We start from the raw sequence: 55,783 nt of genomic DNA, 5'->3' as shown, positions 1-55,783 counted from the left end.
CGAGGGCGTGACGATCCGCTTGCGGATGCCGGAATGATCTATGCTGACGACTGGCGTATCCTCGAAGATACGGGCGCCTGCGCGCCGCGCCAGCGCCGCAAGGCCATGCACATATTTGCGCCCGTCGACCTGGAACGCTCTCGGATAATACACGCCGTGGAAGTAGTGATCCGTCTTGAGTGCCGCGCGGACGCGATCGACCTGCCAGCCCTCGGCCTCGGTGTCGAAATCCTCGTTTAGCATCTGCAAGCGGCTGATCAGCCGGTCGCCGGCATCGACGTTGGAGACCTCGAGCACGCCGTCGGTCGGGCCGATCCCGGGCATGTTCTCTTCCGTGGCGTTGGCCCGGACAAACTCGGCGCCCTCTTTCGACAGCGTCCACAATTCCCGCGCGTCCTCGAAGCCGATGCGCTCGATCAGCTCGGCGAGCGGCAGCGCGAAGCCCGGCATCACGGTGCCGAGTTGATTGCCGGAAGCGTTCCAGCCGATGTGGCGGCCCTCGAGCACCGCGACGCTGGCCCCCAGCCGGGCCGCCTCGAGCGCAATGGAGAGCCCTGCAAGCCCCGCCCCGATCACGCAGATGTCGGCGTCGAGATCGAACGACAGTCGCGCGCGTTCACGAAAGCCGGCTTCTTCCTGGGACACGCTTGTGAAAGTCTCGCTCATGTCGTTTCTTAGAACATGATCCGGAAAAGTGTGCAGCGGTTTTCCGAAAAGATCATGCTCATAACAAAAATTTAAAGCGCGATGGGGATTTGTCCTAATCTCATCGCGCTTTAGAGGACTGTGCAGGCCCTTGTCACCTTGCCCTCAAGCGGCACCTGTAGATTATTCTGGACGCGTAACGATTCGAGAGTGCCATGCGCCGTTTGATGCTGCTGCGTCACGCCAAGACCGAGACCGACGCGCCGAGCGGCCGTGACCAGGATCGCCGCCTCGACGACCGCGGCCACAAGGATGCCGCCGAGATCGGCGACTGGATGGCCCGCCATCCCCCCTTTCCCGAGGCCGTACTGGTATCGCATGCTGTCCGGGCCCGGCAGACTTGGGACATTGCTTGGGAGACCATGAAGGACCGCGTCGCCGCGCCGCAGGTCGAGGTCCTGCCGGAACTCTACGCCGCCGATCCCGCCCAGATCCTGGAATCCATTCGCACTGCAACCATTCCGGCTGATCCGAGGCAATTGCTGCTGGTCGGCCACAATCCGGGCATGCACGAGATCGCCCTGATGCTGACGGGCGGCGGCGATCCGGCCGCCGCCAAGGCGCTCGCCGACAACCTGCCCACGTCGGGGCTTGCGATCTTCGACTTTGACGTCAAGGATTGGGGTGACGTGGCTTACCGCCTCGGCAAGCTGGTGTTGTTCGTCAGTCCAAAGCTGCTTCGAAGTTAAGGCTGCTTCGATCGGGTTGATCGCGTGACGTGCCGGCAAGACGTCCTGACTGAAAGATTTGGAGGCGCAGATGTTCAAGTCCATCCTCGTGCCCATCGACCTCGCCGACACCGACCTGGCCAAGCCGGCGATCGCGACCGCGGCAACGCTGTCGCAGACCTGGAGCGGGGTGGTGCGCCTGCTCAACGTGCTGCCGATGACGCCGGTGATGCTGGCCGAATACGTGCCGGCCGATTTCGACGAACAGCAGCGCCAGACCTCGGAAGAAGCCCTCGCCATCGTCGCACGCGAGTCCGGCATCGAGCCTTCCCGCATCTCTAGCGTGGTGCGCCAGGGCGGCATCTATCACGAGATCCTGGAGGAAGCCGTGCACATGAAGGCCGAGCTGATCGTGATGACCTCGCACCGGCCGGCGATGCGCACCTATTTCCTCGGCTCCAATGCCGGGCATGTCGTGCGCTACGCAAAATGCTCTGTGTTGGTGGTGAGGCACTGAGCTCGGAGCAATGTCGTGAAGCAATGGTGGCGGAGATGGACGTACGAGATCCCGCTCGCGATCGGCGATGCTTTATGGGAGGTGCTGGTCGTGCAACTGGCCGCACTGCTGGACAGGCTGACGGTGCGGAAGGTGATCGCCTTCATCCCCGTCGTGATCCTCATACTGGCTTACTACCACGGGATCCCAATCCCGCCGGAATTGATGCTGGTCGGCGACTTCCTCGCCTATATCGACATCTTTTCGGTGCTGATCCTGCTCGGCGTGCTCAGCCGCGTCACGACGATGCAGTTCGTCGTTAAACAGGCTGCCGCACGTATCGCCAGGTTCGCGGGCAACGTCGCTGCACATTTGCCGCGCCGGGATGTCCGGCATCGGCGCCAACGCGGCGCAGCGACACGACCTCGCCGAAAGCCCGAGCGCTCCAAAGGCGATCGAGCTCTCGGCGGTTTTTGGGGCCAGGCCGCCTTCGCCTGAACCATATACAAGCTCGTGGCCCGGGTGAGCGAAGCGATACCCGGGACAGCTCGTGTCACGATTCCCGGATAGCGCTTCGCTCATCCGGGCTACTAGCCCTTGCATTGCCCGTCCGGCAAAACACCCAAGCTCTCGGTCAACGCGCGCCGCGAAAAATATTCCACTTTACCGAAATTCGGAATTGCGTATATTCCGCCTCACTCCGGCCCAAGGAAGAGGGGCGTATCGCGATCGTCACGAACGCGGGCCGGACGGCGGTGGACGTTGGCCACATCGGCGCAAACGGCTTTGCAGGGCGGGCAACCGTGAGCGAAGGCGCCGCGCACTCGACCGGTGTGATCGGCGTACGGCGAAATCGTGTGGTCCTGGCGCCCGGGGTCTGTGCGCCAAGTGTTGCGGTGATGTGGGTTGCCCGACCGGGCATCCGCATCAGCCATCCGCAAGGCGACGGGGGCAATAGTGCATCGTCCCCGGGGAGAGCGCGACATAAGCCGTAAAGCCACTGCGCAGGGAAGGCCGGATGTTCAGGCTTCACCTGTATGCCACTGTGCAGATTTTCTTACTGCAATTTCGCACAGTGGACCGCGGGTGCCAGCCGGCGCCCGGTCTTCCCTGCGCCCTCTTTCGTTAGAGGGTGAGGCGACGAAGCAAAGCTCGGGCGAAACAAGCCGCGAGGATGCGAAGCTGTGTCTACGATAAAAGTACGAGTTAAAGGAACGACAGTGCTACCCACCAACGCCTTCATTGCGAGCGCAGCGACTTGTCCGCCGAAGCTTTAGCGAAGGCGGAAGCAATCCAGAGTCTTTCCACGGTGGGTTTCTGGATTGCTTCGCTGCGCTCGCAATGACGATATCGAAGCAGATGCGCCTGAAAACTCAGTCTGGTGCCCCGGACGCAGCGCGTCCGGGACAAGAGCGAAGCGCTTACAGAAACCGCGTCAGCTCTGCTTTGGCCTGACCGTAGACCGCATCCTCGATCTGGCTGCGCGTGATACCGATGTCGCGCAAGGCGCGGTCATCGAGGTCGTTCAGCGTCTTGACGGCGGAGCGGCGCTCCAGGGCGTCGAACAGCGCATAGGCGCCGTGGGCGAGCTTGCGAAAAAATCCGTCTGACGAGGATGAGCGTAAACTCCGCCCGGCGGTCTGCGAGATCGTGGTCATTGTCCTTCTCCGGCCTGTTGTCCACGCGGCGATGCGGATGCCGTTGGCGCAAGCGCCCGAGCGCCTGCACCTCATTTGCCGTCGGATTGCTCTCGCTCTCCTCGGCTCAATCGTGAAGCTTGATGGAACTTAAATGCTCCAGTACACTACTCGGAGCAAGTGAAACATTGCTCTCGGTGCAATAATGTCCAAGTTCGAATACGTGAAGCTTGCCGATGCCATTGCTCTCGATATCTCTAACGGCACGTTAAGGCCGGGCGACCGGCTGCCGCCGCAGCGCAATTTTGCCTATGACCGTGGCATCGCGGTCTCGACCGCGAGCCGGGTTTATACGGAGTTGCTCCGCCGCGGCCTCGTCGTTGGCGAGGTCGGCCGCGGCACCTTCATCTCCGGCGACATCAGGCGCGAGGTCGAGGCGCTGAGCGAGCCGCGCGACGCGCGGATCGATTTCGAGGTCAATTATCCGCTGCTGCCGCAGCAATGGGCGATGATCGCCAAGAGCCTTGCGGGCCTCGAACGCGTTGACGCGCTCGAATCCGCGCTGCGCGTCTCCACCAGCACCGGCACCAAGAGCGCGCGCAATGCGGCCGCCGCCTATCTCGCGCGCAAGGATTTTGCACCGCAGGCCGAGCAGATCGTCTTCACCGCGAACGGCAAGCAGTCGCTCGCGGCCGCCCTCGCAGCCCTCGTTCCCACCGGCGGCCGCTGCGGCGTCGAGGCGCTGACCTATCCGTACGTCAAGAGCATCGCCGCGCGGCTCGGCGTGACGCTGGTCCCGATACCGATCGACGAATTTGGCGCACGCCCCGACGCCATCCAGAAGGCGCATCGCGAGGCACATCTGTCGGCGCTGTATCTCCAGCCCATCATCCAGAACCCGCTCGGCGTCACCATGAACGCGACACGGCGCGCCGACATCATGCGCGTCGCCGAGAAGCTCGATCTCACCATCATCGAGGACGCCGTCTATGGCTTCCTCGCCGACGACACGCCGCTGGCCGCACTCAACCCGGACCGCTGCATCGTGATCGACAGCCTGTCCAAGAAGGTCGCGCCGGGCCTTGCGCTCGGCATCCTCGTCGCGCCGCCGCGATTGCGTGAGAGCGTGATGAGCGCGGTCCGCACCGGCGGCTGGATTGCGTCCGGCCATGCGCTGGCGTCCGGGCAGCGGCTGATGGCCGACGGCACCGTCGCCGAGCTGACGCGGCTGAAACGCATCGACGCTACGCGCCGCCAGCAAACCGCGGCAAGGCTGCTCGCCGGCTACCAGCTCGCCGCCGATCCGCGCTCCTATCATCTCTGGCTCACGCTGCCGGCACACTGGCGCTCGCAGACCTTCGTCGCCGCAGCAGCCCGGCGCGGCATCGCGCTGACACCGTCCTCGACCTTCGCGATCGCCCATGGCCACGCACCGAACGCAGTGCGGCTCGCGCTCGCCCCGCCTTCCTTCGAGCAGCTCGATTCCGGCCTGCGCACGATCGCATCGCTGCTCGGCACCAAGGAAGAGGATTTCGACTCGACGGAGTAGCTAAAGCGTTTTCGAGCGAAGTGGGTACCGGTTCGCGTCAAGAAAACACGTCAAGCAATAATCTGATGCGCTCCCCCGTTCAGGCCTCCGGCCATTCCGCGATGAAGCCCTTCGCCTTGTAAGGCTCGATCTTGTCCCATTCATGCAGCATGCGGCGACGAAATTCGGGATCGGTGTGCCAGAGCGTCCGCGGCGTCGCAAAGCTGTCGACCGTGAGCAGCATTTTCTCGACCTCCGGCCAGTGCCGGTGCAGCGTCATTGGATAGCGCCGCGCGGTCCAGGTGTTGCCGAGGCAGATCACGGTGCGGACATTGTGCAGCCCGAGCGCCGCGTCAATGATCGGCAGCGAAAGGATCACGTTCTCGCCTGTGTTTTGGGCATGATGTTCCTCGAGAATTCGGTCAGCTGGAATGCCGGCCGCGACCATCGCCGCCTTGATAATCGTGCACTCGGATTGCTCCGAGCCCGCCGTCACGCCGCCGCTGACAACCGACCAGCGGAAATAGCCCTGGCGCCATAGTCGCCCCGCCGTATCGGCCCGCAGCGTGACGTCCTCTCGGGTGCCGAACATAAACAGGAGGTCCGCCGGCTGCAGCGGCGTATCGATCAGATGGGCGCGGTTGATCTCGGAGATCTCATCCGCCGAAGGCCTACGCATGCCGCGGTCCATGGTTGACATGGCAGCACGATGCGACACCGGGGCAACGGCGCGAAGTCACGTTTGGTTGCGGCCCATTGCACCCAAGGCAACACGGCCATTAGGGCAGCAAAGCGCTCGGCACGCGATCGAAGCTGTAGCTCCGCGGCTGGTTACGCCGCACGAAGCCGCCGATCTGCCAAGCGAACAGCGCGGCAAAACCGATGATGAACAGCGCGCCGGCGAATTCGCTGATCGCAAGCGCCCGGACCAGGAGCGCCGTCATCGCCACTGCAAGCACCGCAAGAAAAGCCAGCATTGTCGCGTAGGTCCTGCGGCCAAGGCCCGCGGTCAACTCGGCTTGGCTGCCGGCCTGCGCCATGCGCGCGTGCAACGCGACGATGAAATTGCGAAAACCATTGTCCTGCGGCGCCATCAGCGCCGCCGTCTGCCAACTCGTCGACAGAATCCTGATGCGGCCGCCACTGGCATGGCTGACATCGGCGCGAAAGCGATGCTGCTGCATCGAGACGGGGCGGAACGACAACCGGATTGCACTGATCTCGTCATAACGCCACAGGCCCGAACGGCCGCCGATGTGCCAGGACAGCCCCTCCTCCGTCAGCTCGAAGCGATGCGCCGAGCCGATCAGCGACGCCTTGTAGGCGTAGCTCGCGCCCGCAGCCGCCTCGGCTCCCGAATCCTGCATCTTCACAAACAATCCAATCCGGGCGATCCCATCTGCGATCCGCTTGCGTGGGCGCCCTGCCCCATCCTACAAGCGGGACATGGCTGAGACGATTTTTTTTCCGCGCCGCCTGATTCTCGGCGCCGCCGTGATCTCCGGCGTGCTGCTCGCGCTCGCCGTGCACATGCTGGGCGCCCGCTACGGGCTCGACCTCGGCGGCCTCTGGCACTCGGACACGCACGAGTTCATACCGGCGGGCGCGGCGATCGCCTGGTGGCTGATCGCCTCCGTCGGCTTCTCCGGCGGTTATTTCACGGCGACATTGATGCAGAGCGCCGTCTCGGGCCAGATCCCGCAACGGATGCGGCAATTCCTGATCGCGGTCGGCGTGCTGCTGCTTGCGGGTGCGGGCCAGGTGGCCTCGGCGCCGAGCCCGGTCCCGACGGTCTCGGGCGTGCTGGCCGGGATTGCCGCGCTGGGCCTCGGTGCCGCGATGGCGTTCTGCGGCGCGCATTTCGCACTGCGCCGCGGCTGATTCCTCCACACAGTTCACCCGCGCGAACGCGCGCCGATCCCGATCACGGCGGCAGCGAGCACGAGGACGGTGGCCGAGACCGCCAGCGATGCGTGCAGGCCGGTCATGAACGCGCCTTCCGAGGCCACTAGCGAACCGAATAGCGCAACGCCGAGCACGCTGCCTGTCTGCCGCGTCGCGTTCAGGACGCCCGCCGCGATGCCGGAGCGCGCCTTCTCGACGCTGCCCAACAAGGTCGAGGTCAGCGGCGGCACCAGCAGCCCAAGTCCGCTGCTGATCGCGATCATCTGTGCAAAAATCGCCCAATAGCTCGTGCCGGCTTCGATCCAGAGCAGGCCGACGCAACCGAGCGCCGAGACGCAGGCGCCGACGACGATGGTCGGGCACGCCCCGATACGCTCGGCGAGACGAGGCGCCAGCAGATTGACTGGAAGCACCACCGCCATCATCGGCACGAAGGCGAGACCGGTCCACCACGCCGACAGGCCGTTGATCCTCTGGAAGTACAGGCTGAGCACGAAGATCAGCCCGTAGATCGCGACGTTCACGAGCAGGCCGACGAGTGCGGTCAGGCTGAACAGCCGGTGATCGAACAGGGACAGGGGCAGCATCGGCTGCGTCGCGCGGCTCTCGCGCCAGACGAACAGCACCGCCAGGAGAGCGGCTGAAGCGAACGCCGCGAGCACAGCCGGATGCTGCCAGCCAAGCGCGCCCCCCTCGATGATCGCGCCGGCGAGCGCCCCCAGCGCACCAATCGCCGCGAGCTGGCCGGGCAGATCGATCTCGCGTGAGGGCGCGCGCGTGGTCTCGGTCGCATAGCGCCAGCTCAGCCAAAGGCCGATGAGGCCGATCGGAAGGTTGACGAGAAAGATCGCGCGCCAGCCGACCACTGTGATCAGCGCGCCGCCGACGAAGGGGCCCGCGGTGAGCGCGAGGCTCGCACCGGCCGCCCAGATCGCGACGGCGCGGCCGCGCTCGCGGTCATCCGGATAGGCATGATTGAGCAGGGCAAGAGAATTCGGCACCAGGATCGCCGCCGCCAGCCCCTGGACCAGCCGCGCCCCAATCAGCACGGTCGCATTGGGCGACAACGCACAGGCGAGCGAGGCCGCGGTGAAGATTGCGAAGCCCGCCATGAAGACGCGCTTGGCGCCGATGCGGTCGCCGAGTGCGCCGGCCGTCAGGATGAAGGCGGCAAACGCAATGGTGTAGGCGCTGACCACCCATTGCAGCTCGGCGACGCCGCCGCCGAGCGTCCTGCCCATGGCGTCGAGCGCGGTGTTGACGATGGTGACGTCAAGCTGCACCACGCCATAACCAAGGCTCATCGCGGCAAGGGTGAGAGACGTCGCAAGGCGGGAGCCGGAATGCGGCGCGCCGGCTTCGAAGGCTTCGTATCTGGCGGTGCTTACTCGCATGCTGCCATCTCGGTTGCAGCCCCATGCGAACGATACACTTCCCGCTCGCCGTCATGTTACGACAACGATCGAATGATGCATGCGTAATGGATGCGTAACGTGCGAGCGTCGCGCGGATGACCGCGCGACGCTCTATCCTGGCTAAGCCTGGCCTCAGCTTGCAGCGCGCAGATTCACCTTGCTCTCGGCGATCGTGGTCAGCTTCTTGTCGGTGGCCTTCTCCTCCTCGAGCGTCTTGGCGAGCATGCTGGCGCAGTCGTTGCGGCCGAGTTGCTTGGCCCAGGCGATCAGGCTGCCGTAGCGGACGATCTCGTAATGCTCCGCCGCCTGCGCCGCGTTGATCAGCGCGGCGTCGAGCACCGCCTTGTCGGCGACTTCGCCGGCCGTCTCGTCGGCTTCCTCGATGATGCCGTCGATCGCGGGGCAATCGACCGCCTTCACCTGCGCACCGTGCATCTTGAACACTTCCTCGAGCCGCTTGACGTGCTCCCTGGTTTCTTCGAGGTGCGTCAAAAAGCCCTGCTTCAGCTGCGGATCGGTCGCCTTATCCGCCATTTTCGGCAGTGCCTTGGTGAGCTGCTGCTCGGCGTAATAGATGTCCTGGAGCTGATGCACGAACAGGTCGTTCATGGTTTTGATGTCTTTTGTGAACAATCCCATCGGTCCGATCCTCTCGGGTTGTGGGAACACGGAGGCACCGGCTTTCAGGAGAAGCCGGTTATTCCGCCATGTTCGATTGCTGATGCGGCACTAACCAGCGCACGGCATCGTCGTTCCAAAAAAGCCCGCATCCCTTGCGCTGGAACAATGCCGGCCGTGCAGGATCTGAAATCATGTCACGGACGGACGCGACCGGTCCTACGACTCATATGCTTAACGCGCGTCCGATGTGAACTGCGTATGACAAAGTGGCTGGTCCAAGACAGAACCTATCCTTGTCAAGGGCTGCACAAGTCACTGTTTTTGCCTTAAATGAGCTACATCATGTCTAGCGATCCAAGCCCACATCGGGCACTGATCGCATCCGACCGGCCAATGTCTGGCCTGGTCGGTCTTGCCCCCCGCCGGGAGGATGAATGCACGGACTGCTGACCGCGCTGAAGCGCGGCTTCAAGAGATGGATCGGCTGGCGGCGACTCGGCGTTGCGGCGAGCGTCTTTATCATCGCGTTCGCGATCACCACGCTGGTGCGCACCCTCAAGGGCATCGACACCGGGGTCATCCTGACCGCGTTGACCGAGATCCCCCGCGAAAACATCGGGCTGGCGGCGATTTGCGTATGCTTCGCGTTCTGTACGCTGACCTTCTACGACTTTTTTGCACTGCGAACGATCGGCAAGAAGCACGTGCCCTATCGCATCGCAGCGCTCTCCAGCTTCACGTCCTATTCGATCGGCCACAATATCGGCGCCACAGTCTTCACCGGCGGCGCGATCCGCTTCCGGATCTATTCGGATTACGGGCTGAATGCGATCGACGTCGCCAAAATCTGCTTCCTGTCGGGCCTGACCTTCTGGCTCGGTAACATCTTCGTGCTCTCGATCGGCATGACCATCCATCCGGATGCCGCCTCCTACATGGATCAGCTGCCGTCGTCGATCAACCGGCTGATTGCGATCGGCGGCCTCGCCTCGATCGGCGCCTATCTGGTCTGGCTGTGCATGGGCGAGAAGCGCCGCGAGCTCGGCCAGAAGGGCTGGAAGGTGGTGCTGCCGTCAGCGCCGCTGACGCTGGTGCAGATCCTGATCGGCGTCGTCGATCTCGGATTCTGCGCGCTGGCGATGTACCTTCTGGTGCCGGCCACTCCGCAGATCGACTTCCTGTCGCTCTCCGTGGTGTTCATTCTGGCGACATTGCTCGGCTTCGCCAGCCACGCCCCCGGCTCGCTCGGCGTGTTCGACGCCGCCATGCTGGTGGCGCTGCCCGAATTTGGCCGCGAGCAGCTTCTGGCCACGCTCCTCGTCTTCCGCATCCTCTATTTCGTGATCCCGTTCGGTCTTGCCATCTCCATCATGGGCACACGCGAGCTCTGGATGAATGTGGTGGAGCCCTGGCAGGAGCGTCGACGGCTGGCGGAGGCCTGCGCGCAGGCCAACCTGCCCAAGCAGGTGGCAGCGATGGAGCGCGAGCGGTCGCTGCGGCAGGCCAGCAAACGCTGAGCATGATCCGGAAAAGTGCGAAGCGGCTCTCCGAAAAGATCATGCTCCGTCGATAGTCCGCTAGACGGCGGCCGGTAAAACCTTCAGACCAATGTTGCAGGCGGAGAGCAGCTCTCTTATTTCCGCCTCAACTTTGCCGTTGAAAACGCGGGCCATGATCCCTGTATTCCTTCGCCGTTTCCTCGCCGGTGCCCTGCTGCTCGCCGAGCTCCTCACCGCCTTGCCGCCGGAGCGGGCGGCCGCGCAGGACGCCGGCGCCATGCAGATCAGCTGGGAGGTGCGCAACCGCTTCCGGCTGTTCCGCGAGGAGCGCGACTTCCTGCTCCATGTCGAGAACGCGCGTAACCGCAGCATCCTCGCCGCAGAGCAATCGCTGGAGCTCCAGAGCGAGGGCCGCGGCTGGGCCCGCAACATGGTCAACCGGCTCTGCATCGACCTCCAGGGCCGGGTCAACCAGCCCTGCACCCGCGACAACACGAAGGAAAACTACCTCACTCCCCTCGACCATCCCGTCACTGTGCGCCTCGCCGGCGCGGTGCCGGTCGGCGCGACTTGCGCCTGGTCGTTCGACGACGGCGACGGGCCGCAACAATCCACCTTCGACTGCGCCGAGCCGGTCAATCTGCGGGTCCGTTACGGCAAGCAGACGGTCGCGAGCGTCGATGTCTCCTCCGGCTCCGATCCGACCCAGCGGGTCCAGACCGAGATCCAGGTCCGCGACATCTTCGTCGCTGGCCTCGGAGACAGCATCGCCTCGGGCGAAGGCAATCCGGACCGGCCGCTGGCGCTGTCGGACGAAGGTTTTTGCTTCCGCTCCTATCTCGGCACCGCCGGCGCGCAGTATTATCGGCCGAGCCGCGCCGGCTTCAAGGGCGGCCGCGCCTGCGAAGCGCCCGATACGCTTGCTAACTGGCAGCGCTACAGCGCGCTCTGGTTCAACTCGCCCTGCCACCGATCGCTCTACAGCTACCAGGCCCGCACCGCGCTGGCGCTCGCCGTACGCTACACCCACGTCGCCGTGACCTTTCTGCCGCTCGCCTGCACCGGCGCCAGCATCAGCGACGGGCTGCTCGGCTCGCAGCGCGCCCGCGAATGCCCGCCCGGCAAGACCGGCGTCTGCAACATCAGCGTGAACGCGCAGGTCGCCGAGCTGCGCGAGGCGCTGACCGCGGCCCGGAAACGCCAACCCGAGCGCACGCTCGACCTCGTGCTGCTCTCGGTCGGCGCCAACGACGTCTATTTCTCCGGCCTCGTCGCCGACGTGATCGTCGAGACCGCAACCGAGCGCGCGATATTCCGGCGCTCCGGGGTGATGGCGAGCGTCGATGATTCCCGCGATGCGCTGGCGCGCGAGCTGCCGCAGAATTTCGTCAAGCTGCGCGAGGCGCTCAAGCCGCTGGTCGGCGGCGACCTCTCGCACGTGGTCTACGTCTCCTACGCCAACCCGGCGCTCGCCGATGGTGGGGTGCCCTGCCGCGGCGGCCGCGCCGGCTTCGACATTCATCCGTCCTTCAACGCCGACCCGCAGCGCCTCGCCCGCGTCTCGACCTTCGTCGACACCGAATTCCTGCCGCAACTGAAGGGGCTCGCCACCTGCACCCGCGGCGCGCTGTGCCGCGATCCCGAGGCCGACCGCATGACCTTCGTGGATTCACATCAGGCAGCGTTCGCCGATCATGGCTTCTGCGCGCATTCGGGCAACGATCCCGAATTCGACCGCACCTGCTTTGCCGAGAACGGCCAGAGCTTCAATCCTGACATCGTGAGCGCAGCGAGCCAGCCGATGCTGTGCGGCCGCGGCGCCTCCGAATTCCGCGCCTATTTGCCGCGCGCGCGCTGGATCCGCGACGCCAATGACAGCTATTTCGCGGCGATGACCTATCCGCAAGGCTTGCCGGCAGCAAGCCAGCCGACCGACATCCATGACGCGACCTGGGGCGTGCTCTCCGCCGTCTATGGCGGCGCCGTGCATCCGAGCGCCGAAGGGCACGCCGCGATGGCGGACGCGGCGCTGCCGGCCGCAAGCGCCGTGCTGGGACTCGATGCGGCACCGCCGGGCGTGACACGCGGGCTGCTCGCGCCGCTGCTGCCAGGCGCGCGGCAGTAGTAGCAAAGGCGAGCGCTCACTCCACTCTCGGTGTCATCGCCCGGCTTGACCGGGCGATCCAGTGCGCCGTGACAGACGTGATTGAATCGAGATGCCGCGGCGTACTGGATTCCCCGCTTTCGCGGGAAATGACAGTTGAGTACGTGGTGAGCGCGTTCGCCATCACCTCAATCGTTCCTCCCCCCTGCCGTTCCATCCATCCAAAAACGGCATCGATCGATACTGCCTTGAACTTGGACACTTTGCCGCGCGCACCTCTAGGAGTCGCAGTGGGGAAACGTTTCGAGTTCTAAGGAGGCGCGCAATGAGCGCAGTGATGTCCGCAGCGGACGTGAGAAGGTCTCGCGTTAGGCTGTTCATCGTGACCATGTTGTTCCTGGTCACGACCGTCAATTATGCCGACCGCGCCACGCTGTCGATCGCGGGCCCCGCGCTTTCCAAGGAGCTGCATCTCGATCCCGTCGCGATGGGCTACATCTTCTCGGCGTTCGGATGGTCCTATGTGATCGCGCAGGTGCCGGGTGGCTGGCTGCTCGACCGCTACGGCTCCCGCCTCGTCTATGCCTTCAGCATCATCGTCTGGTCGCTGTTCACGACGCTGCAGGGCTGGGTCGGCTTCTTCAGCGCCGGCACCGCGATCACCGTGCTGTTCGGCCTGCGCTTCCTCGTCGGCATCGCCGAAGCGCCGTCTTTCCCCGCCAACGCCCGCATCGTTGCGGCCTGGTTTCCCGGCAATGAGCGCGGCACCGCGTCGGCCTTCTTCAATTCCGGGCAGTATTTCGCCACCGTTATCTTCGCACCGCTGATGGGCTGGATCGCGCACGATTACGGCTGGCGCTACGTGTTCTTCGTGATGGGCGCGCTCGGCATCATCATGGGCCTGGTCTGGATCAAGACAGTCTACGGGCCGAAAGAGCACCCCGGCATCAACGAGGCCGAATTCGATTACATCAAGGACGGCGGCGCGCTGGTCGATCTCGACGCGCCCAAAGACGATCTGAAGCAAGAGCGCACGCCCGAGGCCGGCTCCGGGTGGGATCACATCCGCCAGCTGCTTTCCAACCGTATGATGCTCGGCGTCTATCTCGGCCAGTACTGCATCAACACGCTGACCTACTTCTTCCTGACCTGGTTCCCGGTCTACCTCGTCAAGGAGCGCGGCCTGTCGATCCTGCAAGCCGGCTTCGTCGCGACGCTGCCGGCGCTGTGCGGCTTCATCGGCGGCGTGCTTGGCGGCGTCATCTCCGACGCGATCCTGCGCAAGACCGGCTCGTTGACGATGGCGCGCAAGATCCCGATCGTCGGCGGCATGCTGCTGTCGATGTCGATCATCGCCTGCAACTATGTCGACGGCCAGGCGCTGGTGGTCGGCTTCATGGCGCTCGCCTTCTTCGGCAAGGGCATCGGCGCGCTCGGCTGGGCTGTCGTCTCCGACACGTCGCCGAAGGAAGCCGGCGGCGTCTCGGGCGGCCTGTTCAACACCTTCGGCAACCTCTCCTCGATCAGCACCCCGATCGTGATCGGCTACATCCTGGCCGCGACCGGTTCGTTCAACGGGGCGCTGATATTCGTCGGCGCCAATGCGCTGGTGGCCGCATTCGCCTATCTCGTGGTCGTCGGCAAGATCGAGCGCGTAGTGCTCAAACGTTCCTCCTGAGGGCTCCCATGGGAGCTTGACCAGGCAACTTAACGGCGGCTTCACGGCCGCCGTCTTTGTTTTGGGAGTAATCGATGCTAGAAGCGCCGGGGAAACGCCTTATCCATCTAAGGCATGTATCGATGTTCGACCTCAATCAGCTCCGCTGTTTCGTCACGGTGGCGGAAGAACTGCATTTCGGCCGCGCCGCCGCGCGACTGAACATGACCCAGCCGCCGCTGTCCCGGCAGATCCAGGTGCTGGAGCACATCATCGATGCGCCGCTGCTGGAGCGTACCAGCCGCTCGGTGCGCCTGACGCCGGCCGGGCGCAGCTTCCTGCCGGAAGCGCGGCGCATCCTGAAGCTTGCGGAAAGCGCCTCGCAGGTCGCCCGCCGTATCGCGCTCGGCAAGTCCGGCTCGCTCAAAATCGGCTTCACCGCGGCCGCCGCCTATGGCTTCCTCCCCGAGCTCGTCGCCGCCTGCCGCGCCAAGCTGCCCGAGGTGGACTTCTCGCTGAAGGAGATGGTGTCGGGCGACCAGTTCGAGGCGCTGACCTCGGGCCAGATCGATGCCGGCCTGCTCAGGCCACCGATCGCGCGCCCGGAAATCGCCAGCCGCCGCGTCGTCGCCGAACCCCTGCTCGCCGCGATCCCGAAAAAGCATCCGCTGGCGAATGCCGAGAGCGTCACGATCAAGGATTTCGACAACCAGCCCTTCGTGATGTATTCGCCCTATGAGAGCCGCTACTTTCACGACGTGCTGGTGGCGCTGTTCACCCGCGCCGACATTCTGCCGCGCTATGTCCAGCATCTCAGCCAGATCCACTCCATCCTTGCCATGGTACGCGCCGGCCTCGGCCTCGCCATCGTGCCGGCGGCGGCGGCGAGCCTGAAGATCGCGGACGTCCGCCTGCGGCCGCTGAAGCTGCGCACCCGCGTTCCGGTCGAGCTGTTCATGGTCTGGCGCCGCGACGACGAGAATCCACTGCTGTCGGCGCTCGTCAAAATCGCGAGCGAATTGTCCTCGGCGGAGGTGATGGAAGATTGATGCTGAATTCGCATCGGTCGATATAGGGTTTGGCTTGGACCCGCATCGAACGGTCTCCTAAACCACGGCGCATGGACGCGCAGCCTTTGCGTCCTCCACAACACGAGACCAGGGAGCAGCGCCCATGAGCAAGATGACCCCGCAGGAAATGGCCCAGAAGATCGGATCCGGCCTGCTGTCTTTCCCCGTCACGCCGTTCAAGGCGGATTACTCCTTCGACGAGGCGACCTACCGCGCCAACATGGACTGGCTGTGCGGCTATGACGTAGCAGGCCTGTTCGCCGCAGGCGGCACCGGCGAGTTCTTCTCGCTGACGGCCGCCGAGGTTCCGCAGGTCGTGAAGATCGCCGTGGACGAGACCAAGGGCCGCGTGCCCGTGCTCGCCGGCACCGGCTACGGCACCGCCACCGCGCGCGAGATCGCGATCGGCGCGGAGAAGGCCGGCGCCGACGGCCTGTTGCTGCTGCCGCCCTATCTCACCCATGCCGAGCAGGACGGACTTGCCGCCCACGTGGAAGCGATCTGCGCCTCCGTGAAGATCGGCGTCATCGTCTACAACCGCGACAACGCCATCCTCCAGCCCGATACGCTCGCCCGCCTCGCCGAGCGCTGCCCGAACCTCGTCGGCTACAAGGACGGCATCGGCGACATCGAGCTGATGACCCGCGTCTACACCAAGCTCGGCGACCGCCTGACCTATATCGGCGGCCTGCCGACCGCAGAGACCTTCGCACTGCCCTATCTCGACATGGGCGTGACGACCTACTCTTCGGCGGTATTCAACTTCGTTCCGGAATTCGCCACCAACTTCTACGCCGCCGTGCGCAAGCGCGACCATGCGACGATCCACGCCGGCCTGAAGGATTTCATCCTGCCGCTGATCGCGATCCGCAACCGCAAGAAGGGCTATGCGGTCTCGATCATCAAGGCCGGCATGAAGGTGATCGGCCGCGATTCCGGCCCGGTCCGCCCGCCGCTGACCGATCTCACCGAGCAGGAGATCGCGGAGGTGACAGCGCTGGTGAAGAATCTGCCCGCCATCCGATCGTCACAACAGGCTGCAGAATAACAAGCGACACAGGGAGGAGCCTGCGATGGCCAAAACCGAGATCACTGGCGCACCGGTCGTCACCGCGATGCAGGTGATCCCGGTCGCAGGCCGTGACAGCATGCTCCTTAATCTGAGCGGTGCGCATGCGCCGTTCTTCACCCGCAACATCGTCATCCTCACTGACAATGCCGGTCACACCGGCGTCGGCGAGGTGCCCGGCGGCCAAAAGATCTGGCAGACGCTGCAGGACGCCCGTGATCTCGTGATCGGCAAGACCGTCGGCGCGATGAACAACATCCTCGCCGATATCAGAACCGCCTTCGCCGATCGCGATGCCGGCGGCCGCGGCAAGCAGACTTTCGATCTCCGCGTCATGATCCATGCCGTCACGGCCGTGGAATCGGCGTTGCTCGATTTGCTCGGCAAGCATCTCGACCTGCCGGTCGCAGCCCTGCTCGGCGAGGGACAGCAGCGCACCAGCGTCGAGACGCTGGGCTATCTCTTCTTCGTCGGCGACATCAGCAAAAGCAAGCTCGACTACGTCAGCGGCGAGACCGGCAAGCCCGAATGGTTCAACCTCCGCCATCAGCAGGCGATGACGCCGGAAACCGTGGTGCGGCTCGCGGAAGCCACCCACGACCATTACGGCTTCGCCGATTTCAAGCTCAAGGGCGGCGTGCTGCGCGGCGAGCAGGAGATCGAGGCCGTCACTGCGATCGCCAAGCGCTTTCCGAATGCGCGGGTGACCCTGGACCCGAACGGCGCATGGTCGCTCGACGAGGCTGTCGGCCTCTGCAAGGACATGCACGGCATCCTCGCCTATGCCGAGGACCCCTGCGGCGCCGAAGGCGGCTTCTCCGGCCGTGAGATCATGGCCGAGTTCCGCCGCGCAACGGGCCTGCCGACCGCGACCAACATGATCGCGACCGATTGGCGGCAATTGTCGCATGCGCTGCGCCTCGGTGCGGTGGACATTCCGCTCGCCGATCCCCATTTCTGGACCATGCAGGGCTCGGTGCGCGTGGCACAGACCTGCCGCGACAACGGCCTGACCTGGGGTTCGCACTCCAACAACCATTTCGACATCTCGCTCGCCATGTTCACCCATGTCGGCGCCGCCGCCCCCGGCAGGGTCACCGCAATCGACACGCACTGGATCTGGCAGGACGGCCAGGCCCTGACGAAGGAGCCGCTCCAGATCAAGGGCGGCAAGATCGTCGTGCCTGAGAGGCCGGGCCTGGGTATCGAAATCGACAGGGCCGCCATCGACGCCGCGCATGACCTTTACAAGCAGCATGGACTCGGCGCCCGCGATGACGCTATTGCCATGCAGGACTTGATCCCCGGCTGGACCTTCGACGACAAGCGTCCCTGCCTGGTTCGTTAAAAACTCTGGAGGAAGCTATGACTGCGATCCTGAAGAACTTCATCGGCGGCGAATGGGTCGATGGCTCCGCCGTCACCAAGAACATCAATCCCTCCAACACCAATGATCTCGTCGGCGAATACGCCAAGGCCGACAAGACGCAGACCGAGAAGGCGATCGCAGCAGCCAAGGCCGCCTTCCCCGCCTGGGCGCAATCGACACCGCAGGCGCGTTATGACGCGTTGAACAAGATTTCGCTCGAGATCATCGCCCGCAAGGAAGAGCTCGGCCGCCTGCTCGCGCGCGAGGAAGGCAAGACCCTCCCCGAAGGCATCGGCGAGGTCGCCCGCGCCGGCCAGATCTTCGCATTCTTCGCCGGCGAGGCGCTGCGCATGATCGGCGAAAAGGGCGCCTCGGTGCGCCCCGGCATCGACGTCGAGCTCACCCGTGAGCCGATGGGCGTCGTCGGCATGATCACGCCCTGGAATTTCCCGATCGCGATCCCCGCCTGGAAGATCGCCCCGGCGCTCTGCTATGGCAACACCGTGGTGTTCAAGCCGGCTGAATTGGTGCCGGGCTCGGCGCATGCGCTGTCCGAGATCATCACCCGTTCCGGCATCCCGGCCGGCGTGTTCAACCTCGTTGTCGGCTCGGGCTCCGTGGTCGGCCAGACCCTGATCGAGCATCCCGACGTCGCCGCGATCACCTTCACCGGCTCGGTGCAGACGGGCCGCAAGATCGCGCAGGCCTGCGTGACCTCGAGCAACATGAAGAAATTCCAGCTCGAGATGGGCGGCAAGAACCCGTTGGTGGTGCTCGACGACGCCGATCTCAAGACCGCGGTCGAAGTCGCCGTCAATGGCGCTTATTTCTCCACCGGCCAGCGCTGCACCGCGTCCTCGCGCCTGATCGTCACCGAAGGTATTCACGACCGTTTCGTTGCGGCGATGACCGAGCGCCTGAAAGGCCTGACGGTCGACGACGCGCTCAAGGCCGGCGTGCATATCGGCCCCGTGGTCGACCAGAGCCAGCTCGACCAGGACCTGCGCTACATCAAGATCGGCCAGGACGAGGGTGCCAAGCTCGCCTGGGGTGGCGAGCTGCTCAAGCGCGAAACGCCCGGTCACTACCTGCAGCCGGCGCTGTTCACGGAAGCCAACAACAACATGCGGATCGCGCGCGAAGAAATCTTCGGGCCGGTCGCGACCGTCATTCGCGCCAAAAACTACGAGGAGGCGCTGGCGATCTCCAACGACACCGAGTTCGGCCTTGCCTCCGGCATCTGCACCACCAGCCTGAAATACGCCTCGCACTACAAGCGCAACAGCGAGTCCGGCATGGTGATGGTCAATCTGCCGACCGCCGGCGTCGATTATCACGTGCCGTTCGGCGGCCGGAAGGGTTCGAGCTACGGCGCCCGCGAGCAGGGCTCTTACGCGCGCGAGTTCTACACCACGGTGAAGACGGCTTATACCTTCCCCGGCTAGCCACGGGGAAGATTCGTAGGGTGGGCAAAGCGAAGCGTGCCCACCACTTACGTTCGGTGTGAAGATGGTGGGCACGGCGCGTTGCGCCTTTGCCCACCCTACGACTACGGAGGCAAAGCGCAGATGGACCAGTCAGTCGCAGCGAAAGAGCAGCCCCGCTACATCAAGCTCAACGATCGCGACAACGTCGCGATCGTGGTCAATGATTTCGGCCTTCCCGCCGGCTCCCGCTTCGCCAGCGGGCTGACGCTGCGCGCCTTCGTGCCGCAGGGGCACAAGACGGCGCTGGTCGACATCCCGCAGGACGCCCCGATCATCCGCTACGGCGAGGTGATCGGCCATGCGCTCGCGCCGATCCTGGCCGGCGAATGGGTGGACGAAGCGCGCATCCGCATGCCGGAGGCCCCTGCCCTCGACAAGCTGGAAATCTCGACCGCCGTCCCCGCGCCGTTGCCGCCGCTCGATGGTTTCACGTTCGAAGGCTTTCGCAATTCCGACGGCTCGGTCGGCACCAAGAACATCCTCGGCATCTCCTCCTCCGTGCAATGCGTCAAGGGCACGATGGAATACGCGGTGAAGCGCATCCGCGCCGAGCTGCTGCCGAAATATCCGAATGTCGACGACGTCGTGCCGCTGACGCACGCCTATGGCTGTGGCGTCGCTATCAACGCGCCTGATGCAGTGATTCCGATCCGCACGCTGCAAAACATCGCGCAGAACCCGAATTTCGGCGGCGAGATCCTGGTCATCAGCTTGGGATGCGAAAAGCTCGCGCCCGAGCGTCTGGTGCCGGAAGGCGTCAGCAATGCCATCGTGCGCATGCAGGACGAAGCCTTCGACGGTTTTGGCGCCATCGTCGACGCCATCATGACCCAGGCCGAAGCCCGCCTGAAGATCCTCAACAAGCGCACCCGCGAGACCTGCCCGGCCGCCGATCTCGTCATCGGCCTGCAATGCGGTGGTAGCGACGCCTTCTCCGGCGTCACCGCGAACCCTGCGGTCGGCTTCGCCGCCGACCTGCTGGTGCGCGCCGGCGCCACCGTGATGTTCTCGGAAGTCACCGAAGTGCGCGACGCGATCCAGCTGCTCACGCGACGCGCCATCAACGAGGACGTCGGCCGCGCGCTGGTCCGCGAGATGGCCTGGTACGATTCCTATCTCGCCCGCGGCGGCGCGGACCGCAGCGCCAACACCACGCCGGGCAACAAGAAGGGCGGCTTGGCGAATATCGTCGAGAAATCATTGGGCTCGATCGTCAAGTCCGGATCAAGCGCAATCACCGGCGTACTCTCGCCCGGCGAGAAGGCGACGCAGAAGGGCATGCTGTTTGCGGCGACGCCGGCATCCGACTTCATCTGCGGCACGCTCCAGCTCGCCTCCGGCATGACGCTGCAAGTGTTCACCACCGGCCGCGGCACGCCTTACGGCCTTGCGGCTGCGCCCGTGATCAAGGTCGCGACCCGCAGCGAGCTCGCGCGACGCTGGAAGGACCTGATCGATTTCGATGCCGGCGGCATCGCGACCGGCGAGAAGACCATTGAGGAGACCGGCTGGGACCTGTTCCGCCTGATCCTCGACGTCGCCAGCGGCCGCACGCAACCCTGGTCGGATCGCTGGGGCATCCACAACGATTTGACGCTGTTCAATCCGGCGCCGGTGACCTGAGCGCCGCGCGCGGACGCTGCCTCGCCGCGCGGATGTATTGGTGCGAGAGTCTCGTTTCGACGCCACGCGTCGCCCGGGATGACGCTTCAGTCTAGGTCATGCTGCCCGGCATGAAACAGCGCACGCGCGGATGGCCGTCGATATAGTGCTTCCACACCATGGTGCGGCCGATCTTATTCGGCTCGGTGATGACGGCGCCGTCGGGCACGACCACCCATTCGCCCTCGAGATGCACGCGATAGCGGCCTTTGTCGGATTCCCAGTCGACATCGGCGACCACGTAGCCGTCGGCATCCGAGCAGCATTGGCCGTATTCGCTGTGCAGGCTCTCGAACCAGAGCTTTAACGGCGAGTTGGCGTAGCGGCCGTCGTCACGCGCCATCGTCGGAGCGGTCAGCAGCACGGTCAGGACCAGCAGCATGGCGGCACACGATATTGCACGTCTCATGTCGTCTCCGCGGATCGAGGTCATCGCCGCGGGGCGATAGTTGCCGTTCGCCTTCCGCGACTCGGCGAAGGCGTCAGGGACGGCGACTCATTCCCCCAGCAGCTTTGCGGATAGCTATGCAAATCCGGCGCCACCGCGCATTCCGGGGAACTACTGGCGCGGGTCCGGCAGGCGTTCGTCTTTCGAGGGGTATGACCGCTACTCGCGCGCCAAGATCTCCGCTGTCTCAGCCGGCCGCATGCGCGATTGCGCACGGTGACACCGCGCAAGAACGCGGAGAGGCTGCGGCGTACCGGAGTCCCCGCCTTGGCGGGCAATGACAGCGCTGTGTGGAGCTATGGAAGTTCGGGCGCCATGGCGCCCCGACGTAGACCCTACTGCTTCGGCGCCGGCGCCATCATCGCGCCGCCCTTCTTCGCCGCGGGCACGGGCGCGGGTTTGGTCGCGGCGGTCGCTTGCGCCGGGAGATATTTCGCGACGATGGCGGGATCGACCTGCGCAATATTGGCGTCGGGAAGACGCGTCCAAGTCTCGTCCTTGCCGAACAGAGAGATGCCGAGGAAACCGCGCATCGTCAGCGTCTGCCCATCCGGGCTGACCGTCATCTTGGCCTTCCAGATGTTGCCGTCGCGCGGATTGACCACGTTGCCGCCGTCATACTTCAAACCGTCGCGCTTCATGTCGCGGATAAAGGAAAGCCCGAGCACCGGCGCGTTCTTGCGATCGTCCGTGCATTTCGCGCAGATCTCGTTCGGGTCGTCGCCAGGCCGCGGAAAGGTTTTTGCGATAACGCCTTCGAAGATGCCGCCGTGGTCGATGAAGAGAAACCATCCCACCGTCTTGCCGTCCTCGACCTTCTGCCAGAGACCCGCGGCGGTCGGCTGCTGCACTTGCGCCGCAACCGGGCTCACCGCACCGAGCGACATCGCGAGCGCGAGGATCGAGAACAGCCGAAAGCTGGAAAAGAGAGTCCGCATTATCATCACCTTGCTGAGCCAATCGCCTTGCTAAGCCGCCAACTGCAATGGCCGCAGACTACGGCGATTTCGCGAACTGTTCCAGCACCAGAAACATGGGGCATCGCCCGCCGCCGTCAGTTGACGCCGAGCTTCTTTTGCAGGCTGGAGGACGAGGTCGTGTACTGGAACACGAGCCGCTTCTCCGGATAGACGTAGCGATGGGCTTTTTGCGACATCAGCGCGCCCTCGTGGAAACCGCACAGGATCAGCTTGATCTTGCCGGGATAGGTGTTGATGTCGCCGATCGCGAAGATGCCTGGCACGTTGGTCTCGAACGCGGATGTCTCGACCGGCACCAGATTGTTCTCCAGCGCGATGCCCCAGTTCGCGACCGGACCGAGCTTCATGGTCAGCCCGAAGAACGGCAGCATGGTGTCGCAGGTAATTTCGCTGACGCTGTTGTCGTTAGCCTTGACAGTGGCGCCGCTCAGCCTGCCCTCGTTGCCTGACAGCGCGGTGACCTGGCCGAGGCGCAGATCCATCTTGCCGGCCGCGACCAGCGCGCGCATCTGCTCGACGCTGTGGGGGGCGGCGCGAAAATCGTCGCGACGGTGCAAGAGCGTGATGCGCTTGGCGATCGGATGCAGATTGAGCGTCCAGTCGAGCGCGGAATCGCCGCCGCCCACGATCAGCACGTTCTTGTCGCGGAACGTCTCCATCTTGCGCACGGCGTAGTGCACCGAACTTCCTTCATAGGCTTCGATCCCCGGCACCGGTGGACGCTTGGGCTGGAACGAGCCGCCGCCGGCAGCGATCACCAGCACCTTGCATTCGAACACCTTGCCAGCGTCCGTCGTGCAGCGGAACAGGGGATCGCCGATCTTCTCCACGGTCTCGATCATCTCGCCGAGATGGAAAGTCGGATGGAACGGCTTGATCTGCTCCATCAGCGCGTCGGTGAGGCCCTGCCCCGAAACCTGCGGAATGCCGGGAATGTCGTAGATCGGCTTTTCCGGATAGAGTTCTGCGCACTGGCCGCCGACCTTGTCGAGGATGTCGACGAAATGCGTCTTCATGTCGAGAAGGCCCAGCTCGAAAGCGGCGAACAGACCGCAGGGGCCGGCGCCAATAATCAGCACATCGGTTTTGATCGCGTCGCTCATGTCGTCTCTTTATCGGTCGTTCGGTGGGACGGCGCCCTGTGGGCCGAGGTGTCCCTGCCTGTCTAGCCAACGGGGATGGATCAGGGAAGGCATAAAAGCGGGAGCGCCCCGCAGCCGCGCCCACTTGCCGGGTCAGGCTAGCTGGGCTGTAACGGGCAACGATATGACGGAGATCAATCGGTGAACGCACCAAGCCGCCTCGATACGACGCCGCGCCTGGAGGACTACCCTTTTCGCCTCAGCGACAATGTCCGCTTCGGCGATCTCGACCCTAACCAGCACGTCAACAACGCGGTCTACGCCACCTATTTCGAGACCGGCCGTGTCACGCTGATGAAGCTTCCGGAATACGGCCTGACGCCGCCGGGACTTGCCTGGATCATGGTACGGCTCGACATCCATTTCCGCGCCGAGTTGCACTGGCCGAACACGATCGAGCTCGGCCTCGGCGTCGCGAAGCTTGGACGAACGTCGGTGACGTTCGAGCAGGTGGTGTTTTCGGAAGGGAAGTGCATTGCATCGGCGACATCGGTCGCCGTGATGATCGACGAAGCGTCGCGCCGGCCAACGCCACTGATCGCGGAAGTGCTCGAGAAGCTCAGGCCCTGGCACAAGCGCGGCATTGAGGTCGCGCCGCCGAGCACATGAATAGCTAACAGCGTTAGGCCTGGCGTTCCGGCGTCGCCACCACGAGGCCGTCGAGATCGTCGGAGACCTTGATCTGGCAGGACAGGCGCGAGTTCGGGCGCACGTCGAAGCCGAAGTCGAGCATGTCCTCTTCCATCGGCGTCGGGCTGCCGACCTTCTCACGCCACGCTTCGTCGACATAGACATGGCAGGTGGCGCAGGCGCAGGCGCCGCCGCATTCGGCCTCGATGCCGGGAATGCTGTTGCGGATGGCGGCTTCCATCACAGTCGCGCCGTTCTCGACGTCCACCGTACGGGTTTCGCCCTTGTGATCGACAAAGTGAATTTTGGCCATGTGTGCTCGTGCTGCCGCGATCTAGGGAATGAAGGAGGGTCCGGGCTGTCCTATAACGGGTCGGTCAGCCCGGCGCCATAGCGTTTTGATAAGTCGTGAATACCGTTTCGCGGGAAGAAAACCCGTCAAAACAAAAGACTAGAGGACGGTTCTGGCCCTGTCGGCCTAAGGGTTGAGGATCGCCTCGATGGCGGCGCGAGCCTCGGTCACCGCCTCTTTCAGCGCGGCAAAGGCGTGAAGCCGGCCCTGGCCGGTCTGGATCGCGGTCTCCAGGCTGGCGGCGGCATCCGCCACCGCAAAGGCGCCGATCCCGCGCGCCGATCCCTTGAGCTTGTGGGCGAGTGCGCCCGCCTCGGCCGGCAGCGCTGCCATCGCCGCGATCAGGCGCACCGCTTGCTCGGCAAACATCGCCAGCACTTCCTGTTCCAGCTCGGAATCGCCGAGCGTCATGCGGGAGAGATGATCGAGGTCGAGCGGGCTGTCGATGGGTGCAAGCGGGGGCGAGGGCATCCAGTCCATCCGTTGCAGTTCAGGAGTCATGGCGCAGGCCCCGGCATCGCGCGATGTCCGCCGGTCCGGCGGTCAAGTTCCATCCACCCAAGCATGGAAATGGTTAACGAAATGTTCCGGCCGTTTTGCGCAAATCTGCCTGCTTATTGACGAAAAGTTGCCGCAATCCGGCGAGTCCAGTGGAGAATTGCATTTATTGATAAGGCCTTACGGCGCGATCCTGTTAACGATGATTAAGAATGTCTTAATCGCGGGCATTTCATTCGCGACGCTCTGCCAATAGGATGTTGGAGAAATTGGCGGACAAGCCGTCCGGGTGGGGATGGCTCGGAGATCCGCGCAAGCGGCATGATCCGGACTGTGGGCTTGCGTAGCGCGCAGAGCTCGCGGGGGGACGCGTACAAGTAACGAGGGCTCGGACTGAACATGGCAAACACTCCGAAAAAGGTCAAAGACCCCACAGAAGATGCGCTTTCTGCAATCCAGGAAGCCCTGAACATCAGCGACACGGCTGCGGACACCAGCCGCAACGCCTCGATGCGCAGCGAAACGCCGCCTCCGGTCGCGCCACCGGCTCCCCCGATGTTCGACGAACCGAGCTTCGACGCGCGTCCTGCCGCGAACGAACGCGCGATGTTCGACCAGATCGAGGAGCCGCGCTCCTCGCGCCGCGCCGCCAATGACGACCGTGCGACCATCGGCCAGCTCTTGCAGACGTTGCAGACGGGACGCCCGGCCCGCAACATCTACACCGGCGCGACCATCTTCACCGTCATCTGGCTGGCGGCCTGCGCCGCGCTGACGGTCGGTTTCCTGCCTTCGATCCAGGCGGCGATGGGCCAGAGCGGCGGCGTGTTGGCCATTGCCGGCCTCGTCACGATGTTCTTCGCGCCGATCATGCTGTTCTTCTTCCTGGCGAGCCTCGTCTGGCGCGGCCAGCAAATGAGCTCGGTCGCGCAGGCGATGGCCCAGGTTGCGATCCGCTTCTCCGAGCCGGAAGGCTCGGCTTCGGATTCGATGGTGACCGTCGGCCAGGCCATCCGCCGCGAGGTCGCGGCGATGGGCGACGGCATCGAGCGCGCCATCGCGCGCGCCGGCGAACTCGAGACGCTGGTTGCCAACGAGGTCGCAGCTCTCGAACGCGCCTATTCCGACAACGAAGTGCGCATCCGCGCCCTGCTCCAGGACATCGCGCATCAGCGTGACAATCTGGTCGGCCAGGCCGAGCAGGTCCGCAGCGCCATCTCCGGCGTGCAGATCGATTTGCGCCACGACATCGCGCTGATTTCGGACGCGATCGCCTCGCGCGTCGACGAGGTCGCCAAGTCCATCACCGGCGCGCTCGAAGAGCGCGGCGCCCACATCACCGGTGCGCTCAGCAACGCCGGCGACAACATGATCCTCGCCCTCGGCGAGCGCGGCGGCGACCTGCTCGACCGCCTCGAGGAGGCCAGCAACGAGACCACGCGCGCCGTGCTCGACGCCAGCGAGCGACTGACCACCAGCCTCAATTTCAAGACCGGCCATGTCCACGACGAGTTCGTCGACCTCGCCGACCGCGTCCACGAAATGCTGAACGAGCGCATCGACCGCATCACAGGCGAGTTCGAGCAGCGCTCCGCCGCGATCGTCGACGGTATCTCCGAGCGAACCGAGCAGGTGCATGACAGCCTGAAGAATTCGTCGGACTCGCTGCTGCTCGAGCTCGAGCTGCGTTCCAACGACCTCTCCGCCAAGATCGACGACGCCGGCAACCGCCTCGCCGGCCACATCATGACCTCCGGCGACAAGGCGAGCGAAGCGCTCGACGCCACCGTCAACACGCTGGTCGCCAAGGTCGTCAGTCAGACCGAGACCGCGCACGACTCGCTGTCGCTGCAGATGAGCGCCTTCGACGAGCTGGTGAAGAATCAAGGCACCGAGCTGGTCGAGAAGTTCGCACGCGACTCCGGCACGCTGGGCGCCCTGATCACCCGCCACATCTCCGAGTTCGACCGCACCGTGAAAACCTTCGGCGGCGAGATCGTCGATCGGATGGGCCAGCGCACCCAGGACATCCATGAATCGCTGAAGACCTATGTCGACAATTTCGACACCCGCTTCACCTCCAACGGCGGCGCGATCACGGCTGTGCTCGACCAGCGCCTGGTGCAGTTCGAGACCACGGTTGGCGAGCGCGTCAGCAACCTCGACGCCTCGCTGAACGGCAAGATCTCGGGTCTCGACTCGACGATCGATGGTCACATCAAGACCTTCGACGAGCAGCTCGTCGGCCGCGTCGCCGCGCTCGAACAGTCGTTCGATACCCGTGCGAAGTCGGTCACCGAGACCATCGACGGACGGCTCAACACGCTCGCCTCGTCGCTGACTGACGGTGCCGCGCAGGCGATCCAGTCGATCGACTCCCGCCTCACCCATCTCACGACGTCGCTGACCGATGGCGCATCGCAGGCGATCGAGACGATCGACAACCGTCTCAACCACCTCACGACCTCGCTGACGGATGGCGCATCGCAGACCATCCAGACGATCGACACGCGCCTCACGCATCTGACGACCACCCTCACCGGCGGCGCGTCGCAGGCGCTCGAATCAATCGACACGCGCCTCACCTACCTGACCACCGCGGTGACGAACGGCGCCTCGCAGGCGGTGCAGTCGATCGATACCCGTCTCACCCTCCTGACCTCGACGCTCACCGACGGCACCGCGCAGGCGATCGAGGCGGTCGACCGCCGCATCACCGGCGTCACCGAGATCATCGACGGCCGCAGCATGCACCTGACCGACACGGTCACGGCGCGCTTCCAGGACATCCAGCAGGCCATCGAGACCAAGGTCGGCTCGGTCGCTAGCGACATCGACGTGCGCGTGGCGCAGTTCGAGGACCTGCTCGGCTCACGCGTCGAGGCCGTCGCCGGCCGCATCGAGAGCAGCGGACGCCAGGCCAGCGAGGACATGATGTCCCGCGCCGAGATGATCTCGACCGCGATCCGCTCGCACGTCGAGGACGCCGAGCGCTCGCTCACCAACCTCGTCGTCAACACCAGCGAGACCATCCAGACCGGTGCGCGCACCGCGCAGCAGTCGCTGATGACGGTTTCCTCCGACGTCAACGCCCAGCTCAAGATGACCTCCGCCGAGGTCGAGCGCGCGCTGACCGCTGTCGGCACCGGTGCAGCGAACTCCATCCTGACCAGCGCCCGCGAAGCGCAGTCGACGCTGGTCGCGGCATCCGGCGATGCCTCCAACCAGATCAAGGGGCTCGCGGCCGACGTCGAACGCACGCTGTCGTCGGCAGGCTCGGCGACCGCCGCCTCGATCCTGGCCGGTGCCCGCGAGGTGCAGACCACGCTTGTCACGGCGTCCTCGGACGCGGCCAACCACGTCAAGACCCTCACCGCCGACGTGCAGCGCTCGCTGTCGATGGCCGGCACGACCACGGCGGAATCGATCACCGCCGGCGCCCGCGATGCGCAGAGCGCGCTGATCGCGGCCTCGAGCGAGACCGCCAACCAGATCAAGGCGCTGTCCTCCGACGTGCAGCGCTCGCTCTCGATGGCGGGAACCGCGACGGCAGAGACCATCATGACCGGCGCCCGCGAAGCTCAGAGCACGCTCGTCAACGCGTCCTCGGATGCGGCGAGCCAGGTCAAGTCCCTTGCCGCCGAAGTGCATCGCTCGCTCTCGCAGGTCGGCCAATCGACCGCCGAGACGATCACGACCAGCGCCCGCGATGCCCAGAGCACCCTGCTGGCGGTCTCCGCCGAACAGACCGGCCAGGTTCGTTCGCTGGCGGCCGAGATGCAGCGCGCGCTGGCGACCGCCGGCGGCGCCACCATCGAGGCGCTCACCAGCGGCGTGCGCGAAGCCCAGGGCACGCTGATCTCCGCCTCGACGGACGCAGCAGGCCAGATCAAGTCGCTGACCATAGACATCGAGCGCACGCTGACCTCGGTCGGCGCCGACACCGCCTCGACCATCCTCAACAGCGCGCGTGAGGCGCAGACCTCGCTGACCTCGACCTCGGCGGATGCCGCAAGCCAGATCCGCACGATCTCGAGCGAGATCGAGCGTACGCTGAGCACGGCCACCGCGAACGCGACCAACGACATCCAGACCAGCGCGCTCAACGCCCAGAACGCGTTGATCAACGCCTCCAACGAGGCGAGCTCGCGGGTGAAATCGAGCTCGGCGGACGTCGAGCGCTCGGTGCTCGCCGCCAGCAGCAGCTTCGGCCAGGCCATGACCGGCAAGACCGACGAGATCGTCACCTATGTGCAGCAGCAGTCCGACCGTCTCGCCAACATGATCGACGCCAAGCGCGGCTCGCTCGTGGACGCGATCGGCTCGAAGACCAGCCAGCTCACGCTCGACATCGACCGCGTCACGTCCGACGCGCTGAAGTCGATCGAAACGCGCGGCCACGCGTTCTCGCAGACCATGATGGGCAACGGCTCCGAAGTGGCGCGAACCATCAACTCGGCGAGCGAGATGGCGACGGGTGCCGTCAACAAGTCGCTCAAGGACCTCGAGCAGGCCTCCCGCGCGGCAATCGACCAGTCGCGCCAGGTCTCGATCGCGGCTGTCACCGAGATGCAGGAGACCAGCAAGATCCTGCGAACCGACACGGTCGCCCTGTTCGAGCGCCTGCGCGAAGGCAACATCCTGCTCCAGGAGGTGCTGACCGGTGCGCACGACAACCTCAACTCGCTCGAGCGGGCGCTGGTGACGCGCGTCGCCGACTTCGTCTCGGCGATGAACGACGTCACCTCGCGCAACGGCGCTGCGACGCAGAACCTGGAAGACCAGCTCAACGTCTTCAACAGCAAGACCACGCGGGCGCTCCAGGATCTCGGCGAGCTGTCGACCCAGTTCGACGCGCACGGCAAGGCACTGGTCGAGGCCGCGCAGGTCGTCGAGCAGAGCAACAAGAATACCACCGCCTCGCTCGCCGAACGCAAGGAGGCGCTGGAATCGCTCGTCACCACGATCGACCTGCGCACCGCCGATCTCGACCAGCGCCTGTCGCGCTTCACCGGCCTGCTCGACGAATCGCTGGCGGCCGCCGAAGAGCGTGCCCGCGACATCGCCCGCGTCGTCGCGGAGACCGCCGGCGCCGGTTCCGCCGCGATCACCCGCCAGTTCGAAGCGGTGCGGTCGGCCTCCGAAGAGGAGCACCGGCAGACCGTCGAGGCCATGCATGACATCTACCGCCAGACCACCGACGAGGCGGATGCGATGTTCAAGCAGTCGACGGAGAAGTTCACCAACCTCGTCTCCAGCATGAAGCAGATGGCGTTCGAGATGCACAACGAGCTCGAAGCCACCCGCAACGAGCTGCGCCGCGGCGTGCTCGAGATGCCGCAGGAGGCCGCCGAGAGCACTGCGCAGATGCGCAAGGTGATCGTCGACCAGATCGAGGCCCTCGCCGAGCTCAACCGCATCGTGGCCCAGCACGGCCGTGGCCTCGACGTCTCCACGACGGGCCGCGCCAGCGTGCAGCGCCAGGAAGAGCCGATGCTGGCGGCCGTCGGCGCGCGCAGCACCGAGACGCGCATGCGCGAGAGCGCCAGCGCCTCGACGCTGCCGCCGCCGGACCTCGGCATGCCCGCCTCCTCGCGCCGCACCGAAGCGCCGCCGGTTGCACCGGCCGGCAACGACCAGGGCCGTGACGGCTGGCTGTCGGACCTCTTGAGCCGCACGGACGCCAACCAGGGTGCGCCCACCGGACGTGAGCCCCAGCGCGGCCGCCAGGCTGCACCGGCGCCGCAGCCGCAGGCCCCGCAAGGTGGCGGCAATCCGCTGGAATCCTTGTCGCTCGACATCGGCCGGCTGATGGACCGCAACCTCGCGTCCGAGATGTGGGACCGCTACCAGCGCGGCGAGAACAAGGCCTTCACCAAGCGCCTCTACACGCCCGCGGGCCAGAAGGCCTTTGACGAGGTCGCCCGCAAGTATCGATCCGACCGCAACTTCAAGGCGACGGTCGACCGCTATGTCGCCGAGTTCGAACGCCTGCTCGACGAAGTCGCCCGCGACGGCCGCGGCCCGCAGGAGCTGCGCAACCACCTGACCTCCGAGACGGGCCTGGTGTACACGCTGCTTGCTCACGCAGCGGGCCGGCTGGGATAAGCGGTCGGTCGCCAAGACGCATGACGAATGAAAACGGAGGCCTCACGGCCTCCGTTTTGTTTTGGGCGTCATTAGGTTTGGGCGTCATTAGGAACGACGCGTTCGACCAAGCACTCGGTGTCGTCCTGGCGAACGCCAGGACCCATTATCCCAGGGAGGAGTTTGGCGAAGACCAGTCGTACGGTACTGCCATCGACCGCAATCGATGGACCTCGCGGTATGGGTCCTGGCTTTCGCCAGGACGACATCTGGGACGCCTACTGCCGCCTGCGCTCCGGCACAGCGGGCTTCGGCGGCTCGGGCGGCGGCGGCGCAGCCGCCGGCGGCGCGCTGTTGCTGGCGCCGAACAGGACGCGGGTCGGGTTGCGGTCGAAATTGTTGACCGCGCGGCTGATGTCGCCGAGCGTGCGGCGGCCGTCGATCATCAATGCGCCGGAGCGCTTGTCGAAATCGTCGGCCAGTTCGCGGATCGACTTCACCGCCAGAAACAGCTCGCCGCCGTCCTTGCCGCCGGCGAGCGTGTTGAGGCCGAGCATGAGGCTGTCGGCCTTGAGCATGACGCCGTCGACCTTGGCCATCACGCCGTCGATCTTCTCCGAGTTGCGGGCGAGCGAGTTGGTGAAGGTCTCGAGATTCTTCAGCGAGTTCTTCACCGATTCCTGATTGTCGGCGACGATCTTGTTGATGTTCTGCAGCGTGCCGCGGATCGCCTCGGTGACGTCCTGGAGCTTGTTGGGATCGGCCGTCAGCGTGGGGATGCCGTCCTCGTCGAGCGGCGGCGCAGGCGCTGCCTCCTCGCCGCCCTTGAGCGAGATCGCGGCGACGCCGGTCAGGCCCTGGAATTCGAGGCCGACCAGGGTGTCCTTGCGGATCGGGGCGTTGTTCTCGACCATGGCGAGTGCGACAACCCGCCGCGGGTTGTCGAGCTTCACCGAGACCACCTCGCCCACCCTGATACCGTTAAAATTGACGCTGCCACCGTTGCGCAGGCCCGCGGCCGGGCCCTCGAACACGACGCGCAGGGGGCTGCGCTGCTTGGTGGTGTGCAGCGACTGAAACCACAGCACGAAGCCGATCGCGGCGGCGATCACCGCCAGCGTGAACGACCCGATCAGCACGTAATTTGCGCGCGTTTCCATCAGCTACTCCGGCACCTCAGCCCATCACCGCGCGAGCGCGCTTGCCATGGAAATATTGCCTCAGCCAGGGATGCTGCGAGGCCTGCATGTCGGCGATCGACCCTGCCGCAATGATCTTACCGTTGCCTAAAACGGCGATGCGGTCACATGCTGTGTAAAGGCTATCGAGGTCGTGGGTTACCATGAAAACGGTCAGCCCCAAAGTCCGCTGCAACGTCCTGACCAGCTCGTCGAAGTCGCCGGCGCCGATCGGATCCAGGCCCGAGGTCGGCTCGTCCAGGAAGACGAGATCCGGGTCGAGAGACAGCGCGCGCGCCAGCGCCACGCGCTTGACCATGCCGCCCGATAGTTCCGAGGGAAAGCGATCGGCCACTTCGGGCTTGAGACCCACCATGGTGAGCTTGGCGATGGTGATCTCGTCCATCAGCCGCTGCGACACCCGCAGATATTCGCGCATCGGAAACTGGATGTTCTGCCGCACCGTGAGCGAGGAGAACAGCGCGCCCTGCTGAAACAGCACGCCCCAGCGCCGCTCCACGTTGCGACGCTGCGACGTATTGGAGGCATCCAGATCGACGCCGAACACCTCGATGCTGCCTGCGACCTTGGGCACGAGGCCGATGATGGTGCGTGTCAGCACGGACTTGCCCGCGCCGGAAGGACCGACGAAGCCCAAAATCTCGCCGCGCTTGACATCGAGGTCGAGCCCGTCGAGCACGCGCGTCGCGCCGAACTGCACGGTGATGTCGCGGACGCGGATGATGGGGTTCTGGATCTCGCCTGCCATCGTCACATCCCGATCGAGGCGAAGAAGATGGCGAACACGCCATCCATGACGATGACGAAGAAGATGCCCTTCACCACCGAGGCCGTCGTGTGTTGTCCGAGCGATTCCGCACTGCCCTGCACGGCGAGGCCCTCGACGCAGGCGACGATGCCGATCACCGCGGCCATCACCGGCGCCTTGACGATGCCGACGATGAAATGGTCGATCGAGATGGCGTCGCGCAGGCGCAGCAGGAAGGCTTCGGGATCGACGCCGCCGTAGAGCCAAGCGACGAGACCGCCGCCATAGAGCGCGGCCATCGCGCCGAGGAACGCCAGGATCGGCAGCGCTAGCACCAGCGCCAGCATGCGCGGCAGCACCAACACCTCGATGGGATCGAACCCCATGGTGCGCAGCGCGTCGATCTCCTCGCGCATCTTCATCGAGCCGAGCTCGGCCGTGTAGGCGCTGCCCGAGCGGCCGGCGACCATGATCGCGACCAGCAGCACGCCGATCTCGCGCAACACCAGCACCCCGAGCATGTCGACGACGAAGATGTCGGCGCCGAACCTGCGGAAATGGAAAATGCCCTGCTGGGCGATGATGCAGCCGATCAGGAAGGTGATCAGCACCACGATCGGCACCGCGCGCCAGCAGACCTGCTCGAGATGGTGCACGGTCGAGGTCAGGCGGAACGAGCGCGGGTGAATCAGGGTGCGCGCGACCGCCGCGAGCACCGCGCCGAGCATATCGATCAGGCCTGCGACGGTGCCGGCAACCCCGGCCACGGTCCGGCCGATCTGCTCCAGCATGCCGGTGATGGTGATCGTGCTGGTGTCGACGACGGGCGTCGCCCTGACCCGTCGCACCTCGTCCACGAGGCTCGAATAATTGGCGGAAAGGCCGGCGATCTGCGCCTCGACGGCGCCCTGCGTCAGGCTGCGGCGCAGCCGCTCGATCAGCCAGGCGCCGAAGGTGTCGAGCTTGGTGACCTCGGACACGTCGATGAAGATGCTTTGCGGGCCGCCGGCAAGCTTCTCGGCGTCAGCCACCATCCGCTCCAGGACCGGCGCGAAGCTCGCGGTCCAGGTTCCGGTGGCGCAGAGTGCCAGCGCATTGCCCTTCGCAATCCGTTCCAGCTTCGGATCGCCGTTCAAGACGTCCGCTCCCGTGCCGGGGCGCGAGAAACGGTTAAAATCAGATGGTTGCGCACGCGCCCTTACCCGGAGAAGGTATCCCCAACTGGTTGACCTTAGTTGCTAGAGGTAACCAGCAGGTTCAGATTTCGCCAGAGTTCAAAATGACTTCCAGCAAAGTTCCGGTTCTCGGCGCGCGAATCGAGCGCTTTCCCATCGCAGGCAGTTTCACCATCAGCCGGGGCGCCAAAACCGAGGCCGTCACCGTCGTGGCCGAGGTCAGCCGGGACGCCCTGACGGGCCGCGGCGAATGCGTGCCCTATTCCCGCTATGGCGAGACGCCCGAGGCGACCCTTGCCGCCATCCAGGCCATGCAGGAGGCCGTGGCCCGCGGCCTCACCCGCCAGGCCCTGCAAGCCGCCATGCCGCCCGGGGCGGCCCGCAACGCCCTGGATTGTGCCCTGATCGATCTGGAAGCCAAGGCGGCGGGCTTGCGGGCCTGGAGCCTGCTCGACCGCCCGTTGCCGGGCGAGCGCACCACGGCCTACACGATCTCGCTGGGAACGCCCGAGGCCATGGCGGCGGCGACCGCCAAAGCGGCGCACCGGCCGCTGCTCAAGATCAAGCTCGGCGGCAACGGCGACGGGGAGCGGATCGCCGCGGTGCGCAAGGCCGCTCCCGAATCCGAACTGATCGTCGATGCCAACGAGGCCTGGACCGAGGCCAATCTGGAGCACAATCTTGCGGCCTGTGAGGCTGTCGGCGTCACCCTGGTCGAGCAACCGCTGCCCGCGGGCAAAGACGACGCACTGGCGCGGATCAAGCGGCCGCTCGTGGTCTGCGCCGACGAGAGCGTGCACGACCGCAACTCGCTCGCTCCCTTGCGCGAGCGCTACGATGCCGTGAACATCAAGCTCGACAAGACCGGTGGCCTCACCGAGGCGCTGGCGATGGCCGATGCCGCTCAGGCGCTCGGCTTCGAAATCATGATCGGCTGCATGGTCGCGACCTCGCTCTCGATGGCCCCGGCGATGCTGGTGACGCCGCAGGCGCGCTTCGTCGATCTCGACGGTCCGCTGCTGCTGGCGCACGATCGCGATCATGGCCTTCGTTACGACGACAGCCTGATCTATCCGCCTGATGCCTCGCTGTGGGGATGAGCTTTCAGCCGGTGCCGCGTCGACCAGATCAGAAGCGCGCCGGCAGCGGCCATCGCGGCCATCACGTAATAGAGGCCATCGCCGATGCGGGCGTAGATCGCGCCTGACGCGATCGAGGTGGTCGCACCCAACAGGCCGTTGCACGCGGCGTAGTAGCCCTGCCCCCGCGCGATCTGATGCGACGGCACGCGCTGCACCAGCAGACTCATCGTGCCGAGAATGGTCATCCCGAAGCTCAGGCCGTGGCCGAGCTGCACGATCGCCAATAGCGCGAGCGGCGGATCGTGCGCGGTGACGACCCAGCGCACGACCGCGCTCGCGCCCCCGATCGCCATCAGCGAGGACGGATGCAGCGAGAAGCGCGGCGACAGCGCAAAGATGACAATCTCGGCGATCACCCCTAACGTCCAGAGGCCCGCGATCGTCAGCCCGCCGAGGCCCTGGGCCTGCCAGTTGATGGCCGAGAATGTATAATACGCGACGTGACTGCCCTGGATCAGCGCAGCCGAAACGATGATGGCCCAGAAGCCGGCATCGCGCAGCAGCGCCTTGCCAGCGTGCGCCGCTGTCGTCCTTCGCCTGACATCGTCGAGCGGCTGGAGCAGCATGCCGGCGGCGACCGCAATCACGGCCCAGGCGACGATGATCCAGATCAGATCGCGCGCCGCGATGTGGTCTACGAGATAGCCGCAGGCGAGCGAGCCGGCCGCGAAGGCTGCCGAACCCCACAGCCGCACCGGCCCGTAATCGAGCCCGTAGCGGGCGACGCCACGCAGCGCATAGGCGTCGGTCAGCGGCATGGTCGGCGTCCACATCATGCAGGTCAGCGCATAGATCAGGAACAGCGCCAACGGCTGCTGCTGCAAGCCGACCGCCGTGAACCCGATCGCCGTCGCCAGCACGGAGATCATCATGCCGGCGCGAATCGCATGTCGCTTTTCGGCAAAGGCGGTGATCTGCGGCAGCGTGGTGAAGCGCGTGATCGCCGGCAGCGCGTTGATGAGGCCGATCCAGGCCGCGTCGATGCCGATCGCCTTCAGCCAGACCGGAAAGAACGGCAGATGCGTCCCCGAGACCGCGAACACGGCCGAGTAGAACAGCGCGAGGCTCATGGCGAATCGCCGCTTCCGAGCTGCTGCGATGGGGATTTGTGATTCGCCTGCCATCAAACCAATTGCGATTCGGTCGATATCGTGGTGATCGTTACTGTAACGCGCGGTGATTTGCGCGACGAGATTGACATGGCCAACGAAGCATTCGCCCTCTCGCCTATGTCTGCCCGTGCGGCCGAGCCGAACGAGCAGGATTACGACGCGATCCGCGAAGCCTTCCTGGAGACCGCGCGCGGCCGCTGGTTCCTTGGTGAATACGCCAAGCGCAACCGCAATGCCGACACCCGCATGGTGCTCGACGCTGTCGCGAAAATCGAAGAAACCCTTGCGGCACAGCGCCAACCCGTCGTCGAGGACCGGCTGCCCGAGGCGCTGGTCGCGATCCGGCACGCGATCCGCGAAGCCGAGACGATCGCAATCGCGGCGTTCGATCCGGGGGCGATCGAGGCGAGCCTCGCACCGATCCCGCGCGGCCTGCGCATCATCAAGGAGATCTCCTGGCGCTGGCGCGAGATCGGCGCCGACGGGCGAATCTGCGACCTGATTGATTCGCAGCTCGCCTCCATCGAGGCGGCCTGCGCGCAGGTTTCGACCATCGACCCCCGCGCCGACCTCAAGGCCGCATTCGACCTGCTCAAGGACCGGATCGACCAGACCGACGCTGACGCAACGCCGCAGGCCGCGCGCCCCTCGCCGGCTCCGGTGCAGGAGACACCGTCGCCTGTTGCGGAAGCTCCGCTGGCGGAGGCCGCGCCTGCGGCGATGGCCAGCGAAGCAGCCGTGGCTTTTACGGAGGCGCCGCAGGACATCGCAGAGGCGATCAAGCCCGAAGCCGCCGTGGAAGCGGCCGGCGTCGCCGAGGCATTCTCGGTTGCGGAGCAGGCGATGGACGCCGCGCTCAAGCCGGAGACCGTCGGCGAGAACCTGATCGCACCTGAAGCCGCCGCTTTTGAAGAGCCGGCCACTGAGGCCTTCGTGGAGGTGACGGACGAATTTTCGCTCGATGCCGCAGCGGAAGCCGAGGACGAAGCCATACTCGACGCGATCGCCCTGGAGATGGCCGCACCCGATCCGGAATTCGACGAGATCATCGAACCGGTCGAGATGGAAGCGACCGTTCCGGAACCGGTGGTTGCGGAGGCCGCAGCGCCCATCGCAGCCGAGATACCGGAGCCGATCGCACCGGAGCCGGCCGCAGCCGAGCCAGTCTCCGCCGCAGCGGTGGTGGAGGAGCCGGTGGAGGAAGCGCCGATCGCGATGGAATCGCTGGCGCGCCTCACCAACGCCATTGCGGAAGCCGCCGCCGAAGTGATGGAGCAGCCGGCGCCGGTCATGGCGGCCACCGCGACATTCGGCGCGGCGCAGGCCACGACGCTGCCGATGACGTCGCCGGTTCCGGAAGCCTCACTTGGCGCCACCATCCTCGCCAGCGGCATCCTGCAAAAGCCCCGCGCCGCCGCAAACGACCCCATGGCGCCAATCCGCCGCATGACCCAGGCCGAGAAGATCGCGTTCTTCTCGTAAGGCGGCGCAGCTATGTCCTCCGTGGAAGACACCCTCAACCTCTGGCGTCCCGTCGGACCGAAAGACCTGGAGCTGATCCAGCAATCCGGCATGCGCGCGTTTCCGCCGCGCCTGCCGGACCAGCCGATCTACTATCCGGTGCTGACGGAAGACTACGCCATCAAGATCGCGCGCAATTGGAATGTCCCGGCGAGCGGCTCGGCTTTGTGACACGTTTCGAGGTCGAGCGCAGCTTCATCGCGAAGTACGACGTGCAGGAGGCGGGCGGCCGCTCACATCTGGAGTACTGGATTCCGGCCGAGGACCTCGATGCCTTCAATACCGCAATCGTCGGCCTGATCGAGGTCGTCCGCAGCTTCCCCTAGCCGCTGCGCGCTCAGCCCCTCATCCGCAATTCCACACCGCGCCAATCGGCGTCCGCGTCCAGCACGGGCCAAAACTGCCGCCATTGTAGCGGCCGCCGCCGAAGCCGGGCCGGCCGAAATAGCGCCACTCACCATCCCAGCCGTAATATTGCGGAACTGGATCGATGTACCAATGGCGTCGGTCGCTAGGCGACATCCGCCGCATCGCTTCCTTCTGCTTATAGAGCGGAATGCTGTTGCTCAGCGGCTGGCGATAGCCCGGCAGGAAGCCGTAGCCATGCCAGGCTTGCTTGGGACGCTTTTGGATTGAAGCAGCCGGCGCGACAGCCGGCAGCAGCGATAGGACGATAGCGACAGATAGACACATAAAGCGCGACATGGACCGACCATAGACAGTCGGATGCCGGCAGGCCATTCAAAATTCGGGTGGGCGATGTAACAAAGCCCATCGCGAAACCGAAGAGATCGGGAACGGAAATCCATCACCGAGGGTCAAGGAAACATGATTGGCGAAGTGATTGTCATTGGCGATCTGCAATTGCGTGACGGCGCCTCTGTCGACGAACACGACCGGCTCGGCGCGCGCATGTACGACATCGTCAGCCGTCTTCCCGGCTTTGTGTCGGTCAAGTCGTTTAAGGCCGACGACGGCGAGGAGCTCACCGTGTTCCGTTTTGCCTCGGAGGAAGCGCTCGAAGCCTGGCGCACTCACCCCGAACATGTCGAGACGATGAAGCGGGGACATGCCGAGTTCTACGCCAGCGGCTTCCTGCAGATCTGCAAGGTGATCCGCGAGGTCGGACCATTCGAGCACGCGTGACGCCGTCCCGCATCATTCGATCGCGCGCTGCTAGCTGATCACACCCTTCCTGATCAGGAAGCATCCGTAACTGCTGCTGTCGCCGACCTGTACGACGCCAAAGCTCGCCGCCGCCGCGCGATAAAAATCCGGCCGCGAGAGTTTTCCGGGCGTGACGGGCCGGTCGGCGGCACGCTCGATCTCCGCGAGCACCGTGCGCTGCACGTCGGGGACGCGGCTGGGATCGTCGACCGGCATCATCACGCGGACCGGATCGGGATCGAAATCGTCGAGCGGATAGACCGACATGATGGCGCGAATCGCGGTCTGCATGCTGATGCCCGGCAACTGGATCAGGCGCTGCGAATGCGTGCTCTGCGCGATGCGCGCAGAGGGGTGATTGGCATCGACGAAAGCGAGATCGTCGCCATGGCCCATGGACGCCAGCAGCCAGAGCAGATCTGGCGTGAGGATCGGATCGATCGATTTCAGCATGTGACGGACTGTCCTCCCATCGTGCACCCACCTTGGCGGGTTCCAAGCGTGATTCAGATCACGCAGCCTACCATGGTGATGGCGATCACGGACCTCAAAGTCGAACGCGGCCAAGCTTGCCGGCAACCAATCTCGTATCGAGATCAGTGCCAAAGGAGCACGCCATGTTCCGCCTAAAATCTTTCCTAATGACTGCAGGCCTTTTGGGAAGCCTGTTCGGCTTCGCCTCCGGCCCTGTTTCCGCGCAAGTCGCCCCGGTCGAGCCGGCCCCCACCGCGCTGCAAGGCCCGGAACAGCGCGTCGCGTTGGTGATCGGCAATTCGAACTACCAGAACGCGCCGCAGCTCGCCAACCCCGACAATGACGCGGACTCGATGGCGAAGTTCCTGAATTCGGCCGGGTTCGAAGTGGTCGCCGCGACCGACCTGACCCAGAACGACATGCTTCGCGTGGTGCAGGATTTCTCCGCCAAAGTGTCGGCGCGCGGTCCGAACACGGTGGCGATGGTCTACTACGCCGGTCACGGCGTGCAGCTCGCCGGCGAGAACTACCTCGTTCCCGTCGACGCCAAGGTCTCGAGCCAGACCGAGCTCGTCAACAACTCCGTCCGTCTGGTCGACGTGATGTCGACGCTGGAGACGATCCCGAGCCGCATGCGCATCGTCATCCTCGATGCCTGCCGCAACAACCCGTTTCCGAACGTGAACGATGCCGGCCGCGGCTTGGCGATCGTCGATGCGCCGAACGGTTCGATCGTCGGTTACTCGACCGCGCCGGGCGCGGAAGCGCAGGACGGCACCGGCGGTCACAGCCCCTACACGCAGGCCTTCCTGAACGTCGCGCGCGAGCCCAACGTGCCGATCGAGCAACTGTTCAAGCGCGTGCGCCTCGAAGTGAACCAGACCACCAGCGGCGCGCAGATCCCGTGGGAGAGCTCGTCGCTGACGTCGGACTTCACCTTCTTCGGCGACACCGCTGTCGCCGCCAACCGCGCGCCCGTGAATGCGCCTGTCGTGCAGATGGCCTCCAACCTGCCGAGCCGCTCGACCCGCCAGGCCTATGACTACGTCGTGTCGGAAGCTCGGCCCGAGTACTATCAGGAGTTCATCACGATGTATCCGCACGACCCGCTGTGCGACCACGTCCGCTGGCTGCTCAACAACCTGCTGCTCACGCAGGCCTGGCACAAGGCGGTGCTCGCGAACTCGCCGCTCGGATACAAGAATTTCTACGACAGCTACGGCAACACGCCCTATGCGCAGGTCGCGCTCAAGCTCCAGATGCAGCCGAAGCAGATCCCCTTGATGCAGGCGACCAAGTTCCTGGCGCCGCAGAATATCGCCCCGACCTTCAAGATTGGCAATCTCGGCCAGCCCAAATACATGCCGCTGCAGCAGGGTAATGGCGGTGCGCAAGTGAACGGCAATTTGCCGATCGTGCAGAAGTCGGGCGACAACAACGGCATCGGCAAGCTCGGCAATGGCGGCCAGATCGTCAACCTGCCGGCGGGCAACAACCAGCCCAACCAGCAGAACGGCACGCCGTCGCAGACCCCGGGCAAGATCGTCACCCTGCCCGCGCCGACCAACACCACCAACAACAATGGCGGCATCGGCAAGATCGTGACGCTGCCTGCGACCAACAAGACGCCGAACGGTACTGGCAACGGCACAATCAGTGGCAATCCAGGCAAGATCGTGAGCATGCCGGTGAATGTCGGCAAGGGCGGCACGACCATCGACACGAAGCCCGTCAACGTTCAGACGCAGAACAACCCGATCCGCATCAACAACGGCGCCAAGATCAGCGACAACCCCGTGAACAAGGTGCAGGTGCAGAACAACAACCACCCGCAGTTCAACGAGACCAATCGCATGGTCAACAATGGCGGCAACAACTTTCGGCAGTCGATGAACCAGAGCCAGGGTGGCAACGGCGGCAACAACCACCGCGGCTTCATGCACTGATCGCGGTCGGCCACACACGACAAAGGGCAGAGCGGTGACGCTCTGCCCTTCTTCATGTCAGAAGATTTAGAGTATCAGGCCACCAGCTCCGCAAACAAATCAGCGTCGACATTGCCGCCGGAGAGCACGATGACGACATTCTTGCCGGCAACATCAAGTCGCCCCGCAAGCAGCGCGGCCAGGCCGACCGCTCCGCCCGGTTCGACCACGAGCTTCAGCTCGCGATAGGCAAACGCGACGGCCGCGCCGACTTCCTTGTCCGACGCGGTCACGCCGCGCGCGAGCAGCTTGCTGTTGATCGCGAACGTCATCTCGCCGGGGATCAGGGCCATCAGCGCATCGCAGATGGTGCGGCCTGCCGGCCCGTGCGGCTCGCGATGACCTGCGGTCAGGGACAGGCCGTGATCGTCGAAAGCCTCGGGTTCGGCGACGACGATTTGCGCCAGCGGATAGCGCGCCTTCACGGCCGTCGCGACGCCCGCGATCAGGCCGCCGCCGGAGGCCGGCGCCACCACGATGTCAGGCGCGAGGCCGAGCGCCGCCATGTCCTCGGCGATCTCGCGGCCGGCGGTGCCTTGGCCGGCGATCACGAAGGGATCGTCATAGGGCCTGACCAGCGTCGCGCCGCGCTTCTCGGCGATGCCGCGCGAGATCGCCTCGCGGTCGTCGCGGTCGCGGTCGTACAGCACGACCTCGGCACCGTAGGATTTGGTGCGCTCGCGCTTCGACAACGGCGCATCCGCGGGCATCACGATGGTCGCCTGCATGTCGAGGATCTTGGCCGCCGCCGCCACGCCCTGGGCATGGTTTCCAGAGGAGAACGCGACCACGCCGCCGGCGCGCTTGTCCTGCGGGATCGAGGCGACCTTGTTGAAGGCACCGCGGAACTTGAACGAGCCGGTGCGCTGGAGCATCTCCGGCTTGAGATAGACCTTTGCGCCGACGCGTTCGTTGAGCACGGGAAAGGACAACAGCGGGGTGCGGACGGCGAAGGGTGCGATCACGCGGGCTGCGGCATCGATATCGGCAGGGCCGATCGGGAGGAGCTGTTCTGTCATGCCCGATGTTATCGCGGCGGATGAGGCGCGGGCAAGGCATCTCCGCGCGAGCATTCTGGGGCCTCAGGCGACGAATCGCGCCGGCTCCGCCCCGTTCCGGCCCGGCAGCACCGCGCCGACCGCCAAAATGCTGTCGATAAAAGCCCGGGCCGAGGCCTCCCAGGTGTAGTTGGCGGCGAATTCCACGCAGTCCTGCCGGGAGATGTCCAGCGCGGCAAAGCAGGCGCTGCGCAGATCGTGATCGAGCGCGCCGACCGGCGCATCGCCGATCACGTCGCGGGGCCCCTTCACCGGAAACGCCGCAACCGGCAGGCCGCTCGCCAGCGCTTCGAGCAGGACCAGGCCGAACGTGTCGGTCTTGCTCGGAAACACGAAGACATCGGCGGCCGCGTAGATGTCCGCCAGCTCCTCGCCGTGCTTTTCGCCGAGAAAGATCGCGTCCGGATAGGCCTCTTCCAGCGCGACACGCGCCGGACCATCGCCGACGATTACCTTGGTGCCGGGCAGGTCGAGATCGAGGAACGCCTCGAGATTCTTCTCCACCGCCACCCTGCCGACCGAGAGGAACACCGGTGCCGGCAGGCACAGATCAATCGCGCGGGGATGGAACAAATGGGTGTCGACGCCGCGCGGCCACAGCACGACGTTGTCGAAGCCGCGCTCGGTCAGCTCGCAGGCAAGCGCCGGCGTTGCCGCCATCACGGCGCGGCTGGGGCTGTGGAATCGGCGCAGCGCCCGCCAGATCAGCGAGCCCGGCACCGGCACGCGGGCGCGGACATATTCGGGAAAGCGGGTGTGGAAGCTGGTCGTGAAGGGTAGCTTGCGCTGGCGGCAATAGCGGCGGACCATCAGGCCGATCGGCCCCTCGGTCGCGATGTGGATGCTGTCCGGATGCGCCTCTTCGATCAGCTTCGCGATTCTGCCCGGGCGCGGCATGGCCAGCCGCACGTCACGATAGCTCGGCATCGCAAAGGTGCGGAACGATTGCGGCGTCAGGAACGAGAATTCGACGTCGAGACTTTTGGCGGCGTCGGCAAGCTTGGTCAGCGTCCGAACCACACCGTTGACTTGCGGGTGCCAGGCGTCGGTCGCGACCAGGATGCGCATCAGGCTGCCCTTGTCATGCAGCTCTGGCTGCAACCTGCGGGACCTGTGCCGGCTTCTCGGCCTGGTCCGCCCAGGTGATGATCTCGAAATGGCCGTCGTCGTGCTCGACCAGCGCCGTGCAGCTCTCGACCCAGTCACCGCAGTTCATGTAGCGGATACCGCCCTCGTCGCGGATCACCGCGTAATGGATGTGGCCGCAGATCACGCCGTCGGCATCGTGGCGCCGCGCCTCGGCGGCGAGCGCCTGCTCGAACGCGCCGATATAGTTGACGGCGTTCTTGACTTTCTGCTTCGCCCATTGCGACAGCGACCAATAGGGCACCTTGAACATGCGCCGGAAGAAGTTGACAAAGCGATTGAGCTGGATCGCGAAGTCGTAGGCCTTGTCGCCGAGATGGGCGAGCCAGCGTGCGTTCTGCACCACGAGGTCGAAGATGTCGCCGTGGATGACGAGATAGCGCTTGCCGTCCGCACCGGTGTGGACGGTGTTCTCGACCACGTCGATGCCGCCGAAATGCGTGCCGTAATAGTTGCGCAGGAACTCGTCGTGATTGCCGGGGATGTAGATCACCTTGGCGCCCTTGCGCGCCTTGCGCAAAAGCTTCTGGACCAGGTCGTTATGCGATTGCGGCCAATGCCAGCTCGATTTCAGCGCCCAGCCGTCGACGATGTCGCCGACGAGATAGATCGTGTCGGCATCATGGAAACGCAGGAAGTCGAGCAGAAGGTCGGCTTGAGAACCGCGGGCTCCGAGATGAACGTCGGAGATGAACAACGTGCGAAAGCGCCGCTCCGGGCTCTCGTCACTCACATCGTAACTTCCCATGCGCCAGCCTGTAACAATGTCCCGTGACAGGGGGATGACCAATTGAACCTTTGAGGCACCTTCGGATACGAATCGCGCTTGCCTCGCCCACCCCGCGAATATCAGTCGCATGCGACAATCAGGCGACATGGCGCCTCAGCGCCCTCCGCAAGAACCCGGAACTGCGGCGCGCTCGCGAGCGGCGTCAGTAAAATTTGTGGAAATGATGGATCGGGCCGTGGCCGTGACCGACGCTGAAGCGGTCGGCGGCCGCGATCGCCGCGCTGATCCAGGTCTTGGCGTTGCGCACGGCGTGCTCGAGATCCTCGCCCCTGGCGAGCCCGGCGGCGACCGCCGAGGACAGCGAGCAGCCGGTGCCATGGGTGTTGCGAGTGGCAACGCGCGGCGCGGCGAGCGCGATCGTGGTGCTGGCATCGACGAGATAGTCGATGCTCTCGGCGCCCTCGCCGTGCCCGCCCTTGATCAGGACTGCCCGGCAACCGAGCGCCAGCAGTCGGCGCCCCTGGCTCTCGATCTCAGCCTCGCTGGCCGCGACCGGTTCGTCGAGCAGAGCCGCGGCCTCGGGCAGATTGGGTGTGATCACCGAGGCCAGCGGCATCAGTTTGATGCGCAGCGCGTCGACGGCTTCGGAGGCGAGCAGGCGATCACCCGATGTCGCCACCATCACGGGATCGAGCACGACATGCCGGGGTGCCCAGCGCGACAGCGCGGCCGCGATCGCATCGATGCTGGCCGCTTGCGCCACCATCCCGATCTTGACCGCGCCGACCTCGAGATCGGAAAACACCGCGTCGATCTGCGCGGTGACGAATTCGGCGGGCACCGCGTGAATGCCGGTGACGCCGCGGGTGTTCTGCGCGGTCAGCGCCGTGATGGCGGAAGCGCCAAAGACGCCAAGCGCAGCAAAGGTCTTCAGGTCGGCCTGGATGCCGGCGCCGCCGCTCGAATCGGAGCCGGCAATGGTCAGCGCGACGGGCGTCGTCATGGGGCGATTTTCCGCGTTTTCGAAGCCATGGCCCGTCCTAGCGCGCCTGCCTCAACCCAGCAAGTTCGCTTGCTAAATCCGGCCGGGTTTGGCCTATTAGCCGCCAGATATGCTTTCGGAGTGACCGCGATGGTTCCCTTTTTCGTCCAGATCAAATGCAAGCTCGGCCAATCCTATGTGGTCGCCAATGCGCTTGCCGAAGCCGAGATCGCCTCCGAGATCTATTCCACGGCCGGTCAATACGACCTGCTGGTGAAGTTCTACGTCGACAACGACACCGATATCGGCCACTTCGTCAACGAGAAGGTGCAGGTGCTGCCCGGCATCCAGGACACCCTCACCATCATCACCTTCAAGGCGTTTGGCGCGAGTTGACCGTCCGGAAAAGGGCGGGCCTGATCAGGCGCCGCCCTCCTTGCGCTTGGGACGCGGCGGACCGTCCACCGGCGGCAGCGATTTGAGATAATCCGCCATCGCCGCGAGATCGTCCTCCGGCAATTGCGAGGTGTTCTTGATCACCCGCGTCATCGCGCCGCCGACGCTGTCGCCGTCGGGCAATTCGCCGGTCTTCAGGAAATAGGCAATATCCTTCGCGCTCCACTCGCCGAGGCCCTTCTGGGTGATGTTGGGCACCCATCCCTCGCCTTCCGGATTGGGACCGCCAGCGAAGCGTTGTCCGGCGATGATGCCGCCAAGCGCATTGCGCGGGCTGTGGCATTCCGCGCAATGGCCAAAACTGTTGACGAGATAAGCGCCGCGATTCCACTGCGGCGACTTCGCGCTGTTGGCGACGAAGGGCTTGCCGTCCAGAAATAAGAATTTCCAGATGCCGACGTTGCGCCGGATGTTGAACGGAAAGCGCACGTCGTGGTCGCGCACCTTGCCTGCAACGGCCGGCAGCGTTTTCAGATAGGCAAAGAGATCGAGCACGTCCTCGCGCCTGGCGTGCTGATAGGACGTGTAGGGAAAGGCCGGAAAATAATGCCGCCCGTCCGGCCCGACCCCGTGCATCACCGCGTTGACGAATTCGGCCTCGCTCCATTTGCCGATGCCGTCCGTCGGATCGGACGAGATATTCGGCGCGTAGAACGTTCCGAACGGCGACTTGATCGCGACGCCGCCGCCGAGCCTGAGACGATCGGGCTGGTCGGGGACGGCATGGCATGAGGCGCAGCCGCCGGCGTTGAACATCACCTGGCCATTGGCAAGATCAGGCACGCGGGCAGGCGCGGTGCCGGCGGCCGCCACCACCGGCGCGCTGAGCCACCAATAGACGCCCGCTGCAGCGAGTGCGGCGAGCAGCGCCACGGAGATTGTTCGTCGCAACATGCGGTCCTTTCGTCGTCGCGGCGAAGCTTATGACCGATGCCCTCGCGGCTCCAGCCACGAAGAATTTAGCCCACCGCGGCCTGAAACGGGAATAAACTGAAATGCCGGCTGTTGGAAGTTTGGCAGCCCAAACGGGTTCAGCAGGGAGAAAAACCATGAACAAGATCGTCATCGCCATGTCAGTGCTTGGCGCCGTTGCTTTTGCGGGTTCGGCCAGCGCGGAAAAGCTGAAAGCAACGCTCGACGCCAAGTCCGAGGTCCCCGCAACGACCAGCAGCGGCACCGGAACGGCTGATCTGGACTACGACGCCGCCAGCAAGAAGCTGTCCTGGAAAGTCACCTATTCCGGCCTGTCCGGCCCCGCCACCGCTGCGCACTTCCACGGACCCGCCGAGCCCGGCAAGAACGCCGGCGTCGCGATCCCGATTCCCGGCGCTGCCACCAGCCCGGCCGAGGGCTCGGCGACACTGACCGACGCGCAGGCCGCCGATCTGCTCGGCGGCAAGCTCTACGTCAACATCCACACCGCGGCCAATCCAGGCGGCGAGATCCGCGGTCAGGTGACGAAGTAAACTTCGCACAGACCAGCAAAAGGGCGGCTGCCATAGCAGCCGCCCTTTTCGATTCCCCGTAACCCTGGCGCAGACATCACACCTCAGGTTCGGCTGCGTTCAGCGCCTGCGCGAGGTCGGCGATCAAATCCGACGGGTGTTCGATGCCGATCGACAGCCGGATCGTGGAATCGAGCACACCGATTTTCCGGCGGATGTCGGCGGGAACGCCGGAGTGGGTCATGGTGGCGGGCAGGCTCGCAAGCGACTCCGTTCCACCGAGGCTCACCGCCAGCTTGAGGATCTGCAGCGCATTGAGGAATTTCATGGCGGCGGCCTTGCCGCCGACGATGTCGAACGAGAACGTGGACCCCGCCCCTGTGCATTGCCGCGCAAACACAAGTCCATCCGGCGACGCCGCCTCGTGATGACCGAGATAGTGCACCTTGGCCACTTTTGGATGATCGCGCAGATAGTCCGCCACGAGGCGCGCATTCGCATCCGCCTTTTCCATGCGCAGGCTCAGCGTCTCGAGCGAGCGGTTGATCATCCAGCAGGAATGCGGATCGAGCTGGGTGCCGATGGCGCCCCGGAGCGCCTTGATGCCTTTCACCACCGCCTTCGCGCCGAGCGCGGCGCCCGCGATCAGATCTGAATGTCCGCCGACATATTTCGTGAGCGAGTACAGCGAAATATCCGCGCCGTGCTCGATCGGCCGCTGAAACACCGGTCCGAGCAGCGTATTGTCGCAGGCAATGATCGGAACGTGTCCTTGGGTCTTTCCGATGGTCTCGGCGACACGCCGCATCATCGCGATGTCGACCAGCCCGTTGGTGGGGTTGGCCGGAGTTTCGATCAGAATCATCGAAACCCGGCCCTTGCGCATGGCCTCCTCCGCGGCCTGGCTGACCACAGCTTCGTCAACGCCATCGGCGAAGCCGACGGCGCCGATCGACAGACGCGCAAGCGTATTCGTCAGCAGGGTTTCGGTCCCGCCATAGAGCGGCTGGGAATGCAGAATGACATCGCCGGGGCGGACGAACGCCAGGATCGTGGTCGCGATGGCCGCCATGCCGGATGAGAACAGCGCACAGCTCTCGGTGCGCTCGTAGATCGCGAGCCTGTCCTCGACGATTTCACTGTTGGGATGATTGAAGCGCGAATAGACTAGGCCCGCGCCCATCCCTTCCGGCGGCTCGCGCCGGCCGGAGACGAAATCGAAGAAGTCCTGCCCGTCCTCGGCCGTCTTGAACACGAAGGTCGAGGTCAGGAACACCGGCGGCTTGACCGCGCCTTCCGACAATTGCGGATCGTAGCCATAGGTCAGCATCAGCGTTTCCGGATGCAGCATATGGTTGCCGATGTGCGTCTTCGACGGGAACGGTTTGACCATGGCTTGTCTCGCTGTTGCTGATTGAGGTGCTCGCCGCGGGTTGGAACTCCTGATGTCCTGAATGAGTCGCGGGATGCGTCGGCGTCAAAAGCTCACGCCAATGCCGCGGCGGTTGGAGCAAAGATAACTGCTTCGGCAGCGATCCGTCAGGCCTTGCGGATAGAATTTCCAGCGGCGACACGCGACGCAATAAAAAGGGCGGCTGCTTTCGCAGGGCCGCCCTTCTTGATTCCCAGTAGCCCGGATGGAGCGAAGCGCAATCCGGGGCAGTCTGTCAGCTCGTGTGGATTCCCGGATTGCGCTGCGCTCCATCCGGGCTACAAATCTTTTCCTTCCGTCAACCGTTCTTCACGCGAAACGTCTCGTGGCAGCCGCCGCATTCCTTGCCGACCGCGGGGAAATTCGCCTTGAGCGAGTCCAAATCCTTGATCTTGCCCTTGGCCTCGCCAACGACCTTGGCGAAGCTCGCGACCTTGGCATCGAATCCGGCCTTGTCCTCCCAGACCTTCGGCGAGGCGCTATAGTCGCCCTCGGGCTTCATGCCCTTTGCGCTCGCGGGAAACAGATTCGGCAACTTCTTGGCGGTGTCCTCGAACTGTGCCAGCGCGCTGTCCACCGTGGCCTGGTCGTAGGGCTTCTCGCCCTTGACCATCGCCGCCACTGCGCCGGCGTTCTTGCCGTTGCCCTTCATCAGGGTCTGGACCTCCTTGACGGAGTCCTGTTGTGCCCAAACCGCGCCCATGCCGAGCAGGAGCGCGCCCCCAACAACCAACACTCGCTTCATTCGCAAAGTCCCTTTCCTTGATGCAGGATTGCCTTGATGCAGGATCGCCGTGCTGCACGATCGTGCCGACCCCTCAATGGGGCCAACACCGCTCCGCAGATTTCATTCCGTGAAAAATTGTCACAGGCTGTGACGGCGATGGTGCTCGTTGACGGCGATCCACACCCGCTCCGGGGTCGCCGGCATATCGATGTGGTCGATCTTGTATTCGCGCCAGAGCCCGTCGACGATGGCATTGACGACGGCCGGGCAGGACCCGATGGCACCGGCCTCGCCCGCGCCCTTCACCCCCAGCGGATTGGTCTTGCAGGGGACGTTGGCCGTCTCGAACACGAAGTCCGGCCCGTCCGCCGCGCGCGGCAGCGCATAGTCCATGAAGGTCGCGGTGACGAGCTGGCCGTCGCCCGCGCCATAGACCACCTGTTCCATCAGCGCCTGGCCGATGCCCTGCATCGCGCCGCCATGGACCTGGCCCGCCAGCAGCAGCGGATTGAGCGTCATGCCGAAATCGTCGACGATCACGTAGTTGACGATTTTGATGATGCCAGTGGCCGGATCGATCTCGACCTCCGCGACATGGGTGCCGTTCGGATAGGTGCCATCGGCGCTGGCAAAGGTCGCGCTCGCATTGAGCTTCGATGGATCGACGCCGGGACGCTTGGCAAGATCGGCGAACGAGATCGAACGGTCGGTGCCGGCGATGCGCACCAGGCCATCGGTGATCTCGAGGTCGCCGGCGCTGGCTTCCAATGCCTGCGCCGCGATCTCCTTGAGCCGCGCGCCGAGCTCGCGGGTCGCACGTTCAACGCTGACACCGCCTGACGGAATCGAAGCCGAGCCGCCGGTGCCGAGACCGGTGGCGATCATGTCGGTATCGCCCTGGTGGACGTGCACGCGCTCGGGCGCGACGCCGAACTGCTCGGCGACGATCTGCGCATAGGCGGTCTGATGGCCCTGCCCGCTCGACTGGGTGCCGATCAGGATGGTGATATCGCCATTGGGGTCCATCCGCACATTGGCGGTCTCCTCGCCCATGGTGCCGCACACCTCGACATAGCTCGCAAGTCCGATGCCACGGATCAGGCCGTTCTTCTTGGCCGCCTTGGCGCGCTTGCCAAACTCCTTCCACTCGGCGATCTCCATCGCGCGCTTCAGATGCGCAGCGAAGTCGCCGGAATCGTAGACCTTTCCGGTCGCGGTCTTGTAGGGCAGCGCCTTCGGCTGAATGAAATTCTTGCGGCGGATGGCATCCGGCGTCATGTCGAGTTTTCGCGCGCAGGCGTCCACCAGACGTTCGATGACGTAAGCAGCCTCGGGCCGCCCGGCGCCGCGATAGGCATCGACCGGCACGCTGTTGGTGAAGATGGTGCGCACACGGCAGTGGAACGCCTGGATGTCGTAGAGGCCCGGCAGCATGCCGGCGCCGCCATGCGGGATATAGGGCCCGAAGGTCGACAGATACGCGCCCATGTCGCCCATGAGGTCGCAATCCATCGCGAGGAATTTGCCGTCCTCGGCCAGCGCCATTTTCGCGGTGGTGACGTTGTCGCGGCCCTGCGCGTCGCCCATGAAATGCTCGGTGCGGTCGGCCGCCCATTTCACCGCCTTCTTCAGCTTTCGCGCGGCGACCGCCAGGAGGGCGTATTCCCGATAGGGAAACAGCTTCGTGCCGAAGCCGCCGCCGACGTCGGGGCAGATCACCCGCATCTTGTCGGTCGGGATGTTGAGCACGTTCTGGCAGAGGATATCGCGCAGGCGATGGCTGCCCTGACTGCCGACCGTCAGCGTCAGATGGTCGCGCTTGGCGTCGTATTCGCACACTGCCGCGCGCGTTTCCATGAAGTTCGCGACCACGCGCGGATTGACGATCGAGATCTCGGCCACCGTATGCGCTTTGGCAAACGCCGCTTCGGTCGCTTTCTTGTCACCGATCGAGACGTCGAACAGCACGTTGCCGGGCTTGTCCGGCCAGACCAACGCTGCGCCCTTCTTCACGGCGTTGACGACCCCGGTCACCGCCGGCAGCGGGCTCCATTTGACGTCGATCGCCTCGATCGCGTCGCGGGCCTGGTCGATGGTCTCGGCGACCACGAAGGCGATGGAATCACCGACATGACGCACCTCGTCCTTGGCGAGGATCGGGTAAGGCGGGCCCTTGAACGGGTCGGTCTCGAGATTGAACAGGCACGGCAGGTCACCGAGATCGGCGACGTCGGCCGCGGTCAGGATCAGCGCAACGCCGGGCAAGCCGCGGGCGCGGCTCGCATCGATAGTGTATTTGGCATGCGCATGCGGCGAGCGCAGCATCAGGCAGCGCAAAGCGGCCTGCGGCGCATAATCGTCGGTATAGCGGCCCTTGCCGCGGATCAGCGCGTCATCCTCCTTGCGCAACACACTTTGGCCAACGCCGAACTTGATGGGAGCCGCCATTTTCTCGTCCCGTTTCTCATGGTTGTTTTGCCGGCATATTGCCGTGGAAAAACTGGCAAGGCAAACGGGTTTCGGCGGGCCACGCCTGTCAAGGCCGATGATTCGAACCGCCCTCGGGCCTTCGGGCAACCCTGACGCGCAGCTGCCCCTCAATGGCCGAATTTCCTGACCATAAGATATTTGTCATACGTGATATGACCTATGCGGACTGCAGCGGGATCCGTGCCGTAGACCTCGAATCCATTGCGCTTGTAGGTCCTGATCGCAACGGTTGCTTCGAGCAGGACCTCAAGATGTACCTGCTCGACGCGTGCCTCGGCATGGTCAAGAAGCTCCTTGACGAGTCGATTTCGGATTCCTTTACCTTGGCCATCTTCCCTCACGTAAACCGTGAAGATGTGACCCCTGGGCTGCGACCGAAGAGCTGGCGACACGTAGAAGCCCGCGACTCCGATCAGATTTCCCCGCCAGAAGGCGCCAAGGATCGCTCCGCTGAGCCAATGCCGATAGGCAGTCAGCATCGCCTCTCCGCCCTCGTCCTCTTCGGCAGAACCAAACGTTTGAGGGTGCGTCCGAAGCGCCTCCGCGCGAATGTCACGAAAGAGGTCGAGATCATCGACAGTCAATCGGCGGATTTCCAAGTCCGCCGGGGCACCCGGCGCATGCGACATCATCGTCGCCTCCTCTCCTAGTCGCTGCGAATGTCGGCAGGACCGCTGGTCTGTCACATCCCACCGCGGCCCCACAGGGTCCTCGCATTGTCTCTCAGCCTATCGACAGCCCGTTCCGGCGAGATGTAGTCAATCTCGCCACGCGTTAGGCCGATATCCATCAGCTCCCTGTCACTCAGGTCCTGCAAGGCGATTTGTGGACCCTGCCGCCCACGCCAGTCCTGGAGCGCACGCCAGTATTGCGCGAGCGAGCCTAGGGTGCTCCGCGTCGATGCAAGTTCGAGGGGAAGCCCCTCGGCCTCGGATGGGATGTTCGTCTGTTGGGGTGGCATCGCATGCTCCTGCTGTTGTGCCGGCAGGGAGCGTGGCCAAACAAAAGGCCCCGTCCGATGCCGGCGGGGCCTGGTGGAAAGATGTCGTCGTCGAATTCTTAGCGCGCGACTCCTTCCACGGCCCAGCCGAAGCGGGTCATGTGAATGCAGTTGAGTTTGCGCACTGATTTGATCATGCGCTGCGATTACCACAGCAATCGCCCAAAATCAAGAGATGTGTGGAGGTTCGCTGCATCCTGGAGGCGAGTCCCTACCTGAGGGTGCCGGGCGCCGAAGCCGACGACGCCCGTCAACGCCCTTCACGACTTCTTCTGTTTCGCTTCCACGTATCGTGCGAAGCTGTCGAGGATTGCCTGCCAACCGCCTTGCTGCTGCTCGACCGAATGCGTCGATTCGCCATCGAAGACCACGCGGACGAGAACGCCCTTCGGGCCGGGCACAAACTCGACTTCAGCTTTTCGCTCGCCGAACGCGTATTCGATCCGCTTGTGCTCGATGATTTTCGTGTAGGTCCCGGCGAAGTCAAAGCCCATGCTGCCGTCCTTGGCCTCCATGCGCGACGAGAAGACACCGCCTTCTCGCAGGTCGACGGTCGCCTTGGTCGTATGCCAGTCGTCGGACGCGGCGTTCCACTTCATGACGTCGGCCGGCGTCGTATAAGCGCGCCAGACCTGATCGATGGGGGCTGCTACGTTGGTTTCGACGGTGATCCTCATAAACAGTGCTCCTGGTTCGATTTTGCCGGCTCGAGATGACGGCATCACGTCAATTGTGCAGGGTCCATCCACCGCACTTCCGAGATGTGTCCATCCAAGGACGATCGAGACTGGCCCGTGCCGACAAGGTCGAGCCGTCAATGCGTAGAAAATATGAAAAAGTTAACCCCGCACCAGCGAGACCAGCCAGCGGCGGCCGAACAGCGCGAGGATGGCGAGCGCATAGACGATCGTGCCCCCGACGGCCAGCAGAAGCAGCGTCAATTCGTCCCGGAAGTGCATCGCGCCCAGCGAAGGACCGCCGAAGCGCGCGATGAGCCAGAAGGCAGTGGCCAGGATGAGCCCGGTCAGCAGGAATTTGGCGAGCGACAACAGCCAGGCGCGGTCCAGCACGAGAAAGCCTCGCCGCACGGCGAAGAACAGCACCAGCAGCAGGTTGGTCCAGACGCCGACGGCGGTTGCCAGCGCAAGGCCGATCTGGGCCAGCGATCCCATTAAGGCAATTTTCAAGGCGACGTTGACCGCGATGCCGGTCAGCGACGCCCGTACCGGCGTCGCCGTGTCCTTGCGCGCGTAGAACGTCGCGACCGCGCTGCGGATCAGCACGAAGGGGATCAGGCCAATGGCATAGGCCGCGAGCGTGGCGCCGGCAGCGGCGGCGTCGGCCTTCGAGAACGCACCGCGGGCGAAAAGCGCGCGCATGATCGCGTCGGGCACGGTGAGGAAGGCGGCGACAAACGGCACCGAGAACAGCAGCGTGAAATCGAACGCACGGCGCTGCGCCTTCATCGCGCCGTCATGGTCGTTGGCCGTGATCCGCCGCGACATCTCCGGCAGCAGCACCGTGCCGATAGCAATACCGATGACGCCGATCGGGAGCTGATTGAGGCGGTCGGCGTAATAGAGCGCCGACAACGCGCCGGCGGGCAGGAAGGTCGCGATGATGGTGTCTGCAAAGAGCGCGAGCTGCGTGCCCATCGAGCCCAGCGTCGCGGGTCCCAACGCCCTAAAGAATGCGCGGACGTCTTCGTCGAGCTTGAGCGGCGCAAAGCGCGGCAGGCCGCCATGGCGGGCGAGATCGCCGGCGAGCAGGACATATTGCAGGAAGCCCGAGATCAGGACGCCCCAGGCGGCGGCGTGGCCCGCACTGGGAAACCAGGCGGCGAGCGCCAGCGTCATCATCATCGAGATGTTGAGGAAGATCGACGCGGCTGCGGCGCTCGCGAAGCGCTGCATCACGTTGAGCATGCCGCCATAGAGCGTCACCAGCGTGATCAGCAGCAGGTAGGGAAAGGTGATCCGGGTCAGTTCGATCGCGAGCTTGCGCTGTTCGGCGTCCTCGGAAAAGCCGGGCGCCAAAATGCTCATGGCCTGCGGCATGAACAGCCAGGCGACGATCAGCAGCACCACCTGCGAGGCCAGCAGCAGCGTGAAGATGCGGTCGGCGAACAACCTTGCCGCCCCCTCCCCTCGCTCGCCGTGGACGTGCGCATAGGCCGGCACCCAGGCCGCGTTGAAGGCCCCCTCGGCAAAGATCGCACGGAAATGGTTGGGCAGCCGCAGCGCCACGAAGAAGGCGTCGGCCACGGGGCCGGCGCCGAGAATCGCCGCGAGCATGATGTCGCGGGCAAATCCCGTCAGCCGCGAGAGCAGCGTGTAACCACCAACCGTGAAGATACGTCCGAGCATGCGTCTGTTTTAGAGACTTATCGAACAGAGGTCGATTGCATCTTGCGATGCGCATTGCTGTGCCCTCTCCCCTTGTGGGCCTGTTGCGCTATTGGCTTTTGAGGCTGAAGACGTCGAGAGAGAAGGTCTGGGTCGCGACAGGCTCCGGCCAAGACTGTGATTGTCGCCCTCGGCGGGCGGCTCAGGCCGCGATCGCGGCCCATTTCCTCATGTTGAATGCGATGGAGGCGAGCAGGATTTGTCCGCTTGCCTTCATGAGACCGACGTAACGGATGTAGGTCAGCCGCATCCGGCGTTTGAGGGTAGCGAAGGTGGTCTCCACCGTCGCCCGTCGTCGAGAGATGAGTAGGTTGTAGCGTTTGAGCCTCGGTGGCAACTCTGGGTGATGGCGGTTGGGAC

At 64.8% G+C, this 55,783-nt stretch carries 52 protein-coding genes and 1 pseudogene (1 of these 53 cut by a window edge); 23 read left to right on the top strand and 30 right to left on the bottom strand.

The features are described 5' to 3' along the window. A protein-coding gene (locus BRA1253DRAFT_RS34985; RefSeq protein ID WP_007602092.1) for an FAD-binding oxidoreductase crosses the window boundary here: on the bottom strand, positions 1–666 show its start. 792 nt of this gene lie to the left of the window's left edge; 666 of the gene's 1,458 nt are visible here — the first part of the coding sequence; the start codon lies at positions 664–666; its stop codon lies off the left edge, out of view. 194 nt (positions 667–860) lie between these two features. Here BRA1253DRAFT_RS34985 and BRA1253DRAFT_RS34980 point away from each other — a divergent pair, with 194 nt between their 5' ends. The 3 genes from BRA1253DRAFT_RS34980 (at position 861) to BRA1253DRAFT_RS34970 (ending at position 2,367) form a co-directional block, all read left to right on the top strand. After that, positions 861–1,394 carry a histidine phosphatase family protein gene (locus BRA1253DRAFT_RS34980; protein WP_007602090.1) on the top strand — a complete coding sequence of 178 codons (534 nt, stop codon included), beginning with the start codon at positions 861–863 and terminating at the stop codon, positions 1,392–1,394. Positions 1,395–1,464: 70 nt separating this feature from the next. Then, positions 1,465–1,890: a universal stress protein gene (locus BRA1253DRAFT_RS34975; protein WP_007602088.1), complete on the top strand. Its 426-nt coding sequence runs from the start codon at positions 1,465–1,467 to the stop codon at positions 1,888–1,890. 15 nt (positions 1,891–1,905) lie between these two features. Further along, positions 1,906–2,367, top strand: a complete 462-nt coding sequence (locus BRA1253DRAFT_RS34970; RefSeq protein WP_007602086.1) for a hypothetical protein — start codon at positions 1,906–1,908, stop codon at positions 2,365–2,367. A gap of 923 nt (positions 2,368–3,290) precedes the next feature. Here BRA1253DRAFT_RS34970 and BRA1253DRAFT_RS34965 read toward each other — a convergent pair. Continuing rightward, positions 3,291–3,527, bottom strand: a complete 237-nt coding sequence (locus tag BRA1253DRAFT_RS34965; RefSeq protein ID WP_007602084.1) for a DUF1127 domain-containing protein — start codon at positions 3,525–3,527, stop codon at positions 3,291–3,293. Positions 3,528–3,711: 184 nt separating this feature from the next. Between BRA1253DRAFT_RS34965 and BRA1253DRAFT_RS34960 the strand changes: the two genes are divergently transcribed. Then, a complete protein-coding gene (locus BRA1253DRAFT_RS34960) occupies positions 3,712–5,055 on the top strand; it encodes a PLP-dependent aminotransferase family protein (protein WP_007602083.1) in 1,344 nt (447 codons plus the stop codon). Between the two features lie 79 nt (positions 5,056–5,134). Here the strand turns inward: BRA1253DRAFT_RS34960 and BRA1253DRAFT_RS34955 are convergent, their stop codons facing one another. Together BRA1253DRAFT_RS34955 and BRA1253DRAFT_RS34950 are read right to left on the bottom strand one after the other, a co-directional pair. Next, the gene (locus tag BRA1253DRAFT_RS34955) at positions 5,135–5,713 is read right to left on the bottom strand and encodes a YdcF family protein (RefSeq protein ID WP_007602081.1); all 579 of its coding nucleotides are present in this window, start codon (positions 5,711–5,713) and stop codon (positions 5,135–5,137) included. A 100-nt stretch (positions 5,714–5,813) separates the two neighbouring features. Then, positions 5,814–6,401 carry a hypothetical protein gene (locus BRA1253DRAFT_RS34950; RefSeq protein WP_007602079.1) on the bottom strand — a complete coding sequence of 196 codons (588 nt, stop codon included), beginning with the start codon at positions 6,399–6,401 and terminating at the stop codon, positions 5,814–5,816. A gap of 79 nt (positions 6,402–6,480) precedes the next feature. Between BRA1253DRAFT_RS34950 and BRA1253DRAFT_RS34945 the strand changes: the two genes are divergently transcribed. Continuing rightward, the gene (locus tag BRA1253DRAFT_RS34945) at positions 6,481–6,915 is read left to right on the top strand and encodes a hypothetical protein (protein ID WP_007602071.1); all 435 of its coding nucleotides are present in this window, start codon (positions 6,481–6,483) and stop codon (positions 6,913–6,915) included. Positions 6,916–6,929: 14 nt separating this feature from the next. Here BRA1253DRAFT_RS34945 and BRA1253DRAFT_RS34940 read toward each other — a convergent pair whose 3' ends face one another. Further along, on the bottom strand, positions 6,930–8,333 hold the full coding sequence (locus BRA1253DRAFT_RS34940; RefSeq protein ID WP_007602067.1) for an MFS transporter: 1,404 nt from the start codon (positions 8,331–8,333) through the stop codon (positions 6,930–6,932). A gap of 153 nt (positions 8,334–8,486) precedes the next feature. Next, entirely contained in the window at positions 8,487–8,993 is a 507-nt protein-coding gene (locus BRA1253DRAFT_RS34935) for a ferritin-like domain-containing protein (RefSeq protein WP_007602065.1), read from the bottom strand. Between the two features lie 416 nt (positions 8,994–9,409). Between BRA1253DRAFT_RS34935 and BRA1253DRAFT_RS34930 the strand changes: the two genes are divergently transcribed. The 8 genes from BRA1253DRAFT_RS34930 to garD all read left to right on the top strand — a co-directional run bounded on the left by BRA1253DRAFT_RS34930 (position 9,410) and on the right by garD (position 20,853). Next, a complete protein-coding gene (locus tag BRA1253DRAFT_RS34930; protein WP_007602064.1) occupies positions 9,410–10,492 on the top strand; it encodes a YbhN family protein in 1,083 nt (360 codons plus the stop codon). A 154-nt stretch (positions 10,493–10,646) separates the two neighbouring features. Then, positions 10,647–12,599, top strand: coding sequence for a hypothetical protein (locus tag BRA1253DRAFT_RS34925; protein ID WP_007602062.1), 1,953 nt, complete (start codon positions 10,647–10,649; stop codon positions 12,597–12,599). 304 nt (positions 12,600–12,903) lie between these two features. Further along, the gene (locus BRA1253DRAFT_RS34920; protein WP_007602061.1) at positions 12,904–14,256 is read left to right on the top strand and encodes an MFS transporter; all 1,353 of its coding nucleotides are present in this window, start codon (positions 12,904–12,906) and stop codon (positions 14,254–14,256) included. Positions 14,257–14,378: 122 nt separating this feature from the next. Next, a complete protein-coding gene (locus BRA1253DRAFT_RS34915; RefSeq protein ID WP_007602059.1) occupies positions 14,379–15,284 on the top strand; it encodes a LysR substrate-binding domain-containing protein in 906 nt (301 codons plus the stop codon). Positions 15,285–15,408: 124 nt separating this feature from the next. Beyond that, positions 15,409–16,353, top strand: coding sequence for a 5-dehydro-4-deoxyglucarate dehydratase (gene kdgD, locus BRA1253DRAFT_RS34910; RefSeq protein ID WP_007602056.1), 945 nt, complete (start codon positions 15,409–15,411; stop codon positions 16,351–16,353). A 25-nt stretch (positions 16,354–16,378) separates the two neighbouring features. Then, positions 16,379–17,722, top strand: a complete 1,344-nt coding sequence (gene gudD / locus BRA1253DRAFT_RS34905; protein WP_007602055.1) for a glucarate dehydratase — start codon at positions 16,379–16,381, stop codon at positions 17,720–17,722. Between the two features lie 17 nt (positions 17,723–17,739). Beyond that, positions 17,740–19,188, top strand: coding sequence for an aldehyde dehydrogenase family protein (locus BRA1253DRAFT_RS34900; protein WP_007602054.1), 1,449 nt, complete (start codon positions 17,740–17,742; stop codon positions 19,186–19,188). Positions 19,189–19,311: 123 nt separating this feature from the next. Then, positions 19,312–20,853, top strand: coding sequence for a galactarate dehydratase (garD, locus tag BRA1253DRAFT_RS34895; RefSeq protein WP_007602053.1), 1,542 nt, complete (start codon positions 19,312–19,314; stop codon positions 20,851–20,853). Between the two features lie 91 nt (positions 20,854–20,944). On the opposite strand, the gene BRA1253DRAFT_RS34890 is transcribed toward garD, so the two are convergent. From BRA1253DRAFT_RS34890 to BRA1253DRAFT_RS34880, 3 genes are all read right to left on the bottom strand, one after another. Beyond that, positions 20,945–21,301 (bottom strand): hypothetical protein, encoded by a 357-nt coding sequence (locus tag BRA1253DRAFT_RS34890; protein ID WP_007602052.1) that lies wholly within the window; start codon positions 21,299–21,301, stop codon positions 20,945–20,947. A 374-nt stretch (positions 21,302–21,675) separates the two neighbouring features. Continuing rightward, a complete protein-coding gene (locus tag BRA1253DRAFT_RS34885) occupies positions 21,676–22,278 on the bottom strand; it encodes a DUF2147 domain-containing protein (protein WP_007602051.1) in 603 nt (200 codons plus the stop codon). A gap of 116 nt (positions 22,279–22,394) precedes the next feature. Next, positions 22,395–23,423 carry an NAD(P)/FAD-dependent oxidoreductase gene (locus tag BRA1253DRAFT_RS34880; protein WP_007602049.1) on the bottom strand — a complete coding sequence of 343 codons (1,029 nt, stop codon included), beginning with the start codon at positions 23,421–23,423 and terminating at the stop codon, positions 22,395–22,397. Positions 23,424–23,603: 180 nt separating this feature from the next. Here BRA1253DRAFT_RS34880 and BRA1253DRAFT_RS34875 point away from each other — a divergent pair, with 180 nt between their 5' ends. Beyond that, on the top strand, positions 23,604–24,071 hold the full coding sequence (locus BRA1253DRAFT_RS34875) for a thioesterase family protein (RefSeq protein WP_007602045.1): 468 nt from the start codon (positions 23,604–23,606) through the stop codon (positions 24,069–24,071). A 13-nt stretch (positions 24,072–24,084) separates the two neighbouring features. On the opposite strand, the gene BRA1253DRAFT_RS34870 is transcribed toward BRA1253DRAFT_RS34875, so the two are convergent. Beyond that, a complete protein-coding gene (locus tag BRA1253DRAFT_RS34870) occupies positions 24,085–24,405 on the bottom strand; it encodes a 2Fe-2S iron-sulfur cluster-binding protein (protein WP_007602043.1) in 321 nt (106 codons plus the stop codon). A 165-nt stretch (positions 24,406–24,570) separates the two neighbouring features. Continuing rightward, positions 24,571–24,945, bottom strand: a complete 375-nt coding sequence (locus tag BRA1253DRAFT_RS34865; RefSeq protein ID WP_088941210.1) for an Hpt domain-containing protein — start codon at positions 24,943–24,945, stop codon at positions 24,571–24,573. On the opposite strand from BRA1253DRAFT_RS34865, the gene BRA1253DRAFT_RS44025 reads away from it, so the two are divergent. Next, on the top strand, positions 24,944–25,198 hold the full coding sequence (locus tag BRA1253DRAFT_RS44025; RefSeq protein ID WP_157158676.1) for a hypothetical protein: 255 nt from the start codon (positions 24,944–24,946) through the stop codon (positions 25,196–25,198). The two genes, BRA1253DRAFT_RS34865 and BRA1253DRAFT_RS44025, sit on opposite strands and share 2 nt — an antisense overlap. Positions 25,199–25,341: 143 nt before the next feature. Continuing rightward, complete coding sequence (locus tag BRA1253DRAFT_RS34860) at positions 25,342–31,050, top strand: negative regulator of septation ring formation (protein ID WP_007602039.1); 5,709 nt, start codon at positions 25,342–25,344, stop codon at positions 31,048–31,050. A 257-nt stretch (positions 31,051–31,307) separates the two neighbouring features. Here BRA1253DRAFT_RS34860 and BRA1253DRAFT_RS34855 read toward each other — a convergent pair whose 3' ends face one another. Genes BRA1253DRAFT_RS34855 through BRA1253DRAFT_RS34845 form a run of 3 tightly spaced genes read right to left on the bottom strand, consistent with a single transcriptional unit; the run spans position 31,308 to position 34,112 of the window. Then, positions 31,308–32,189 carry an MlaD family protein gene (locus BRA1253DRAFT_RS34855; RefSeq protein WP_007602037.1) on the bottom strand — a complete coding sequence of 294 codons (882 nt, stop codon included), beginning with the start codon at positions 32,187–32,189 and terminating at the stop codon, positions 31,308–31,310. Between the two features lie 16 nt (positions 32,190–32,205). Beyond that, positions 32,206–32,976 (bottom strand): ABC transporter ATP-binding protein, encoded by a 771-nt coding sequence (locus tag BRA1253DRAFT_RS34850; protein WP_007602036.1) that lies wholly within the window; start codon positions 32,974–32,976, stop codon positions 32,206–32,208. A gap of 2 nt (positions 32,977–32,978) precedes the next feature. Next, positions 32,979–34,112: an ABC transporter permease gene (locus BRA1253DRAFT_RS34845; RefSeq protein WP_007602035.1), complete on the bottom strand. Its 1,134-nt coding sequence runs from the start codon at positions 34,110–34,112 to the stop codon at positions 32,979–32,981. Between the two features lie 143 nt (positions 34,113–34,255). Between BRA1253DRAFT_RS34845 and dgcA the strand changes: the two genes are divergently transcribed. Further along, entirely contained in the window at positions 34,256–35,251 is a 996-nt protein-coding gene (gene dgcA / locus BRA1253DRAFT_RS34840) for an N-acetyl-D-Glu racemase DgcA (RefSeq protein ID WP_007602034.1), read from the top strand. Here dgcA and BRA1253DRAFT_RS34835 read toward each other — a convergent pair. After that, positions 35,221–36,417: an MFS transporter gene (locus BRA1253DRAFT_RS34835; protein WP_007602033.1), complete on the bottom strand. Its 1,197-nt coding sequence runs from the start codon at positions 36,415–36,417 to the stop codon at positions 35,221–35,223. The two genes, dgcA and BRA1253DRAFT_RS34835, sit on opposite strands and share 31 nt — an antisense overlap. Positions 36,418–36,492: 75 nt before the next feature. On the opposite strand from BRA1253DRAFT_RS34835, the gene BRA1253DRAFT_RS34830 reads away from it, so the two are divergent. Together BRA1253DRAFT_RS34830 and BRA1253DRAFT_RS34825 are read left to right on the top strand one after the other, a co-directional pair. Next, positions 36,493–37,887 (top strand): hypothetical protein, encoded by a 1,395-nt coding sequence (locus BRA1253DRAFT_RS34830; RefSeq protein WP_007602032.1) that lies wholly within the window; start codon positions 36,493–36,495, stop codon positions 37,885–37,887. A 12-nt stretch (positions 37,888–37,899) separates the two neighbouring features. Then, positions 37,900–38,252 (top strand): annotated as a pseudogene (locus BRA1253DRAFT_RS34825) (ADP-ribosylation/crystallin J1). Positions 38,253–38,271: 19 nt separating this feature from the next. On the opposite strand, the gene BRA1253DRAFT_RS34820 reads toward BRA1253DRAFT_RS34825, so the two are convergent. Next, complete coding sequence (locus BRA1253DRAFT_RS34820; RefSeq protein WP_007602029.1) at positions 38,272–38,631, bottom strand: hypothetical protein; 360 nt, start codon at positions 38,629–38,631, stop codon at positions 38,272–38,274. A 123-nt stretch (positions 38,632–38,754) separates the two neighbouring features. Here BRA1253DRAFT_RS34820 and BRA1253DRAFT_RS34815 point away from each other — a divergent pair, with 123 nt between their 5' ends. Continuing rightward, complete coding sequence (locus tag BRA1253DRAFT_RS34815; protein ID WP_007602028.1) at positions 38,755–39,072, top strand: antibiotic biosynthesis monooxygenase; 318 nt, start codon at positions 38,755–38,757, stop codon at positions 39,070–39,072. 30 nt (positions 39,073–39,102) lie between these two features. Here the strand turns inward: BRA1253DRAFT_RS34815 and BRA1253DRAFT_RS34810 are convergent, their stop codons facing one another. Further along, on the bottom strand, positions 39,103–39,546 hold the full coding sequence (locus BRA1253DRAFT_RS34810) for an RbsD/FucU family protein (protein ID WP_007602027.1): 444 nt from the start codon (positions 39,544–39,546) through the stop codon (positions 39,103–39,105). A 164-nt stretch (positions 39,547–39,710) separates the two neighbouring features. On the opposite strand from BRA1253DRAFT_RS34810, the gene BRA1253DRAFT_RS34805 reads away from it, so the two are divergent. Beyond that, the gene (locus BRA1253DRAFT_RS34805; protein ID WP_007602026.1) at positions 39,711–41,513 is read left to right on the top strand and encodes a caspase family protein; all 1,803 of its coding nucleotides are present in this window, start codon (positions 39,711–39,713) and stop codon (positions 41,511–41,513) included. Between the two features lie 74 nt (positions 41,514–41,587). On the opposite strand, the gene BRA1253DRAFT_RS34800 is transcribed toward BRA1253DRAFT_RS34805, so the two are convergent. The 4 genes from BRA1253DRAFT_RS34800 to thiD form a co-directional block, all read right to left on the bottom strand. Beyond that, positions 41,588–42,571: a threonine/serine dehydratase gene (locus tag BRA1253DRAFT_RS34800; protein WP_035994560.1), complete on the bottom strand. Its 984-nt coding sequence runs from the start codon at positions 42,569–42,571 to the stop codon at positions 41,588–41,590. Between the two features lie 63 nt (positions 42,572–42,634). Then, a complete protein-coding gene (locus BRA1253DRAFT_RS34795) occupies positions 42,635–43,678 on the bottom strand; it encodes a glycosyltransferase family 1 protein (RefSeq protein WP_007602024.1) in 1,044 nt (347 codons plus the stop codon). Positions 43,679–43,691: 13 nt separating this feature from the next. Then, positions 43,692–44,504 (bottom strand): UDP-2,3-diacylglucosamine diphosphatase, encoded by an 813-nt coding sequence (locus BRA1253DRAFT_RS34790; RefSeq protein ID WP_007602023.1) that lies wholly within the window; start codon positions 44,502–44,504, stop codon positions 43,692–43,694. 184 nt (positions 44,505–44,688) lie between these two features. After that, positions 44,689–45,489, bottom strand: coding sequence for a bifunctional hydroxymethylpyrimidine kinase/phosphomethylpyrimidine kinase (thiD, locus tag BRA1253DRAFT_RS34785; RefSeq protein ID WP_007602022.1), 801 nt, complete (start codon positions 45,487–45,489; stop codon positions 44,689–44,691). A gap of 129 nt (positions 45,490–45,618) precedes the next feature. Between thiD and BRA1253DRAFT_RS34780 the strand changes: the two genes are divergently transcribed. Continuing rightward, the gene (locus BRA1253DRAFT_RS34780; protein ID WP_007602021.1) at positions 45,619–45,864 is read left to right on the top strand and encodes an Lrp/AsnC family transcriptional regulator; all 246 of its coding nucleotides are present in this window, start codon (positions 45,619–45,621) and stop codon (positions 45,862–45,864) included. A gap of 24 nt (positions 45,865–45,888) precedes the next feature. Here BRA1253DRAFT_RS34780 and BRA1253DRAFT_RS34775 read toward each other — a convergent pair whose 3' ends face one another. Further along, entirely contained in the window at positions 45,889–46,818 is a 930-nt protein-coding gene (locus BRA1253DRAFT_RS34775; protein WP_007602020.1) for a cytochrome c, read from the bottom strand. A gap of 155 nt (positions 46,819–46,973) precedes the next feature. Between BRA1253DRAFT_RS34775 and BRA1253DRAFT_RS34770 the strand changes: the two genes are divergently transcribed. Then, positions 46,974–47,390, top strand: coding sequence for a CHRD domain-containing protein (locus tag BRA1253DRAFT_RS34770; RefSeq protein ID WP_007602019.1), 417 nt, complete (start codon positions 46,974–46,976; stop codon positions 47,388–47,390). 76 nt (positions 47,391–47,466) lie between these two features. Here BRA1253DRAFT_RS34770 and BRA1253DRAFT_RS34765 read toward each other — a convergent pair whose 3' ends face one another. From BRA1253DRAFT_RS34765 to BRA1253DRAFT_RS45710, 8 genes are all read right to left on the bottom strand, one after another. Beyond that, entirely contained in the window at positions 47,467–48,762 is a 1,296-nt protein-coding gene (locus BRA1253DRAFT_RS34765; protein WP_007602018.1) for a cystathionine gamma-synthase family protein, read from the bottom strand. 337 nt (positions 48,763–49,099) lie between these two features. Continuing rightward, positions 49,100–49,546, bottom strand: coding sequence for a cytochrome c (locus BRA1253DRAFT_RS34760; RefSeq protein WP_007602016.1), 447 nt, complete (start codon positions 49,544–49,546; stop codon positions 49,100–49,102). Between the two features lie 120 nt (positions 49,547–49,666). Continuing rightward, the gene (locus BRA1253DRAFT_RS34755) at positions 49,667–51,976 is read right to left on the bottom strand and encodes a xanthine dehydrogenase family protein molybdopterin-binding subunit (RefSeq protein WP_007602015.1); all 2,310 of its coding nucleotides are present in this window, start codon (positions 51,974–51,976) and stop codon (positions 49,667–49,669) included. Between the two features lie 149 nt (positions 51,977–52,125). Continuing rightward, positions 52,126–52,650 carry a GNAT family N-acetyltransferase gene (locus tag BRA1253DRAFT_RS34750; protein ID WP_007602014.1) on the bottom strand — a complete coding sequence of 175 codons (525 nt, stop codon included), beginning with the start codon at positions 52,648–52,650 and terminating at the stop codon, positions 52,126–52,128. 50 nt (positions 52,651–52,700) lie between these two features. Continuing rightward, positions 52,701–52,979 carry a DUF1127 domain-containing protein gene (locus BRA1253DRAFT_RS34745; protein WP_007602013.1) on the bottom strand — a complete coding sequence of 93 codons (279 nt, stop codon included), beginning with the start codon at positions 52,977–52,979 and terminating at the stop codon, positions 52,701–52,703. 299 nt (positions 52,980–53,278) lie between these two features. Beyond that, positions 53,279–53,695 (bottom strand): SRPBCC family protein, encoded by a 417-nt coding sequence (locus tag BRA1253DRAFT_RS34740; RefSeq protein ID WP_007602012.1) that lies wholly within the window; start codon positions 53,693–53,695, stop codon positions 53,279–53,281. Positions 53,696–53,857: 162 nt separating this feature from the next. Next, a complete protein-coding gene (gene murJ, locus BRA1253DRAFT_RS34735) occupies positions 53,858–55,384 on the bottom strand; it encodes a murein biosynthesis integral membrane protein MurJ (protein ID WP_007602011.1) in 1,527 nt (508 codons plus the stop codon). Between the two features lie 181 nt (positions 55,385–55,565). Beyond that, positions 55,566–55,783: transposase (locus tag BRA1253DRAFT_RS45710; protein ID WP_007602008.1), on the bottom strand; the 218-nt coding region annotated here is incomplete at its 5' end.

The sequence above is a fragment of the Bradyrhizobium sp. WSM1253 genome (genome assembly GCF_000244935.1).
GTDB classification, from domain to species: Bacteria; Pseudomonadota; Alphaproteobacteria; order Rhizobiales; family Xanthobacteraceae; genus Bradyrhizobium; species Bradyrhizobium canariense.
The sequence above is the reverse complement of the archived record's forward strand: the minus strand, read 5'-3'. Positions and strand labels throughout refer to the sequence as shown.

Excerpts from the sequence above, each read along its gene's own strand:
- BRA1253DRAFT_RS34980 (WP_007602090.1), top strand. The coding sequence starts at position 861 with ATGCGCCGTTTGATGCTGCTGCGTCACGCCAAGACCGAGACCGACGCG.
- BRA1253DRAFT_RS34975 (WP_007602088.1), top strand. The coding sequence starts at position 1,465 with ATGTTCAAGTCCATCCTCGTGCCCATCGACCTCGCCGACACCGACCTG.
- BRA1253DRAFT_RS34965 (WP_007602084.1), bottom strand. The coding sequence starts at position 3,527 with ATGACCACGATCTCGCAGACCGCCGGGCGGAGTTTACGCTCATCCTCG.
- BRA1253DRAFT_RS34960 (WP_007602083.1), top strand. The coding sequence starts at position 3,712 with ATGTCCAAGTTCGAATACGTGAAGCTTGCCGATGCCATTGCTCTCGAT.
- BRA1253DRAFT_RS34955 (WP_007602081.1), bottom strand. The coding sequence starts at position 5,713 with ATGCGTAGGCCTTCGGCGGATGAGATCTCCGAGATCAACCGCGCCCAT.
- BRA1253DRAFT_RS34950 (WP_007602079.1), bottom strand. The coding sequence starts at position 6,401 with ATGCAGGATTCGGGAGCCGAGGCGGCTGCGGGCGCGAGCTACGCCTAC.
- BRA1253DRAFT_RS34945 (WP_007602071.1), top strand. The coding sequence starts at position 6,481 with ATGGCTGAGACGATTTTTTTTCCGCGCCGCCTGATTCTCGGCGCCGCC.
- BRA1253DRAFT_RS34940 (WP_007602067.1), bottom strand. The coding sequence starts at position 8,333 with ATGCGAGTAAGCACCGCCAGATACGAAGCCTTCGAAGCCGGCGCGCCG.
- BRA1253DRAFT_RS34935 (WP_007602065.1), bottom strand. The coding sequence starts at position 8,993 with ATGGGATTGTTCACAAAAGACATCAAAACCATGAACGACCTGTTCGTG.
- BRA1253DRAFT_RS34930 (WP_007602064.1), top strand. The coding sequence starts at position 9,410 with ATGCACGGACTGCTGACCGCGCTGAAGCGCGGCTTCAAGAGATGGATC.
- BRA1253DRAFT_RS34925 (WP_007602062.1), top strand. The coding sequence starts at position 10,647 with ATGATCCCTGTATTCCTTCGCCGTTTCCTCGCCGGTGCCCTGCTGCTC.
- BRA1253DRAFT_RS34920 (WP_007602061.1), top strand. The coding sequence starts at position 12,904 with ATGAGCGCAGTGATGTCCGCAGCGGACGTGAGAAGGTCTCGCGTTAGG.
- BRA1253DRAFT_RS34915 (WP_007602059.1), top strand. The coding sequence starts at position 14,379 with ATGTTCGACCTCAATCAGCTCCGCTGTTTCGTCACGGTGGCGGAAGAA.
- kdgD (WP_007602056.1), top strand. The coding sequence starts at position 15,409 with ATGAGCAAGATGACCCCGCAGGAAATGGCCCAGAAGATCGGATCCGGC.
- gudD (WP_007602055.1), top strand. The coding sequence starts at position 16,379 with ATGGCCAAAACCGAGATCACTGGCGCACCGGTCGTCACCGCGATGCAG.
- BRA1253DRAFT_RS34900 (WP_007602054.1), top strand. The coding sequence starts at position 17,740 with ATGACTGCGATCCTGAAGAACTTCATCGGCGGCGAATGGGTCGATGGC.
- garD (WP_007602053.1), top strand. The coding sequence starts at position 19,312 with ATGGACCAGTCAGTCGCAGCGAAAGAGCAGCCCCGCTACATCAAGCTC.
- BRA1253DRAFT_RS34890 (WP_007602052.1), bottom strand. The coding sequence starts at position 21,301 with ATGAGACGTGCAATATCGTGTGCCGCCATGCTGCTGGTCCTGACCGTG.
- BRA1253DRAFT_RS34885 (WP_007602051.1), bottom strand. The coding sequence starts at position 22,278 with ATGCGGACTCTCTTTTCCAGCTTTCGGCTGTTCTCGATCCTCGCGCTC.
- BRA1253DRAFT_RS34880 (WP_007602049.1), bottom strand. The coding sequence starts at position 23,423 with ATGAGCGACGCGATCAAAACCGATGTGCTGATTATTGGCGCCGGCCCC.
- BRA1253DRAFT_RS34870 (WP_007602043.1), bottom strand. The coding sequence starts at position 24,405 with ATGGCCAAAATTCACTTTGTCGATCACAAGGGCGAAACCCGTACGGTG.
- BRA1253DRAFT_RS44025 (WP_157158676.1), top strand. The coding sequence starts at position 24,944 with ATGGCGCAGGCCCCGGCATCGCGCGATGTCCGCCGGTCCGGCGGTCAA.
- BRA1253DRAFT_RS34865 (WP_088941210.1), bottom strand. The coding sequence starts at position 24,945 with ATGACTCCTGAACTGCAACGGATGGACTGGATGCCCTCGCCCCCGCTT.
- BRA1253DRAFT_RS34860 (WP_007602039.1), top strand. The coding sequence starts at position 25,342 with ATGGCAAACACTCCGAAAAAGGTCAAAGACCCCACAGAAGATGCGCTT.
- BRA1253DRAFT_RS34855 (WP_007602037.1), bottom strand. The coding sequence starts at position 32,189 with ATGGAAACGCGCGCAAATTACGTGCTGATCGGGTCGTTCACGCTGGCG.
- BRA1253DRAFT_RS34850 (WP_007602036.1), bottom strand. The coding sequence starts at position 32,976 with ATGGCAGGCGAGATCCAGAACCCCATCATCCGCGTCCGCGACATCACC.
- dgcA (WP_007602034.1), top strand. The coding sequence starts at position 34,256 with ATGACTTCCAGCAAAGTTCCGGTTCTCGGCGCGCGAATCGAGCGCTTT.
- BRA1253DRAFT_RS34835 (WP_007602033.1), bottom strand. The coding sequence starts at position 36,417 with ATGGCAGGCGAATCACAAATCCCCATCGCAGCAGCTCGGAAGCGGCGA.
- BRA1253DRAFT_RS34830 (WP_007602032.1), top strand. The coding sequence starts at position 36,493 with ATGGCCAACGAAGCATTCGCCCTCTCGCCTATGTCTGCCCGTGCGGCC.
- BRA1253DRAFT_RS34820 (WP_007602029.1), bottom strand. The coding sequence starts at position 38,631 with ATGTCGCGCTTTATGTGTCTATCTGTCGCTATCGTCCTATCGCTGCTG.
- BRA1253DRAFT_RS34815 (WP_007602028.1), top strand. The coding sequence starts at position 38,755 with ATGATTGGCGAAGTGATTGTCATTGGCGATCTGCAATTGCGTGACGGC.
- BRA1253DRAFT_RS34810 (WP_007602027.1), bottom strand. The coding sequence starts at position 39,546 with ATGCTGAAATCGATCGATCCGATCCTCACGCCAGATCTGCTCTGGCTG.
- BRA1253DRAFT_RS34805 (WP_007602026.1), top strand. The coding sequence starts at position 39,711 with ATGTTCCGCCTAAAATCTTTCCTAATGACTGCAGGCCTTTTGGGAAGC.
- BRA1253DRAFT_RS34800 (WP_035994560.1), bottom strand. The coding sequence starts at position 42,571 with ATGACAGAACAGCTCCTCCCGATCGGCCCTGCCGATATCGATGCCGCA.
- BRA1253DRAFT_RS34795 (WP_007602024.1), bottom strand. The coding sequence starts at position 43,678 with ATGCGCATCCTGGTCGCGACCGACGCCTGGCACCCGCAAGTCAACGGT.
- BRA1253DRAFT_RS34790 (WP_007602023.1), bottom strand. The coding sequence starts at position 44,504 with ATGGGAAGTTACGATGTGAGTGACGAGAGCCCGGAGCGGCGCTTTCGC.
- thiD (WP_007602022.1), bottom strand. The coding sequence starts at position 45,489 with ATGACGACGCCCGTCGCGCTGACCATTGCCGGCTCCGATTCGAGCGGC.
- BRA1253DRAFT_RS34780 (WP_007602021.1), top strand. The coding sequence starts at position 45,619 with ATGGTTCCCTTTTTCGTCCAGATCAAATGCAAGCTCGGCCAATCCTAT.
- BRA1253DRAFT_RS34775 (WP_007602020.1), bottom strand. The coding sequence starts at position 46,818 with ATGTTGCGACGAACAATCTCCGTGGCGCTGCTCGCCGCACTCGCTGCA.
- BRA1253DRAFT_RS34770 (WP_007602019.1), top strand. The coding sequence starts at position 46,974 with ATGAACAAGATCGTCATCGCCATGTCAGTGCTTGGCGCCGTTGCTTTT.
- BRA1253DRAFT_RS34765 (WP_007602018.1), bottom strand. The coding sequence starts at position 48,762 with ATGGTCAAACCGTTCCCGTCGAAGACGCACATCGGCAACCATATGCTG.
- BRA1253DRAFT_RS34760 (WP_007602016.1), bottom strand. The coding sequence starts at position 49,546 with ATGAAGCGAGTGTTGGTTGTTGGGGGCGCGCTCCTGCTCGGCATGGGC.
- BRA1253DRAFT_RS34755 (WP_007602015.1), bottom strand. The coding sequence starts at position 51,976 with ATGGCGGCTCCCATCAAGTTCGGCGTTGGCCAAAGTGTGTTGCGCAAG.
- BRA1253DRAFT_RS34750 (WP_007602014.1), bottom strand. The coding sequence starts at position 52,650 with ATGATGTCGCATGCGCCGGGTGCCCCGGCGGACTTGGAAATCCGCCGA.
- BRA1253DRAFT_RS34745 (WP_007602013.1), bottom strand. The coding sequence starts at position 52,979 with ATGCCACCCCAACAGACGAACATCCCATCCGAGGCCGAGGGGCTTCCC.
- BRA1253DRAFT_RS34740 (WP_007602012.1), bottom strand. The coding sequence starts at position 53,695 with ATGAGGATCACCGTCGAAACCAACGTAGCAGCCCCCATCGATCAGGTC.
- murJ (WP_007602011.1), bottom strand. The coding sequence starts at position 55,384 with ATGCTCGGACGTATCTTCACGGTTGGTGGTTACACGCTGCTCTCGCGG.